This is a genomic window from Nitrosomonas sp. (assembly GCF_019635155.1).
Classification (GTDB): Bacteria; Pseudomonadota; Gammaproteobacteria; order Burkholderiales; family Nitrosomonadaceae; genus Nitrosomonas.
In genome coordinates, this window is the sequence record NZ_JAHBZY010000020.1 from 1 (window position 1) to 57,671 (window position 57,671).

Sequence of the window (57,671 nt, forward strand, 5' to 3'; positions counted from 1 at the left end):
GCGCTATCAGTCGAGAAACGGCGCGTTAATTCGTATGCAAAGTATTTTGCTTGGAAAGCTGTAATCATTAGCCGAAATCCATCACCAAGTATTCCAATTCATATCGACCAGAACGATTAAATAGAAGATTTAGTACAATTTAAAATAGGCAGTAATGTACTGTACATATTCAGAATAATCCAATTAATTCATGGAATTTCTATAGGTATATAGCATTGATTATATATTTTATAAAATCAGCTTTAGAATCATTGATTTTAAATCCGTAAGTGGTTGCTATTCATCGTCAATTACTTACAATCCAACAGGGTTTCACTGATTTCTAAAATGACTCTCCCATGTGTGGCGGCATTCAATATCAAAATCATAAAATCTACTGTCCCCAGCCCGATGGGAGATTGCCAGTAAAGCTGAGACATGGCGGTGTAGCATGGGTCATCTGGGGCAGACGGAAGGAAGAAGCGACTGGTAAATTTCCCAATGGCGGATGGGCACGACTTGATTCCATCAAAGCAGGTAAATGGAAACCTTGGCATCCCAGACCGGTATTAATTCCTGCCGAAAGCTTCATGGAAAAAGACCACGATAAACAATCCCATTGGATATCCCTGGCACACGGCATGGCTATACAGGCGTTACTTGCTGAGCGTGATGGTGAACAAAGGGTCTATGTGGTTACTGAAGAAACACCACATGAATACCACTGGATTCATGATCGTTGGCCAAGATTGCGGAGATTGTCGGATAACCAAATTATAAAAGATCGTTAAAACATGGCCTTGAGAAACAAGCTTGCAAGTTAGACTGACAGTGATTTATAAGCTGAGGTATAAGAAACTTATTCACATTTTCTGTGAGTAAGTTCGGGTATGAATAAGTAAAATTCTAAATAATCCAGCCTTTATACATTTGAACAAAAGGTAGACAGTCCGGCTTAATATTAACAGCACCAATAGCGGAATCGTTTATGTCCACTAAATCGCATGCCCCTCGAATGATCGCAATTAGTCGCAAAAGAAATTTAGTGTAGTAAAAAGTCTAGTAATTTTTATAACTGCAACAAATATTGTTATTAATCAATCAACATACACTGATGCATCATCGGCGTGTGCTTTGTTTCTTTATCCATTTATGATTCCGGTAAATCTCAATATAAATTGTTTTAAATATAGCTAATTGATAAATTTTATGTATCCCATGATTGTAACGCCAGATCCCATACTCGAGTGAGGCCGCGCACAGGTCTCTACAAATATGTAGAGAATAAATTGACTACTCGCTGAGATTACTTGCCAAACATAGAAATAAGAAATGCCTTCTTATCTTACGCTATGTTTAGTAACAGATTTTTTTGTGATGCTTTCTTCAAATACCAGAAGCTTAAGGCCTTGCCAGTGAGCCCAGACAGTCAGCAACATGCGCATAAGAAAGGAAGCTTCCGGCATAATCCATATTTCTGTCACTCGCCTATCCGCGCGCTTCCAACCGCGCAACAGGATGTGAATAACTGAACGCAGCCTTTGCGGATGATTGTACATCTGCAGGCAGATCAATTGATTAGAAGGCAACGGTGTAAGCCAATAAACGGAACTACCCGCGTGAAATCTTTGCTCAATCGCTTCAAGAAAATCTTCACTGAAATCCGTCAGCACACAATTGTCCGAGAGTAATAGAATATTTTGCTGTGCTTGTGGATAGCGCGACAAGTAAACGGCACGATTGCGCCGCGCCAGTTGGATACGATCCCCGCCGAACGATCCTGCTCCTTTATGATAAATATGGACATTCGGGTGAACGCCTAAACGCCAGCCGCTTAAATCAAGGCGGCGGCCAAGGTCGATATCTTCGTAGTATCCGCGGCCAAATGCGGCGTCAAAACCACCCATCGCTTGGAAAATGTCACGGCGGATCAGGATCGCATGCCCGCGGAGATAATGGGTCTGAATATAATTTTCCCCACGCAGCACGTAGCGGCTGAAGTCGAAATTGTCATAGCTATTGCCTGCCGGAATAATCGCCGCCAGTTTGGCGTCGGCATCAAACGCCGCACATAGCTGCGGCAGGATATTCCGGTTGACTTCGGTATCGGAGTTCAGAATCAGCACATAATAAGCACTCGAACGACTGACAGCCGCGTTGACTGTCAAACCGAAACCCTGATTCTTTTCCGAGTGACAAACCGCTACGCACGCATACGATAGATGATCCAGCATCTCGCGCGTTTCACGGCCGGATGCATCATCCTGAACGAGCACGCGCTGTATGGATTCCCCCAGGTAAGTAACGACCGAATCGATGCAGCGCTTCGTCAGCTCCGGTGCGTTATAGACCGGAATTACGACGTCAATCGTCTTCGCGGCAAATTGCATTATCGGATTTTCCATACATTCATTGCCGAACTTCGTGGGGCTGGCAACTTGCTTCCAATAACGCTACATAGCGAAGCAAAACATCCTCATCTCCGCCGCCATGGATAATTTCCTTGAGGAAACGCTGCCGGTGCCTTTCATCATAAAATGAACCGCAACCCGTTGTTATCAACTCGTCGATTCTTTTGTACACATCGTCGCGGCATCGTAATTCGGTTTCTGGCATATATTCGGCCACAACGGAACGGCCCGCGTGCAGGTAATCCGCTGCGAGCACGGGTTTTCCAGCCGTTACCGCTTCAAAAACAACCGAAGTCGCGAGATCCATAACGACATCCGCCCAGTTCATTAATTGCGCGGAGTGTATGTCATCCGCTACGATGCTGACATTCGGCAAACGCAAAATTGCCGCATTTCGCGTCAGAGGCTGCCGCCAGCCGCCACGGGTGTGAGGTTTGATAATGATCTCAACGCTTGGAAAAGCCGCAATCATCTGCACCACCTCGCCGACTTCTTCCCAGAACGTGGTGAAGTCGCTTTTGCGCAAGAAGATAACCAATTTGAGCCGGCTTGGGGATCGCACGAGCGGCGAAGGCGGTTGCAACTTCACCAATTTATCCAGCCATTCGGTGCAGAAACGCGGCGATCCCAGCACCGCGATCGACTTCTCATGCATGAAAGGACGGAAGCGCACGGCGCACAATTCATTCGGCACCACCACTTTATCGAATAGACAACCGGCGGAATACATGGAATCCGGCTGCAATTTCCACTCGCCACGCCGGATGAGATGATTGGCATGCGGACTATCGCCATGTGGTAACGAAACGACGTTAAGACCCATCCCGTGCGCCATGACAACAACCGTTTCGACCCACTCGAAGCATACCGGAGAATTCCTGGTTACCCAATCGAATGCGACCACACCTTTGTCACTCGCAGCAAAACTTCTCTCCAGTAATTTTCCGGTTGTGTTCCGCCAAACCCGCTGCCGGTTTTCGGTGCCGTAAATTTCAATAACTTTCCGCACCATCGATTTTAGAAAAGAGCGCTTCATACCCGGTGACAGTAACAACGTTTGCAGCCGCCACAGTAGAAACCCTGGTGGCGTCAACACATCCCGGATATGCGCTAGCCGAACGCCCGTCAGCTTGCGCAGGAACTCAATACGATAATCGTTACGGATATTGCGATGACCGATCAGTACTACATCGCAAACATGGCCGGTTTCGATCCATTTGAAGATAATCGGAGTGATATGATCAATATCGTTGTAATGACGAAGAAAGAAAAGTGCTTTCATGTCATTCTTTATAAGAAACCCGCACGGCCATTATTCATTTAATATCCGATTGATATCGAATACTTACCTAGTAATCTGATCGGAATTTTTCATTTTTAAAATAAGATCGCAAACTTCGCGTACGGCGCCGTGACCGCCGGAATGACTGCACACATAACGGGCTTTTTGCAAAACTTCCGGCACCGCATCAGCCGGGCAACATGCAAAACCGGCATTTTCGAGACACCCCAAATCGCTGAGATCGTCACCGATATAGGCAATGTCTTGCAGCGCAATTCCCTTGCACCTTGCCAGTTCTTTCAGCTGCGGAAGCTTGTCGTTTATTCCTGGATAATATTCATCAATACCGAGTTTTTTCATTCTCGCTGCAACAGCGAGGCTTTTCTCGCTGCTCATGACGCAAACACCGATGCCGTTCTCGCGCAGCAGTTGCAGACCATGGGCATCGCGCGTGTTAAATTTCTTCAATGCCTCACCCTCCGGCCCATAGTACATACCACCATCGGTAAAAGTGCCGTCGACATCCAGAACCAGCATTTTCACTTGCCTGGCGCATACACCAAACTTCATCAGCTTTTGCCGCAACAACAGCTGTTCAACGATGATCCAATCAGTTTCATCGTCGATCTCGATCGTTGTCTCCGGCGCCATCTCATGAATACCGATACGTCCGCCAAGCCGATTGCCGAAATCCTCCAGTATTTTCAGCCGGGTGAAATAAAAAGCGCCATTTTCCATCAGACACCCTGCAAAATCCTGACGCCGAGGACGCTTTAGCGGATCGTAGTTGATCGGCGTGCCGTCGCCAGTCCAATAAAACCGCTTGGATTGCACCGCCGTTAACAAGGAATCAAGATTTTCATTTAGAAACTTATGTTTAGCCGCAACAAAGTCTTCCGCGCGTGTGAGTGGCGAGGTTGCCTGAATTAAACACAAAACATCAAAAGCAACTTGTTGTTTAAACTCGAGCATAGCGCTTTCCGTACTCGCCGTATCAGTGCAAGTTCCGGCTGAACGATCCAGAACCGTTACACCTGCCGGAAATTCATTCAGCACTTTCTCACGGATTCTTTCGGAATCAGTCGCCACGTAAATTTCGTGAAAACATTGCGAAGCAATCGCCTGTTCCAGGCTCCATGCAAATAATGGCCGCCCTGCAATGGCACGCACATTTTTATCGATAATGGATTTTGAATTAGCGCGCAGCGGCATAAAAGCAACCCAGCGCATCAGTTAAAGTGTATTCCCTGCAACCGTTTCAGCTTGGCCCGCTGCGGTGCTTCGATTGCCAGTATTGGCGCATCTTTGAATGTCAGCGCCTGAGAAACCGCACGCACATCCCGCACCACGCGGCGTAAGCCATCCGGTTCCAGAGACGCCGCATGATCGGTCCCTTTCCAAGTGCGATCCAGGGTGAAATGACGCTCAATCCAGGATGCGCCCAACGTAATCGCCGCAATATCAACCGCAATTCCTAAGTGGTGCCCCGAAAATCCAATTTCCTTGATGCGCGAACCAAACTGGTTTTTCAGCGTTTGCAACTCAAGTAAGCATACCTGTTCGAATGGAACGGGATAGCCGGAGGTACAGGCATACAAAACAACACGCTCAGCCGCATGGCATCTTTCCATTAACTGCACGATTTGTTCTTGCTCCTCGTATGTGGTCATACCGACGGAAATATGAATGTCGCCGCGATAATCCCTGGCGAGAAATTCGAGCATCGGAAAATTGAGATTACATGCCGAGGGTACCTTGATGAACACAGGGTCGAGGCCGGCAATTTGCTTTGCTGAAGTCAAATCCCACACGGAAGTTGAGTAGCCGATGCCAAACTCCTTGCAGTATTGCTGCAACTGGCGATGCTGATCGACATCAAACTCAAGAAACTCTCGGTGCGCGCCATAAGTATCACCATAGCTGTTCTGCACATTGGGATGCGGCGCATTATATTCTTCCGGGGTCAGCAGCTCCTTATTGGAGCGCTTCTGGAATTTCACAAAATCGCATTTTGCAAATGTGGCTGCAATTCCGATCATTTCCCTGGCGATTTCCATGTCACCTTTATGATTACAACCGATTTCGGCAACTACCTTAGGCATTTTCATAAAATTTCCGGTTATTCCATTATTAATCAATTGATAAAATAAATATCAGTAAAAACCTCTAATTGGTGATCCAGGTCGATGATTTATTGCCTTTCAAGTAGGCCAAACGGTGCTGCGGCGACAGCAGATCCAAATCAGGAAACCACGGCATGTGCAACGCGGAAAAATTTCCGGCAACCCTGACGGCATCGAAAAAATCCCCGTTATAGTATTTTTTGTGATAGATCGCAAAAGTTGTATCGATTGGCGCTGCATACACCTCTAACCGGTCGTGTCTAAGCAGTTTATTCCAGAACCGTGATTCCCATTGCGGTACCGTCACGAATCTTTCGCATGGAACAATATTTCCCAAATTTGATCTCATACGACGATCGGTCAAGCCATACTCGACCTGGTAGGGCAGAGCGAAACCCGCTTTAAAGCACTTGAAGTAACCGCAAACATCAACCAGCTGTTGAATGAAATCCACCGGCAAGTGCTCGTTGAACAGCAAATCCGGGTCGGTATAACCGAACGTCTCCGGCAAAACATCGTAAATCAACCCTTGAAACCCGGTGCGCGCACCCATATTGACCGCTGACCGCACGACGAAAGCTTTTTTTGCTGCGGCAATCCCCTCAAGAATAGTGCGTGTCTCAACATCCCTTGAGGCATTGTCGATGACGATCGGCTTAACAGACCGCGCATTGAATTGGTGCACGCAATGATCAACATAAACACCATTGTTGTAAGACACAATCAAAATCGGCACTGCATCGTCCAGAGAAGCAACCGCTAATTTGATCTGCGCTGCAAGATTCCGGATATGCCTTTTATAGATGTATTGATGAAGAATTTTTTTCATGATTCAATCCGGCAGCAATGTATTGCGTTCACTCTTCACAACACGATCATGCTCGCATGAGTTTACTTCCGGTGCGGCCTGTAAAATTTTTCTTTTACTCCGGGAGCTCACCATAAAAAGATGTTTCGAGTGTTGCTCGATTTTGATCGTGTCAAAACGCTGCAGAAGCTGACCGAAGCGGGCGATTTTCTGTTCCATTTCAGTCACGGAAATTTCCGGGAAGCGATGATCGTGATACGCCAGCCGGTTGGGTCCCGGGCGGCGCATATGAAGATTGGTTAATGCCGCTTTTATTTTGATGAATAGCCATCCTTGTACAAAAGTGCTCAATGGCGTAGACAGCGGCCGGTTCTTAGAATAACCGCCGGATTCCAACACGTCGACAATACGCTCGCACGCCAAGGATCCTTTCTGCGCCGCCAGATAATAGTCGATCAGAGCCGCACGCTCCTCGCCACCGGCGCTTCCAAGCTCTCCTGCCAGAATCCGCCTTAATGTCGTCCGCAGTTCTTCAAAATTGAAGCACTGATAACTGAGTTTTGTCGGCAATCCCTGAAAATCATAGTCATACAACTTATTCAATGTCGCCAGATAAGAAATTGCCGGAACACCGAGCACATAAGCTTCCAAACCGGTCGTGCAGCCATTGTGCACCAGCGCCTTCGCTGCCAGCAACCAGGGGATAACGTTACCCTCTTTGTTGATTACGATCCGCTCGCTACGTGCGGCAAGATCCTGATAAATTTGATTGCTCTCACTGGGATGCGGGCGGACAATGATGGTCATATCGGGAAATGCCCGTTCGAGCGCCGGAATCAATTGTTTGAAATCTTCCAGTATCGCTTGTTTGTGATCCCACAAACCCTCGGCAAACCCGGTGCTCATGCCTATCCCCGCTTGACCGCGGCGTTTCGTCTTATCAGAGCTTTTCGCAGGCTGAAATAAGCCGATGCTGGGAATAAACGGATTCACATCGCTGAAATTCGTGTTGATCAGGATGAAATCTCCATAGCGATCGCGCAGCTTTTTAACTTCCGGGTCAAAAAACGGCCGTACTTCCGGTCTCAGCATATCGCCGCGCGGATTACCCGTAATGTGAATCGGCAGATTCTTCGGCAAATCGGGATACTGCCGCATTAAATCGGCATTCTCTTGCCCCCAGGCGAAAACATGCGATACTTTATCAATCGTTTGCGGGGAAAGCCGGAGTGTGAAATAAGTATCGGCGGGTGGATGCACCAGCGCTTCTTCTTCCCAGGCAACAATTTCATGCCCAAGCTGACGCAGTGCCTTGAACATTGAGCTGCTAAGGCTGCGCATGCTTTTAGCAAGATAAACTCCGCGCGGAATGGAGGCTGCTTGAAAATGCGTGAAAGCCCGTGAACCGATCAGTACGGGAAAACCGCGCTCCGCCGCAAAACACGCTAACAGAATTTTAGCGTCCAGTTCGCGAACCTGGCTTTCCACTGGGATAATAAGCATCGAGGGCAAATCTGTCATGCTGGTGTTTGCCATTTCTATCAAGCAGTTACCAAACCTATTTGCACCGGCATCGTGAAATCTCTTTTCTCTATCCAATCGCAACGTTCCGAAAACACCTGATATAGTGCCGGATCATTTGAGACAGCAGCGATCTCATGGTTCAACCAGAGAGATGGATTGGTCCAATTAAAACTGCCAAAAATAGACCATACTTGACCACAGTCCTTCACCAGCACCAATTTGAGATGCATCGGCAATTCTTCCGCGTTCCTGCTGCGTTTGAATTGAATTCCTGCGGCTAGCAAACGCTGCTCCATCTTTGCGGTAACGCGCCGGTATGTCGCTTCCGCGAATATCTCCAGCTTCACACCGCGATTTGCCAGCCTGATCATGAAATTAACTGCAGCCTCACTTCTGATATGTGAGGCAAAAATACGTACATGCGCATTATTACTTATTTTGCTTAAAAACAGCATGACCGGATGAGAACGTATACGCGGTAAGAAATGAATAGTGGTATCAGCACTTTGAATCGCTTCATTGGCATCGCCGGAAAAGCGATAAAGCAATCCGGGTGGTTTTTTGTGCAGATTGCGCACGTGTTTTATCAATTGCGTGACTAAAACCGGATCGACAAGTCCTATCAGCGTATTGTAACCCTTGTCCTGATCGCCGATCTCCTGAATGACATCGCACTGTTCTTCCATACGATTTCCTGAAGGATTAAACGAACCGATAAATGCAATCGGTTCCGGATGTGAAAAACAATAAATTTTTTCATGCAACTGCGGTGCCCATGCCCTGCCTGGCGGAGCAGGCAATCCTGGAAACGAGATGATGCGCAAACCATCACCCAAACCTTCCGGCCCGGATAACATCGCAATCACTGCATCGTTGGCATAGGCGGTTCGCGGTTTTCCGGCCAGGCTAACGGTAACCATCACACCTCGTTTCCGTGCTTGGATAAGCGCTTCCGCCAACTTCAGATCACGAAAATAATAAGTAGCCCAATCAATAGATCCGCCTGCTGGAACAGCAGCAATATGCGCTTCAAGCACATTGCGCAAATAACCTGTTGGCTGATCCGGGCCGCCAAAATACACTTCTGTCATAAATAACGCCTCCGTAACAATTGATTACGAAATTTGTGTTCCAGCAAGCTTTTTTCTCTTTGTACTTATGTCAATGTCTCGCCGGTTAATCTCTCCAAGATGCGCAATGGTGAACGCGATGAATCGTTCATGGCTTCTACTGGTAAATAAAATGTTTGATCCAAGCTGTGTTGTCCCGATATCGCTCCATGCAGCACCAAGTCGGTAATTGCGATCCAGCTTGATCCGGCGGGAAATTCCATGCGTTTGCGCGGAGCTGTCGCTTGGTATTCCTTATCGCGCATACCGAGTGCGCGCAGCGCCGCAATATATTGGTCATACTTAGTCTTAACACCATCGACGATACCCAACCGGGCCAGCAGAGATGAAAACCAAGAAGGCCCGCTGACATGTACGTCGCGCAGAAAACGTTGTACAAAAGGTTCAAAAGGTTCGCCGAGCTGCCAGATGCGCAATCGATCCGCCGGATTGATGTTAGTGAAAACACGCAGCATGCTGCGCCCTTGCGTGGGGTAACCGTAGCTTGAGTCGATATGGAGAGCCTGCGTGCTGTTGCGTGCAAAAGGCCGGTAAGTAACCCGCTTGCGATCTAACGCCTGGCGGTAACTGGGAAACAATTGAGTGATGACACTTTCGGTCCATTGTCCATAGCGCGCCATGATGGCTTCAAGATCGGAGCGTGCGGCATCCTTGATTTGGGCGCGCACCATTTTGCCGTGTATTTGTGCATAGTGATATTTCTTGATATGCCCGTTCTTCGGATCGAAAATAATCGTAGGCTTGCCATTTTCAACATCAGGCACGTGCGTCAGAATATTAGCCGTATTGGATATCAATTTCCGTTCCCGCTCGGAAAGCTCGAACCCTCCTTTGGGAAGATAGATCAGCCCCCCGCCTTCCAACGTTTGAATAGCAGCACGCTGTATTTCGGGCGATGACATGTCCGTACCCGGTTCAATAGTGAGCATTTTCAGGATTTCAGCTTCATCACTTTTGGAAGCATGCTGCTCATTTATCATGCGATATCCTCGAATTATTCAGAAACGAAAATATTCCAACAACGAATAGGGTTATTCTATTGAAAAATGTCGCGAAGCGATAACATATTATTAAAATTGATCCTATAAATCGCATCTCTCGATCAATGCTCATACTTGGCTTCGACTGTTCGTTTCAGATTGAACGCCAGGAGTTCCCCGAGCCGTTCGTTACCCAGCGGCCCCTTCTGGGCGCGTTGAATGATATCCAAATCCGGTGCTTTGTTAGCTTCGATCAAGCACGGACCATTTTCGAGTATGGCGACATCCCAACCGATGACCACTTGATCCGGAAAAAGACGATTGTGTGCATCCTGCACAAAATCGATCATCATTTCCCAGCAAGGGAGCTTGCGCTGTGATATCGCAGTATGGGATAGAGGATGTTGTTCATACCAGCCATCGGTCACCACTCCCCAGCCACCGCGCGTACCTTCTCCCAGCACACCGGTATTGATATCGACGTTGGCTGCAATACCGCCCGCATGATAGTTATCGACAATCACATCGGCGTATCGCTTCATGCGGAAGACTGCATTGGTGACTTCATAACCACCCGTTTCATTGCGGCAGCTCATAACACGTACGGTCGCCAGCGCGCCGCAGGCCAAGTCGACAATTTCAGGGTGATTGATCAACCGCGGCTGCACGATATAAGCCGTTCGTTCCGAATTTTGCCGCAGAATTTCAAGCACCTGATTTCCATTGGCGCGACTTCCGTCGTTGCAGAAAAATTGTCCGGAACCCAGATAATCCCAGCGGATCGTGCCCCTGCCACCCTGCCCGTTCAACGGTTTGACAAAAAGATCGAACTCCGGAAAACCAGACTGTTTCCAATCCATTGTTATAATCTTTCCTTCCTTGATGATCCAAAGGATGGGGGCTGCGGCAACGCCATTTTTCCGGCAATGCGCCATAAAGAGGGTCTTATCCCGGATACATTGCGTACTGCGTTCGGCAGGAACCGGAAGACCGCCGTTATTATCCCGCATGAAGCGGTAGATCGTCGCTTTGGTTTCAAAGCGATTGAGATATTCATTGGCACGCTGTCTTTTATCGTCATCGTGCAACTCAAAGATATAGTACCAAGGCGGTAAAATTGCATAACGGCATGCAACACCGATTTGTTCGCCAACCTGCCTGAAAATACCCTTACCCGTCCGCTTTTTTATAGCGTATCCATTGAGTGCCGTGAAAACCACGGCAAGTATAATGATTAAGAAAGGCAGAAAAGGCAATGCTGCTAGCATGAGACACCGGTCCATTCGACTAGCTTCACGCCAAACGATGAACCGGAAATAGAGATGAATCGACGTTGCCGCAGTATCATCTTCCGATAATCGGAAAAAAGTCCACCGCGCACCACTTAGATCCCGGACGATCCTATCAAAACCTAAATCAATAGCCACCATGCTCTCCTTTTAATGATGGCATTTCCCTAAAGAATCAACATCAAATCATGTGCTTTAGTTTTAATGCGATTTGATTATTCTAAGCAACGATCGTTATATCGCTATTTTATTGAGCATCTTATACTATAAACATCGTTACTTTTTTGTGAATAAGAAAAGACCCTGAAGTGCAAGAAATTAACAAATAGGAAGATGCGGCTGATACCTAGAGCAAAGATTCATGGCTGCGAAAGAATCGATGCATATCATTGAATCCCAAAATTGGGAATGTTGAAAGCCTAAAAGATTCTGGCAAAATTTTATTTGACGATTAAGACAACCGGTCGTATTATACGCACATGACAAAATCAACCCAAAAAGAACTCAATAAAGAAAATCTGCTGAACCAGGGAGTTGCACTATTTATGGAGCAAGGTTATCACGGTACCGGGTTGCAGGAAATTCTCAATGCAGTGAACGTTCCGAAAGGCTCTTTTTATAATTATTTCGATAGCAAAGAAAATTTCGGCGCCGAGGTCATTCAGCACTATATTGATCCTTTCATTACGAGGCTATCTGTACATTTGAGCAAATCCGACGTGGATGCGCTCAGCGCAATCACGCGATATTTTGACGAGCTTATCGTGGAACTTGAAAAAAACCAATTTAAGGGCGGTTGTCTGCTGGGTAATTTAATGGGAGAAATCGGCAGTTCTAACGATGTTTGTCAGCAATCCTTACAATCGGCAATCAGACGTTATCGAGATTTATTGCAATCCGGATTGGCCAAAGCGCAACAACAAGGAACGATAAGATCGGACAAATCATCCGAAACAATGGCTGATTTGCTGATCAATGCTTGGCAAGGCGCTTTATTGCGAATGCAAATAGAGAAATCATCCGCACCGGTTAAACAATGTTGTCAGGATTTACTGGGGGATTATTTTAAAGCCTGATTATTTTTTTATCTAAAAATTATACGACTGGTCATATTATTAATTCAATTGTGGAGAAATAAAAGAATGCCAAAATATATTATTGAACGCGAAATTCCTGGGGCGGGCTCACTGACGCAACAAGATTTAAAAACCATTTCGCAAAGCTCATGCAGCATCTTAAGCAGTATGGGACCACGAATCCAATGGCTGGAAAGCTATGTGACTGACGATAAAATTTATTGCGTCTATATCGCTCCCGATGCAGCCTCCATTAGAGCGCATGCCGAGCAAGGCGGACTCCCCGCCAACCGCATCTCTCAAGTCAGATCGGTAATCGATCCAACCACGGCTGAATAGTATGCAAAAATTTCTGCCGCTCATGAACATGATTTTTGCCAAGGGAGTAACGTTGATGCAACCCCGTACTTTTCACTTTGTAATACTCACGCTGATTTTGACCGTCGCGACGACTTTTGAATCATTTGCAACCACTGAAACAGACAGTCGGCTTACACCCAGATTGCATAATTTGGGTACACACACATTTCCAGTCAGCACACACAATCCATTGGCGCAGCAATATATCAACCAGGGCCTCAATCTTGCATATGCATTCAACCATGCCGAGGCGCGCCGTGCATTCCGGGAAGCGGCAAGACTTGATCCCGGGCTTGCGATGGCTTACTGGGGGCAGGCACTCGTGCTCGGTCCTAATATCAACGCCATGATGGAACCAAACGAAGAACCGCAAGCTTTGGAAATTGTGCAGCAAGCCAAGTCACTGATGGCGAATGCCTCGCCAAGAGAACAAGCACTGATTAACGCGCTGGAAAAACGCTATTCAGGAAAAACCGAACACAGAACAACGAATGATAAAGCTTACGTGGAGGCAATGCGGGAAGCGCATCAGCGTTTTCCGGATGATGTTGATATCGCGATGCTGTATGTCGAGTCCATGATGGATTTACGGCCTTGGGGCTATTGGATGCTCGACGGTACTCCGTATGAAGGCACCGCTGAAATCGTTGCGTTGACTGAAGATGTGTTACGCCGCAATCCACAACATCCTGGCGCGCTGCATATGTACATTCACCTGATTGAACCGACCAGCACACCTGAGCGGGCAGAGAAGGCAGCCGATACCCTGCTGAATTTAATGCCGGCGGCAGGGCACATGACACACATGGCATCGCATATTTATCAACGAGTTGGCCGCTACGCCGATTCCATGAAAAGCAATCAATTGGCAATCGCGGCAGACGAAAATTACATCACGCAATGTCATGCGCACGGGTTATACCCGATGATTTATTATCCGCACAACATTCACTTCCTCTGGTTCGCGGCTACACTGGATGGTCAAAGCAAGATTGCGATCGAATCCGCCAAACAAGCTGCTGGTAAGATTGACGATGAAGTACTAAAAGCGCTCCCATTGACGGCAATTTTTCGCGTGACACCCTATTGGGCATTAGCCAGGTTTGGGCATTGGCAAGAAATTCTTGAACAACCCGCGCCACCGTCGACCAACCCATTTTTGACCGGAAGCTGGCATTATGTGCGCGGCCTGGCATTTGTCGCGACAAAGCAGCCGCAACAAGCTGAACAGGAGTTAATAGCACTCCGCAAAATCATGGAAAACCCGTCACTGGACAATCCGCTGCTATCTAAAAATACCACCCTCACAGTACTCAGTATCGCACCTGAAGTGCTAGCTGGTGAAATTGCCGCAGCATACGGTCAATTCGATCAAGCCATCGCATACCTTGAAAAAGCGGTTCGCTTGGAAGATGCGCTGATATACACGGAGCCATCGGAATTTCATCTTCCGCCACGCTTGGCGCTGGGCGCTATCCTACTGGAATCAGGCCAGCCCACTGAAGCGGAAACAGTGTACTGGGAAGACTTGCGGCGAAATCGCAATAATGGCTGGGCGCTTTACGGACTGATACAGGCACTGCGAGCACAAAAGAAGGACGATCAGGCGACGCTCATCGAAACGCGTTTCAAGGAAGCTTGGGCGCGCGCTGATGTCACCTTGCAGGCATCCCGCTTCGGACGTCCGTTACCGTTACACTGAACCAGCACATGGTCAATGTCCCGGCTAAAGACCGCGAAGCGACTTTACCAGCAAGGATACACCGAACAATAATGCACTGAATAACACGATGGTCGCACCGGATGCGACATTGAAAATGTAGCTTAAATACAAGCCGGCCACCCCTGTTATGGCACCGATGAGTGTTGAATAAATCACCATTCTACTAAAAACATCCGTCAGCATCCGGGCTGTCATCGCGGGCGCGATCAGAGTCGCAGCGACCATGGTGACACCCGTCACATTCAGGGAAGCGATAATGACCAGCGTGAGCAATAGCGAAAACAGTAACTGCGCCAGTCCGGTATTAATTCCAAAGATGCGGGCGGTTTCCTGGTCAAAGGTGGAAAAAAGCAATGCCCGGTAGGTAAAAAACATCATGACCATCGTGATGCACGTGACAAGTCCGATGATCACTAAATCCTGCTCGGTAATACCAAGGATATTGCCGAATAAGGCGGCCTCGAAATTTTGCTTAAAATTACGCAACTTGCTGATAATCGCCACGCCTAATGCAAAAATGGCGGTTGTCACGATGCCGATAGCGGCGTCCGATTTGATTTTTCTGTTTTGGGTGATTTTATTGATGATGAGCGCGGCGAGTACGCCCAATACGCAAGCGCCGACATAAAAATTCAGATTCAATGCAATTCCTATAACCGCGCCGCCGATCGCTGCATGGGACAATCCATGACCGATATAACTCATACCGCGCAGCACCACATAAACACCGATCAAGCCACCCGATGCGCCGATCATGAGCGCGGCCAGTAAACCATGGCGAAAAAAAGCATAGTCGAACGGCTCAAGAATATACTCTATCATTTGCCGTCATCCGCGAAGCTGAGCGGTGTACTGTTAGCGATCAAGAGATGCCCTTGGTGTCTAATGATGACAATATCGCCGCCGTAAGTCCGCGTCAAAATTTCATTGGTGAAAATCTCATGGGGGCGTCCTTGCGCAACCACGCCGCGATTAAAACAAATGACCCACGGCAGATGTGACGCTACCGCATTCAGATCGTGTGTCGTCAATACAATGGCAATGCCTTCTCCATTGATGTCGTTCAGCAAATGCAATATTTCATGCTGCGTTTTGATGTCGACGCCTGCAGTGGGTTCGTCGAGTATCAGAAGCTTAGGATTGTTAATCAATGCGCGTGCCAAAAATACGCGTTGCCGCTGACCGCCGGACAGATTGCCGATCGGTTGCTGCAAGCAATCCAGAATGCCTAATCGATCCGCAATCGCTTGAATTTTGCCGCGTTCTTTCCTACTCAGCCAGGGCCAGATACGTCCGTTGGTATAAAGTCCCATCGTGATAACTTCTTCGACGGTTACCGGAAAATGCCAGTCACTATTGTCGAGTTGCGGTACATAACCAATCGTGTTCGGTTTTATCCGGCTTACCGGCACGTCGTGCAACTGGATACTGCCCGCAATCACTGGGTGCACGCCCAGAATAACTCTAAGCAACGTAGTTTTACCGCACGCCGTCGGTCCTACAATACCGGCAAACCGGCCACCGCTGATTTCCAGTGAGAGACCGGTAAACAATATATTTCGCCCATAACCGGCGGTAACATCGCTGAGTCTGATAGCAGGATTGGATGTCATGCTAGAAATGAATATTGCCGGTATCAACCTTCGCCATGCAATTCGGAGTGCCTCCCAGCGCTTCCGTCATGATTGCCACATTTTTCGCCATCATGCCGATGAAAGAATGATGAGGCGGTGCAGGCAATTCATCGTCGGAAAGCTGATCGACGAATTTGACGTTCGCTTCGCGCGCGATTTGTTCCATCACCTTACTGGGAAAAACTTCCGAACCGAAAATCGCGGGCACACCGGTTCTTCTGATTTGTTTAATGATATTCATCACTTCCTGCGGTCCCGGTTCGGAGAAATCGGAAGGTTGCACAGCCGCAATTACGGTCATGCCATAACGCGGTGCAAAATACGCAAAAGAATCATGATAAGTGACCAGCTTGCGATTTTTTTCGGGAATCGTCTCAACACATACAAAAATCGCTTGATCCAATTTTTTCAGTTTACCGAGATAAGTTGCCGCATTGGCTTGATAAGCCGCTTTATTGGCCGGATCCAAAGCAATAAGCTCCTCCCGAATAATTTCCGCATACCGCATCGACAATTCAATATTAAGCCACACATGCGGATTGGGGTGACCGTGTTCGCGTGGAAAACTGAAATCATACTGCCAATCTTCTTCTTTGAGCGCGCGGTTCCCCAATTGCAGGATTAATGCCGTTTTCTTTTTGACCTTTTCCGCAAGTTTTAATGTGGGCAGCTCCAAATCGAGACCATTCATGATGATCAAATCCGCCGCTCGCAACGTTTTTATGTCGGAAGGAATGGGCTCAAAGGTATGTGAGTCGACTCCATCGGGAACGATTCCGGTCGCTCTGATATGCACTCCGCCGATGTTTTGCACCATATTGGTGATCGGGGAAACCGATGTCATAACATTCGGTTTTTCGCGGCTATCTGCAGCAAGCAGCTGATATTGAAAAAAAAATGTCAGTGCACATAAAAAAAACATTGCCGCACTATTTATGAGTATTTTCATAATTAATCCTTCTTCACGTTAATTCTCATAGTGTATGAAAAGAAAATAATTTATCATACATGGTAAGGTTATTCTTACTTTTGATGTCGTGCAATACAACTTTTTTATTAAATAAGAATAGCAAAAGTAGAACTACTACATTGAAATTAAAGTAGAAAGAAGAGGTATCGATGCGTCAAAAATTTGTAAAACGCATTGCATCACTTTGGCAGATCATTGTGGACAGCATGCTGTTTTCTTTGATTTGGCCTCAGGGACCGGTTAACGCAGCTGGCGTACCGACACTGAAGGAAATGACGGTGCGCGCCAATTCGCGGGAATTGATCGGCACTGCCGATTCCGCCAATGAAGGCACAGTGCTCAAACAGCAGCTCGACCTACGCACCGTTTACCGCCCCGGCGAGTTACTGGAAACTGTGCCAGGTTTGGTTGTAACGCAACATAGCGGCGAAGGTAAAGCCAACCAGTATTTTTTGCGCGGCTTCAATCTCGATCACGGCACGGATTTGCGGATTACCGTCGACGGTATGCTGGTCAACCAGCGCTCGCATGGACATGGCCAAGGTTGGGCGGATACCAATTTCATTATCCCCGAATTAATCAGCAGCATTCAGTACCTGAAAGGACCCTATTACGCGGAACAAGGCGATTTCTCCTCGGCGGGCGCCGCCAGTCTGGGCTACGTCAACACACTGCCGAAAGGCATTGCCAGCTATGGCCTGGGGGAACAGGGTTTTATGCGTGGATTAGTGGCGAAATCGCATCCAATGGGGGGGGGCAATGTTTTGTACGCGCTGGAATTGCTCACTAAAGATGGTCCATGGATCAAGCACGAAGATTTTAAGAAATTCAACGCGGTGCTGCGCTATAGTCAGGATGACGGCCCGACTAAATTTAATGTGACAGCGATGGGTTATGGTGGAAAATGGAATTCCACCGATCAAATTCCGCAGCGAGCGGTTGCCAGCGGTTTAATTCCCCGGCTCGGCGCCATCGATCCGAGTGACGGCGGTGAATCACACCGTTTTAGTTTATCCAGCGCATTGCAACATGCGAGTCGTTTTGGTATTACGCAATTAAATCTGTATACCTTGCACAGCAATCTGGCGCTATTTTCAAACTTCACCTACTTTCTCGACGACCCGATCAACGGCGATCAATTCTCGCAAATCGACAAGCGCTTTCAGTCGGCAATGAATCTGAATCACGCCTGGGTCAACAAAATCGGCGGTTTCGAGGTTGAAAATAGCGTAGGTGTTCAATTCCAGAACGATATCATCGACAATGGATTATTGAGCACCAAGCAGCGCCAAACATTGTCGACCACCCGCAAAGACCATATCAATCAAAACAGCATCGGTATCTACTATCAGAACAGCATCCAATGGCTGGAAAAATTTCGCAGCGTAGCGGGTATGCGCTCGGATTTCTATTGGTTTGATGTCAACAGCAATCTCAGCGCGAATTCTGGCAACCGTTACGATAGCATCACCAATCCCAAGCTGAGTTTGATTTTCGGACCCTGGCTGCAAACCGAATTCTATTTCAACTATGGCGGCGGCTTTCATAGTAACGATGCGCGCGGCACTACGTCCACCGTCGATCCAAAGTCCGGCGATCCGATTCAGCCTGTCAATCCGCTGGTGCGCTCAACCGGTTACGAAGTTGGCGTGAGAACAGGCATTCTTCCAGGTTTACAGGCATCATTTGCATTATTCCGTCTGGATATGGCTTCGGAACTCCTGTTTGTCGGTGACGCCGGTACGACGGAAGCCAGCCGCCCGAGTAAACGGGAGGGATTCGAGGCTTCATTGTTCTATAAGCCTAACGACTGGATAATGATCGATGTCGATTATGCGCTCGCGCGGGCGCGTTTCAGCGATTTCGACCCGGCAGGCGATCATATACCCGGTGCAGTTCAGGGAGTAGGCAAGCTGGCGGTTACCATGGACAATGTGGGTCCACTCTTTGGCAGTCTGCAAATGCGTTATTTCGGTAAACGCTCGCTAATCGAAGACAACAGCGTACAATCCAACCACACCGTGACACTGAATGGCCAGATCGGTTATAAAATCGGTAAAAATGTGCGGATGACATTGCAAGGCTTCAACCTATTGAACACGCACGCGCACGCGATCGATTACTATTACACATCCCGATTACCCGGCGAACCGGCTGCCGGCGTAAGCGATGTGCATTTTCATCCGATCGAGAGCCGTTCGCTGCGCGTCAATTGGATAGCGAATTTTTAACCGGCACAACCGCGCGAGTTTGCCGCTGCGGCAAGAAAGAGATGTTTATTTTCAGCAATTATTATCGATGGCAACCGGAGGATATATGGAACGATTTACTATTTCAATGGACGATCAGCTGTTCAAGCAATTCGATGAAGTTGCACAGTCACGCGGTTACTATAATCGCTCCGAAGCGATCCGCGATCTTATCCGGGAGTACCTGGAAGCTTCCCGCTTGCAGAAGGACAACAAAGGTTATTGTATGGCAACGTTGAGCTATATCTATAATCACCATGAAAGGGATTTGGCCAGCCAAGTGACCTCGGCGCATCACCAGCATCACGATCTGACCTTATCGAGCATGCATGTTCATTTGGATCACAACAATTGCCTCGAAGTTACTATCCTTCGCGGCACCGTTCAGGATGTCAAACGCTTCGCCAATCAAATCATCGCCACCAATGGTGTGCGGCACGGCAAGCTGCATATCGTGCCCATTGAGCTTTCACAGGAAACACATGCGCATTCTGCTGTTCCTCATATACATAGCAGTCCGCTAACTTGATCAGCTCAATAATAAAAAGCCCTGCTCAGCAGGGCTTTTTATGTCAGGAAAAGCAATCCCGATTTTGTTAATGTGCATTTCCCCAATACCGGGATTTACTGGCTGCAAACAAAAACATCCACATGACCAGCACGAAAGGAAAAGTCAGCGTCGGTAAGCCGATCGGCGCCAGAAAATTCGCCAAGCCCGCTTGACAAATAATGGTCAAAATTCCCGCGAGCAAGGCCAGCAATGCGCTACCCGTGGTTGGTTTGAGAAAAACCCAACCGACCGCCATCATCGTTAAAACCGGATTGAATGCATATAGCCCCATTTCAATAAGCGTTTTATCCGCACCGAGAAATATCGGTACGACAACGCCTACGATAGCGCCTGAGAGTGCCATAAAAGCGCCGCGTAATGATGTGATCGCAATGCCGATCAGAAACAGGATACCCACAATAATGCTATCGGCAAACATGACTTCGCCAACACCTTTGGTAATTGCCGTATACCAAATGACCGCTGTTTCTTGAGTCAGGGCGGCAAATTCTGCAGTAACTACCGCAGCTGCGGCGATGTCGGCGGGAATTCCAGGTGCAGGCAATACCGGGCCACGTGAGAATATATCAAAAGAATACACCGCCACCATAAACATCCAGCATGTCAGGACAAAGGGCGATGTGGAAGCTGGAATATTGTAAGGCTGCAGAATTCTCATTAAAGCAGCGAGCACGATTGTCGATAGAATTGAGGCAAGCACTACAAACAACCACAACTGCGGCGTATTTTCCAGGAATAGAAACAAGCAGGGACCGACCAAAGTACCATTGAAGCCATATAGTCCGGCATCGATATCATCTTCCGAGAATCCCAGTAAATAAGCCGCAACAGTACTGCTTATAACGCCCACGGTCGCAGCAAGTCCGGCGGTAATTCCGCCAACGTACAATGCGATTAAAAAAATAAGACCGGTGACCGCGTTGCAACAGAAAAATACTTGACCGACGCCCCTGAAAATAACACGCAAGGGTCTAGGCATCGCCTTGTCGATTGATAATGACCAGTCCATGATGATCTCCTAAGTTTTATGGAAAGTAACCTCAGCAACCAGAGCAGCACGCTGCCCGTTCATATCTCAGTAAAATTCATCGGCTTGCTTGTTGTCTCACTTCTTCCAGCAATCCTTGTTTTACGATGAAATCGACAATCTGGTCCACGCCTTCGCCCGTATGCAGATTGGTAAAAACAAACGGACGGTCTCCGCGCATTTTTTTAGCGTCACGTGCCATAACCTCCAAATTTGCCCCAACGTATGGCGCCAGATCTGTTTTATTAATCACGAGGAGAGCTGAACGCGTAATGCCGGGACCTCCTTTGCGAGGTATTTTTTCGCCGGCCGCAACATCAATCACGTAAATCGTCAAATCGGAAAGCTCGGGACTGAAGGTCGAGGCGAGATTGTCGCCGCCGGATTCAACAAGAATCAGATCGAGATCGGGAAAATCCGCAGTCATGCGTGCAATAGCTTCAAGGTTGATCGAAGCATCTTCGCGGATTGCCGTATGCGGACATCCGCCTGTTTCCACACCCATCAAGCGTTCCGGAGGCAACGCGTTGGCGCGTAATAAAATCTCCATATCCTCTTTGGTGTAGATATCATTCGTGATGACCGCCATTTCATAGCGATCACGCATTTTTTTGCTCAAAGCCTCACATAAAGCCGTTTTTCCGGATCCAACCGGCCCACCGATACCTACTCGCAGGGGATTTGATGGTTTATTCATGTTGTTATATCCAAAAATTATGATCGATAAATTCTGCTATATTGCGTTTCATGCTGTATGGACAACAGCGACAGCCCTGGCGCCCAATTGGATAACTCTTCATCGTTGAGTTGCTGTGCTCGCAGCGCTGCCTTTTCAATCACAGGGTGCAAGGAAAGCAGTAAACTTTGTCCCGAAACCTGACCGAGTGGAACCGATTTAACGCAAACCAATACTTGATTTTCAACCATCGAAAACAACATGCCGGACAGCGCCGCCTCATGGGGTACCGCCAGCGCTTCCGCCGCACCCGCAAACGCTGTGGGAAATGGAATTTCGGATTGGCCTGCCAGGATCGCCCGCAGCGAATCATCTGCAATGCTGAGATCCATAACGAGTTTTGCCAGCGAATAACCCATCTGAATCGTTTCCGCGCGGAACTCGGCAGTGTCGCGTGCTGCAATAAAGCATTCGGTCCAATAAGTAACTGTTGCCGCATCACGCTGGGAAAAAGCTTTAAGCAGACGCCATACGATCGGTACTTCGAAGTCTGCCGCGATATCTAAATATTCCTTGATCCATATTCGTGCTGAGTTCTCGTTATGGACGCTACCATTCTCGATCGCCGATTCCAAACCCTGTGAATAGGTATAAGCGCCCACCGGCAGCGATGGGCTGGCCAACTGTAATAAACGAAGCAATGCGGCAGTTTGCAAGGCTATTCCTAAGATTGTGAGTCGGAAGGACGATGAATCTTTTGACGTAACGGTATTGGCGCCAAAGGCCCATGCGCATGATAATGACCATCGCCATGATGGTGATGCCCACCGCTGCTGCCATAGGCGCCTGATTCCGGTTCAAATTGAGCATTTTCCTCAATCACCGTAGCACCCAAGCCTTCCAGCATTTGCTTCAATACGTTATCGATATGAATACGCAAAAATCCTTCACCTACCTGTGTTTGCGTATGGCGATTACCTAAATGGAAAGCACAGCGCAGTAAATCATGCGGTGTCCGGCAGGTGATCCGGTAAGTCGGCTCATCGGCTGCAATGATTTGCACCACCCGCCCATCAGCGCTTTTGAGTAAGTCATTATTGCGTAAAACTGTGCCCCGCTCGGTAAAAATAGCGACTTCCTCGCCACATGCGAGCGCTGTTCTTAGTCGGCTGTTTTCGCGCATTTCATAAGGTAAAACCAATTGCGCGAAAACCGATTCGGCGTGATCTATTTTAGTATTCAGCGTAATCATCTGTTGTTATTATGAGCAATGAAAGACTGTAGATGACCGCTACCACTGTAACCGGCGTGGCCGGGACTGTGGTAGCACTCTACAGCGGAGAGACTTCCGGGTTTAGGAGAATGCTGCACAAGAATCCTAACGTAGTTTACTCCGCTGCCGGTATTCCTAGAAGAGAAAATATCGTTGCGCCATCGGCAACACATCTTCCGCGCCGCATGTCAGCAGTTGACCATCCGCGCGTACTTCATAGGTTTCCGGATCGACTTCCATTTTAGGCGTCGCGCTATTGTGGATCATATCTTTCTTGCGTAGATTCCGGGTATTTTTAACCGGGATAATATCTTTATCCAGTTTTAGCTGATCCACCAAACCCGCGCCAAGTGCTGCTTGTGAAGCGAAAGTAAAACATGATGTTTTGATGCCTCCGCCATATCCACCAAACATATAGCGATAATGAACGGGTTGCGGGGTTGGAATGGATGCATTGGGATCCCCCATCAGTGATGCGGCAATCATTCCGCCTTTCAGAATCATCGACGGCTTGACACCGAAGAAAGCCGGTCTCCATAGCACCAGATCGGCATATTTACCGACCTCTATGGAGCCGATCGCATGTGAAATGCCATGTGTAATTGCCGGATTGATCGTGTATTTGGCGACGTAGCGCTTAACCCGGAAATTGTCGTTTCTCGAGTTATCTTCCTGTAACGTGCCACGTTGTATTTTCATTTTATGAGCGGTCTGCCAAGTGCGCAGCACAACCTCACCGATCCGGCCCATTGCCTGAGAATCCGAAGACATCATTGAAATGGCGCCCATATCATGCAGAATATCTTCGGCTGCGATCGTTTCCTTACGAATGCGCGACTCCGCAAAAGCAAGATCTTCAGCAATATTAGCGTGCAAATGATGGCACACCATCAGCATATCCAAATGCTCATCGAGAGTGTTGACGGTATAAGGACGAGTTGGATTGGTCGATGATGGTAATACATTGTCAAGACCCACGACAGCGATGATATCGGGTGCATGACCACCACCAGCACCTTCGGTATGAAAGGTGTGTATCGTGCGGTCTTTCATCGCCGCAATGGTATTTTCCAGGTAACCGCCCTCATTAATGGTATCGGTATGAATCGCAACCTGCACATCGTATTTGTCCGCAACTGCCAGACAATTATCGATTGCGGCGTAAGTCGTTCCCCAATCCTCATGAAGTTTCAACCCGCACGCTCCGGCCAGCACTTGCTCGTCAAGCGGCGTCGGCAAACTGGTATTGCCCTTACCGAAGAACCCTGTATTCATGACCAATCCATCGGAGGCTCTGAGCATCGAATGGATATGCCAAGGACCAGGCGTACAGGTGGTAGCGGCCGTTCCAACCGCGGGACCGGTACCACCGCCCAGCATGGTCGTAATACCGTTCATCATGGCATCTTCGGCTTGTTGTGGCGAAATAAAGTGGATATGCGTATCAACACCTCCCGCGGTGATAATCAGATTCTCACCGGCAATAATCTCAGTGGCTGAACCAATAGCCATTGTGACATTCGGTTGAATATCCGGATTTCCGGCTTTGCCGATACCCGCAATTTTGCCGTTCTTGATGCCGATATCGGCTTTAACGATTCCCCAATGATCGATGATAATCGCATTGGTAATTACGGTATCCATGACATCCGCGTGATTACGCTGGGATTGCCCCATACCGTCACGTATCACTTTGCCACCACCGAACTTTACTTCTTCGCCGTAAGTAGTGAAGTCTTTTTCAATTTCTATAAATAGTTCTGTATCAGCCAAGCGAACACGGTCTCTAGTCGTTGGCCCCACCATTTCGGCATAGGATTGACGGGAAATTTTTACGCTCATTTTTTACTCCTGCAAAATTGTTGCGATACAAACTATTTCAGTTTGCCCATTACTTTTTGATTAAATCCATACACGACCCGGTCACCCGAAAGCTCGACGAGCTCCACGGTCCTCTCTTGTCCGGGTTCGAAGCGAATGGCGGTGCCTGCCATAATGTTCAAACGCATGCCATACGCCGCATCACGATCAAATTTCATGCCGGAATTGACTTCATAAAAATGAAAATGGGAACCAATCTGAATCGGACGATCCCCGCCATTGGAAACTGTCAGAGTTTTGGTTTTCCGACCAGCATTCAATTCGATTTCACCCGGCTCAATAAACACTTCGCCTGGAATCATGGGTATTCTCATGACATTCTCCTATTGCTTATTCGTTAAATAATCGGATTATGAACGGTGACCAATTTGGTTCCGTCGGGAAATGTCGCTTCCACTTGAATATCCGGAATCATCTCGGGAACGCCTTCCATAACATCTCTGCGCGTCAACACCTCTCGACCGGATGCCATCAGCTCCGCTACCGAATGGCCATCCCGAGCACCTTCCAATACGGCGCAGGTAATCAGCGCAACCGCTTCGGGATAATTGAGCTTCAAGCCACGGGCTTTGCGCCGTTCAGCCAGCAATCCGGCGGTAAAAATTTGCAGTTTATCTTTCTCTCTAGGTGTTAAATCCATCGCTTTTCTCCTGGGTAAAGTTACATTTACAACTAAGCCGCGGTCCTATCCGAAGATAAATAAAAATCCTGACCAGCAGCACTAGCGCCATTCATGTGCTCCACATCCTGGGTACAATTGCGGGGCGGCCGAGAATTTCCGGACGGAGCACCCCCCAAGTCCGCAGCATGATACGCCGCGCCGCTTCGCTCGAATTGCCCAAATAACGGACCACGGTAATCGACTTAAGCTGCGAAACGCCGGCCTGACCGGAATCACCAGCGATTTTCGCGGATTCTTCGCGCGCCAAATCGATCAATGCCTGCGGTACCGTTTTTCCAGTCAATAGAAGTGTAGCGCATACCGGTCTGCCAGATAAAGCAAGCCGGCCATGCATGGCGGAGCTTTCACCTTGCAACCGTATCTGTTCCAACCAAATCATCTTGCCATTGCGCTTGATACTCGTACGCTGCTTGATTTGACCATTATTAAATGTTTCACCCGATGCCGTACGTCCAAAACATAATATTTCACAACCCACATAGAGAGCATTATCTTCAAGGGTCACTTGATGATCGATGTCGACATTGGCATGGTTATAAAAGATGGTTTCTTGCGGCACCCATTCCAGCGCGGCACCTTTACCGGCATGGAGTGTGATTTTCTGATGCGAAGTATGACCATTGGCTTTGTACCATTTCGCGGCACCGGGTGTCGTAATCTGCGCGCTTGCAGACGTTCCGATATCAGCGGAAATCTCCAACTGATCGCCTCCGACAATGCCTCCCGGGGGATGGATAATGACAGTATGACAAACTTCCCTTCCTTCCGGATACAATGGCTTCTGTACCAGCAGCGGACCAAAATGATCTCTCGCCACTAAACGGGTAGTACCGTCAATTTCAGCAAACTGAAGCGCTAATCTTGCTTGCAATGGCTTATGAGTGGAACCGATCGCCGGTTCCGGCGAAATCTCGAGTGATGATTTATGACCATTCAGAATAGCCGGACTCCGTTGTTTAATGACTGATTCTTCTGGATATGGAGATAGAAGCATAAGTGTCAGTAAAATTAATGAAAGATCCCACAGAACTAGATCTGTAGTTGGAAAGAAATTTTAAATACATCAAGTGCCTGACCAGCCACACCCGGCGCATAATTCAGACCCTTCATGAGCAGATCGCCATGCTGATAATAAGCTGAAATACGCGCATTAAAGCCATCGATAATATAATTTAAACCGGCTTCGATTTCTTCCCGGTTACTGCTGCGATTCGGTTGAATACTAGTAAACCGGCCATAGGGTTGAAAATGCCCGATGCCGACTTTTGTTGGAAACATATAAAGGCCGGTGACAGTCCACGATTTACCGTCAAACATGCAGAAACAATCTTTATCGCCAAACGCGGCGGTCGAATAATTGGCATAAAACTGCTTGTATTCAGCATTGGTGGTAAAAACGCCTCGATTGCCGGGAAGCACTTTTTCAAATAGCAGATCTCCTGTAAAACCGAGAAAATCGCTGCGGTGTGCGAACGATCCAGCGCCATTTTTTTGATAGGACATACCGAACGCCAGCGCCAAAATATCCCCCGCTTTACCATAATACGTGCTGGAAGTGTAATAACCCGGATTCTTCTCCGGATTCAGGAAATTGTAAGTAATACGCGCAGCTGTCAACACTGAGCCGCCTGAATTGGGGCCCGTCGTATGCGTTGATTCCAGCCCGCGATAAATCCCCATCGCGTAACCCAATGTTCCCGGTACAATCTTCGGTTCCGCACTGCCCCAGAAAGTCGCACCATCGTCACGGCCATAACGTCCGGCGCCGCCATCACCGAATTTTATGCTGAAATCCTGCGAAAAAAACGGTGTTTTGAAAGCATCATGGGTTGCCTGAAAAAAGGGACCGCTCAATTCTCCCCGTTCAGTCGGCACCAGCATACGGCCGCCCCAGAAATTGAAATAACGATTGAACTCGAACTTTGCGATGGCATCGAGAATGTTGTAGGACATTCTGGGATTATCCCCAGCGCTGGTATTGTTACAAAAGAAACAATCGGTATTGACTTCGAACTTGAAATGCTCGTTAAACTGACCGTTCAAATAAATACGCGCATTATCATTACTGTATCGACCACCATTCAAATTGCCATTAAGATTTTCTGTCCATATCCCGGAACCACGATAGCCAGCTCCCAGTTTAATCCATCGCGTTTCGCTGGATTCCACCTTGAGCTTGTCGGAGATGGGTTTCATCGATACATCCACAGCGTGGGCCTGAAATGCTGTCAGAAGAAAAATGCCAGGTAGAGCAGTAACCAGAAAAAGAATCGTATTCTTAATTTTTATTTGCAAACTATTATTGCCTGTCTTCATACAGTTACTTACCTATAATGAGTTATCAAATGGACGATCGGTAATAATCATGATATATAAAGTATATATAAACTAACGTGTTACATTTTAGATTAGTTTTCCCAACCAGATAGATTTGTAATATTTTCTTTTGTTTCGTATGAATCCCAGGAAATTAAGGCGGGGTAAAACCTAATAATTTTGGAAATAACGAAGATAGTTTTGTCATTCAAACTCCAGCTAATGTGCTTTCAGCTTTGGAATGTATGCGCTATAGTGATACATGCGACAAAATGTCGGCGGCCCTGACAAAAATCTCTGGTTCAAATTTATTTACGGTAGCGTTAACGAACGATACGCACAGCATCAATAAAAAGGAAAATTCATGGCAAATTGGTTTGGCAATAATTCATTATCGATTGGACACACACCGTTGGTGCGTCTCAATCGGGTGATTGATGATGCGCCGGCATTGGTGCTTGGGAAAATTGAAGGACGCAACCCGGCCTATTCCGTAAAATGCCGTATCGGTGCAGCAATGATTGATGATGCGCAACAAAAAGGATTGCTTGGTCCGGGCAAAGAAATTGTTGAACCCACCAGCGGTAACACCGGAATTGCATTAGCTTTTGTGGCAGCAGCTCGAGGAATTCCATTGACTTTAACCATGCCTGAGACCATGAGTTTAGAGCGCCGGAAATTATTGATTGCACTCGGAGCTAAGCTGCAATTGACCGAAGGTGCACGTGGAATGAATGGCGCCATCGCAAAAGCGGAAGAAATTGTCGCTTCCAATCCTGGGCGCTATGTGTTGTTACAGCAGTTTAGAAACCCCGCCAATCCGGCGATTCATGAGAAAACTACCGGCCCGGAAATATGGAGCGACACCGATGGCGCTGTCGATATTTTTGTAGCAGGCGTGGGAACAGGCGGCACGATTACCGGTGTTTCCCGTTATATCAAGCGAACCAAAGGCAAAGCGATTGTCTCGGTCGCCGTTGAACCCACTGCGAGCCCGGTCTTATCGCAAACACGGGCCGGTGTTTCATTAACCCCCGGTCCACACAAAATCCAGGGAATTGGCGCAGGTTTTGTGCCGGACAATCTGGATTTGTCGCTGGTTGATGAAATCGAACAAGTCAATAATGAAGAAGCTATACAATATGCTCGCCGCCTTGCGCGGGAAGAAGGCATTCTTGCAGGTATTTCCTGCGGCGCGGCGGTAGCTGCTGCAGTACGCTATGCGAAGCGACCTGAGAACGCCGGTAAAACCATCGTCGTGATTTTACCGGATTCCGCTGAACGCTATCTGAGCAGCATCCTTTTTGAAGGCATGTTTGATGAACAAGGTTTGACAACATTGTGAACAGCAGTAAAAGAACGCGGGATCTCCTGCTGCGCAGCACATACCTGGATGTTGACAGCATTGTCGCCGAGCTTCGGTCTCTCCGTTTGGCTTCCCTGGAAAGCCGTAATCGGCACGATCGCCCTCCTCGTTTGCCATCGCGTAAAATTCTGGCAAGTGTCGCAGAAGGCCTCAGTGCGGCGATGTTCCCAAACCGATTAGGCTCAGCGGAGCTGGCCGACGAAGGTATCGATCATTATGTCGGACATATTTTGAACATGACACTGCGCGAGTTGATGGTACAAATTCAGCATGAATTACACTACAACTCCGGCTTGGAAATTCTGAGTGATGAAGACCGCGCGCAATCGGTGGCAATTACTCAGGCATTTGCTAAAAGCCTACCGGAGATTCGCCGCCTTCTGGAAAGCGATATCAAAGCCGCATATGAAGGCGACCCTGCGGCGCGCAATGTCGATGAAGTACTGGTTTGTTATCCCGGAATCATGGCAATCACCCATTACCGGCTAGCACATGTTTTACACGGACTAGGTGTACCACTCATTGCACGCATGATCTCGGAAATCGCGCACTCTGCGACGGGTATTGAAATTCATCCGGGTGCGCAGATCAGCGGTAGCTTTTTCATTGATCATGGTACCGGGGTCGTGATCGGTGAAACCGCGATCATCGGTCAGAATGTTCGTCTTTATCAGGCGGTCACTTTAGGAGCTAAGCGTTTCCCGGTTGACGAGAACGGCGCTTTGGTGAAAGGCAACTTGCGTCACCCCATCGTCGAAGATGATGTCGTCATTTATGCGGGTGCAACCATATTAGGGCGAATTACCATAGGACGAGGATCGACCATTGGTGGCAATGTATGGCTGACACGCAGTGTCCCGCCGGGCAGCAACATTTCACAGGCGCAGATGCGTCAGGAAATCTTTGAAAATGGTGCCGGCATCTGATTCTTCTGTACAAGTAGAAACATTTAAGATCTTCCATATATCTCATGACGACCACAAAAATAATACTCACTCTGGATGATGCCAGACTAATCGCCGCAGCCGCAGAAACGGAAGCACTGCAGAATGAGTGGCCGGTAGTAATTGCCATCGTCGATGACGGCGGTCATTTGCTGTACTTGCAGCGACTCGATAATACTCAATTTGGCAGTACCAATGTTGCTATCGAAAAAGCCCGCGCTGCGATCGCTTTCCGGCGTCCGACGAAAATCTTAGAAGAAAATATCACTGAAGGGCGACTGCATTACCTAAAATTACCTGGTGCATTACCCGTGGAAGGCGGTTTACCTATTATTATCGATAATCAGTATGTAGGTGCTATCGGCGTCAGCGGAGTGCGGTCTTTCCAAGATGCACAGATTGCTCAGGCTGGAATTGCTGCACTGTTATCCCATTTGAGGTCCCACTGAAACAGACAAGAAGATAAGAGCTTAACAAGCTTTGTATCTCTAGGCATGCCGTTCATCATCGATCTGGACCAGATAAATGAGCGTCACAACGATGACCATCACGAACCGGAATGCGGCTTGCTGTCCATTGGCAACCTCCGATTGCCACATCAAAAACCATTCTCCGCCGATCGTCATAAAACCCGTAAACCACAACAAGAAACCAACAGTTAATCCCAGAATTGCAGTACCTTTTGCTTGATTAAAGGATACGGGATCTTCAATATTCCGATACAAATGCCAGCCACCGAGCCAACAAAGTCCTGCAATCAAAATTTCTACCGCAATAATAAAGATATACGCGACGTGATGAATAAGCTGCGAGTCAATGGCGCGCCACAGCCCTTTATTGCCGGGGAAAGTGGTATCCATCGTCAATACATGACTGACAAAGAAAAAATTCGAATCGTAATCAGTGACATTGTTGAATGCCACCAATGCTGCAAAAAATGAAATCGACCAGATCAGTATAACTTTCGATAATCGCGTATACATGAGAAAAGCGCTCTCTCAATTCATTCAATGAAAGTTAAGGATTCCATTGAATCACCAACATACAGCGACCGAAGACTGAGAAGTCCGGTCCGACATTGCATTCCTAAGTAGCAATACTTTGCCGGCCAGATTTGAATAGAATAATGCTCACGAATAATATTTGGGGAATGCTGATTAATTCGGCAAACGAGATGAAGCGATAAGCGCACGGAACTCAGCAACCAGGACATATCAACCAGATAGACGAGGGAGTGAGTACCGCGCAACGAATCAATTCGCTCGTACAGTCAATTAATCAGCGTTTCCTTAGGAAACTTGCTGAATACCTGCCAATAACCAAGTGGCTTCCGGATCTTTTAGATCTTTTTGTACGTGCCAGATTTCATCGAATGCCTCCGGCTCGCCATCCGGTAAATCGCGCAATTGTCCGGTAAAGCGAACACTGGCAATCGCCATATCGCCGGTTGTCTCGACTTCTAACAAATTGGCATCAATAAACATGACTTCGGTTTGTTGCTGTTCATCACCACGTTCTTTAATTTGTGCGCTAATTTCAGCCAGCATTTCCGGGGTGGCATAGTCACGGATCTCGTTAATATCGCCGCGATCATGCGCAGCTTGTAAGCGAATAAAAGACATTTTTGCATTGCGTAGAAACGGCTCCACTTGGAAGTCAGCCGGAATATTGGGTTGCGCCTGCGATGTATTACCGGCTGATGATGAAGCCGTAGCCCCTGCATATGCGGCAGAAGGCGGAGTATTAAAACGATCCTGTGTAGCTGTACTCATTCCGGAATATTGCATCGAACCCGAGTGAGCTTCGGTTTTTGGTTTGCGCAACATGCGAATAATAAAAAATACAGCGCCTATCAATAACGCTAAAACAACAAAATCCATCATGTTAATATTTTCAAAAGCACCGCCCATAAAGAGCGCTGCCAATAAACCACCCGCAGCCAAACCAGCCAATGCTCCGCCCCATTTGCTGCCGCTCGATGCCGCTGGTGCTGCAGCGGGTGCTTGTTGCGGAGTCGGTGTTGCTTGCTGTTTGTTAACCGCTTGACGTTGTGTACCGATATTTTTACCACCACCCATACGCTTAGCTTCAGCATCAAAGGCAAGTAATCCAAAACTGAGAAAAGCCAGAGTCAGAAAGGTGAGTGTTTTTTTCATCGTTGTCTCCCAAACTGTTGTTAAAAGAATAAGTATAACACCCGGTTTACGTTACCAACCAAACCGAGCTGTTTTGATAGTAAATTTCAAAGAAAATTGCAGCAAACTCGCAGCACGCTGCACAGCTAGCGAAGAAGCACTAAATAAGGCACAGCATTCCCATCGATCCATACAATGGCATTCTGACAATATTGATACCCGATAAATTTAGCAGTCTCGAGATCCACTCCCATAACCAAGAAACTCTTTTCGACAGGCCAACACTCTAAAGGATCGATATTAACGCTCCCAACAATAGGGTAAGACCGATGGCTTAATAATTCACGCAATGAATGATGCGCTGCTTCATTCTCGTCATTACTCAGTTGCTGACTGTAAGGATTATAAGCACTAATAATGGCAGCGCAGGAATGTTTGCGTTCGCTCAGAAAGTTCGATAGTAATCGTGAAAATTGATCGATTCGTAGAGCGATAGGTTCTGAACCAATATCAACCCGATAAATTGTATTGCAATAGCTATCAATAAGATCGCGAGCAATTGCGGATGAAACCGCATTGATCTCATCGGGCGTATTACAAGGATTATTCATGCGAATGATCATGGTGATCATGACCCGAGACGGAGCCCTGAGTTGAATGTGTCAGCTCCTGATATTGTTCGTGAGTCATGCCACTCATTCTGCTAATAAACGCCACCATTGCCCAAATAGTAGCATCATCGTGACTAAGCCCCCACGCCGGCATAGCTGTCATTTTTATGCCATTTTTTATAACCCAAAAGTACGCCCTCATTTGTTCTAACGCTTTAGCTGGGTCAATTGTTGCTTCACGTTGATAAAAAACAGGTGCTTGCGGATATAACCCGATCGAGAGTTCTGTTGGCTTCATACCCGGAGCTAAATGACAGCCTGTACACATTGCATGATAGTGCGTGGCGCCAGTCACAATCATATCCATATCAGTACTATCCAGCGACGGGACTTCCATACTTTTCACATGTGCGTTGACAGAACTGATACGCATCCATTCGATCAACTTTTCTGTAACAGGCCAATGCTTTTCTGTCGCTGCGATGTTATACACGCCGGAACCGATAATAACCGCAGCTAATATTAGCGATATCAACAGTAAACTAAAGATCTTTTTCATTCTGTCACCCCATTTAGTGATTTTTATGTTTGGAATAATGGTCAGATTCCCATGATTAAGATAGGGAAGTACTGAGAATTCGTCGAGTAGAGCAAAATGCAAGGTCAATTGAGCGCCGCAAATCAGGCACATCTGATGACAAGTAGTTTCGAACGTTAATTAACACAGCAGATCACTCGCACAGACAATTATTCAGCATTTCCATAGTACTTTTATCCTGAGTTGTAATCAAACGGCATCCTCGATATCAACCATCAGAAGCATTGTTTAATTCAGCGGATAACGCTATGCTGATAGCCTAAATTATTTTTTTGAATAAGTATGGCCATAATGACACAAGATGAACAAAAAAGAGCAGTTGCTGCAGCTGCAATTCAGCATATTCCGGTTGGTTGTATCGTAGGAGTAGGAACAGGTTCAACAGCAAATTATTTTATTGATGAATTAGCAAAAATTAAACATAAAATTGAGGGAGCAGTCGCCAGTTCAGATGCGACTGCGTTACGCCTCAAAAACCATGGCATTGAAGTGCTTGATCTGAATAATGTTGCTGATTTGCCAGTATATGTTGATGGAGCCGACGAAATTACCGAACATCTGCATATGATTAAGGGCGGCGGCGGTGCTTTGACACGGGAAAAAATTGTTGCAGCTGTTGCACGTAAATTTGTGTGCATTACCGATCAAACAAAGCTTGTCAACATTCTTGGAGAATTCCCATTGCCCATCGAAGTCATTCCGATGGCCCGTAGTTATGTTGCACGCGAGATTGTTCACCTAGGCGGTCATCCGGCATTACGTCAAGGTTTTGTTACTGATAACGGCAATATCATTCTAGATGTTCATGGCTTGCAAATTATGAACCCAATTGAGCTTGAAACAGCCCTTAATCAGATTACAGGTATCGTAACCAATGGGCTTTTTGCGCGACGTCCAGCCGATACTTTATTGCTGGGGACAGATAACGGCGTACGTACTATTACTGTTTAATCAGTAAGCTGCTCTAACGAGCATATTTCATCATTGAAATGACAAAGGCTACATTTTTATGGCAAACAAAGAGCATATCTCTAAGCAATTCGACGCAGACCTCGAAGAAGTACGTACACGTGTTCTACAAATGGGCGGATTTGTCGAAGAGCAGATCGAATATGCCATTGAGGCACTGACCAGCGGAAATGAGGAGTTAATCGATCAAGTTATCACTCGAGATCATCGAGTCAATGCCATGGAAGTCTCAATTGATGAAATTTGCAATCAAATTATTGCACGTCGCCAACCTACTGCAAGTGACTTGCGCTTGATTATGATGGTCATAAAAACCATTACTGACCTGGAACGTATCGGTGATGAAGCAGCGAAAATCGCACGCATGGCTAAATTAATCTATTCTTCGGACCGGATGCATATTCCACGTTTTAATGAAATTAAGCATGTCGCAAGTATCGCTATGGATATGTTACATAAAGCACTTGACTCATTTGCACGGCTGGATTTAAACGCAGCCGCACAAATTGTCAGACAGGATGAATTTGTCGATGAAGAGTTTCGCTCTATTTTGCGGCAACTAATAACATTTATGATGGAAGATCCAAGAAAAATCTCCACGTGCTTGGAAATTGTGTTTATCGCCAAAGCAATTGAGCGAATCGGTGACCATGCCAAAAATATGTCGGAGTATGTCGTTTACATGGTAAAGGGCAAAGATGTACGTCATGTAACAGCTGATCAAATCGAACAAGAAATTAGAGAATAACAGAAATAGCGCTAAGCAATATACTTCCTTCCGGCAATTCTTTTCCTAAAGCTATTTGTATTTATTAGCGATTCCAACAATCAGCGACATTACCATCAGCACCTTGTATGCCTGTATGAGTCAATGTGAGAGTTCCGCAAATATCCCCCGCCATCGTTCCAGTCGGAATTGCTTGAAGGATGTATGTATTATCTGTGACAGCCTGTAATGAAATATTATATTGAGCTGCTCCATTTCTAGGTGATTGGACAACAGGCAAAGTTACACCGACATCATCTCCGCCTCTATTTGCTACACCATCGGCTCCTACAGTTGCATCATATTGATTATTTTGCGTATAAAACCGCTCCATGAATTGTGCATTCTCATAGAGTACAGATTTTGCAACTGCCCGGTTGGATTGCCTCACGTAATTTTGATATGAGGGTAAAGCAACCGATGCGAGAATACCTAGAATGGCAACGGCAATCATTAACTCAATTAATGTAAATCCTGTTGCTTTGATAAAAGAAAAGTTTAATTTCATAGCTCTAAAAATATTAAGAATTAAAGAAAATTTTTTGATTAAACCGTTAGTGAATAAGCTCTCGCCAAGTAATTCTACCTCTGAGCCCTGCCGCACCTTTTGCGGTAGTGGTCTGATTTAATGAGCCATTTGCTTCTGAATATACGAAAATGTCATTTGACTCACTCGATTGTCCTCTAATACGCGTAACACCGCCCACAGAGAAACCAATTTCTATCCCGGCGGATAAGCCATCGTCAAGTGAAAGAACCCGATTTCTATTGGTATCAAACGCTGGAAATGGCAACATTCCACCTGTCAGATAGTTAACTGCATTTACAAATCCCCTACCTCCAAAATCACAGGGCGATGCAGACGGCACGATCGTGGTAAAAACCAGTATTCCATCCTCCAAACTTGGAGCACCTGTGAGCCTCTCACCACTTACCGGCAAATTAATATACCAACCTTTAACCGTCGTCGAGTATAAAACAGCATTCTGCGTCAACGTTCGTACGGACGCATCTGTCATTACTTGTTGCACAAGTGAGCTCACGGCTACGGTTGCAGTCGTATTATTATCCCATACACCGTAAACGGATTGAGTATTGGTAGTTGTAGTATCTGCTGTTTCCAAATATTTGCCTGTTCCGAAGAGAACAAGTTGGCCCCCTTTTGGATGAAAGCTTACCGAAGGCGGAGAAATAATTGGTTTGGATGTACCTGATGAAAATAAAGGTGTTCCTCCAATTGCTACATTCCAGCTAGCCGGAGAAGAAGAGCTAACATCGAATTTCCATAAATTCCCTTTGATATCACCCGCATAAATTACATCAACCTTACCATTCCCATTCGAATCAAATGGAGTTGGCGTGGAAAGACCATTTCCTGTGCCAGTATCGGCAATCAGCTTTATATAATCCGTACCTATTGTCCATGAGCCATCTTCTCCACCAGAAATAAATAAAATATAGAGCACTGCTTTTCCGCCAGCACTGTTATAACCATTACCGACAATCACAGCCCATTGATTATTTTCCATTTTAACGATTTGCATAGCTTGACTGGTAAATGGATTGATTTGTGGGAGGTTATGGCTATAACCCATATCCGCATCATCATTACTCGTAAATTCCCATAATAATAAATTGGCTGCATTCGCCGCAGTAAAAGTTGGAGCTGATTTAGTAGCATCCGCTGGATTCGTTATATCCAATGCATAATATCCCTGTCCACCGCCATTTAAACTACCGACTAACACAGTTCTCCATGTTGAAGTTACGTTAGAATAAACCTCTCCCATCATTGGAGAACCATCAACAAAATAGCGATGGTTTGCTGTGTAATCTCTATCAGTTAATCTACTCAGATTTACATAAGTTGTACTGGGCACATAGACAAATAGCTCTTTGCCAGCATCCGCACTGGTACATCCAGAAGTTACGCCGGGTATACAAGCATTAAACCCATGCAACATTCCATCGTTTGCTCCCACATATATCATGGGTACACGATCTTTATAATTATTCTTAAACGCTGTGTACCCAGGATGATCCACATTGGAATAGCCTGCACTCGGCTTTCCTACATAGAGTGGGCCAGAGTTAATAATATCGCCCAGTTTAGTGGTCGGACGAACACGAAAATTATTAATTGCAGTTGCGCTAGCACAATTAAATGTTCCACTGGCATTTTCACGTGCTGCATCACCTCTCAAAAATGCCACTCTCTCGGGTCCACAGTTATCGATAACTCCCGATGCATTCTTGTTAAGAAGATCTTTTTGTGCGGTAGTTAGATTTCCGTATTCGAATGAAACTCCGTCGCTACTACCTTTTGTTATGATCACACGTGAAGAAGGATTAATCGATCCCGAAGCGAGAGATATTTCACCGGCATTCCATTCGGTTGCACCCATTACACCCGTGGAACTGATCGGAATTGAGAGCAGCTGACCACTCCAATCACCACTATTAAACTTTGCTTGATACACACGGCCATTCGTCATTAATGAATTTGAGTTGGCCGCTACTGCGGAAGCAGATCCTGTTCTGGCAACAATAGTTCTAAGCGCATTCGTTAACGCATTAGTAAATGCTGCTGGGTCAGCGGCGCTAAAAAACTCTCCTCGACTATTCACTGCTGCATGCCACAAATCATCAATTTTATTTGTATCATTTAAAGTGGGATCTGGCCAGGTTTCTGTTCCAGTTGGCAATGAAGAAAGACTGCCATTAACGCCAAGCCCGACAGTAAAATTCACCAAATGCTGCCAAAAAGCGGGGTCTTGCGAATTAGTTGGAACTTTATTAGATAAATCTGAGCGCAAATCATTCTTCCAATAACGCATTGCCACATCGGCTAATGTGTTGCTATATGCATCCGAATAGGGAAGTGCCGGAGTATAACTATATGTTGCAGGAACAGCCGGGGACGAGTTGTTAGCAATCGAAGAACCAGACTCATTGTCGGAGTTACCCACGCTCGTAAAGGAAGTTTCTGACCAATAACCATCCGTCATTAAAATATTATAATTCTGCCGGCATTCGTGCTGCGTACCACCGGTCGATCCCGGCGTTAGCCCCCAAGGTCCTTTGTCATCTGTTCGCTTAAAATATTCGCCAACTGCTAACAATGCTTCCCGAAGTGGCGTGCCTTCTGCAGGAATATCATGATCATAAAGATTGTTAAAAAAATTTGTCCGGTCAGTTCCTGTGAATTGTCGAACACCCGTTTTTACAACTGTCGTTGCTACCCCATCGATCGTCGTAGATGCTTTATTGAGTGCAGCGAAACCAACCCGCATGGTATTCCCCTGTGCGGCAAAAGCGCGCCCGATCCCTGCGCGCGCCAATAATATGCGAGACCGATAATAGGTGTACCAATTGGCAAAATTTTGAATCTCTTCCGCATAAGTACAGGTAGGAGCTGCAGCACAATCAGTACGATTGGGTCCACCGGTGTAGGTTGAAGTTGTAGATATAATCTGAACTTGCGTATAACTACTTGCAGCATTAATGCTGCCGGAGTCGTATTTGAAGTAGACTGCGGGATAAAAAGTTTTAGAGGTACTGGAAGATCGTGTTCCGTCATCTTTCAACCAACGCACCGTCTGCGTGTTATTGATTGTAAGATTACGACAACCTGCGCCAGTATTGAATGGATTATGGTAAGCACACGTGGGACTGGCATTGCTCATCAATGATCCATCTGCGTTACTCCAAGGTAGATATCTTACGGTTGGGTTGTAATAAATTTTGTTAACATAACTGGAACGTAATTTTGCGGTATATCTGTTTGTAGGATCAAAATCCACTACATAGCTGTTGTAATCATCAGCTCCGTATACACCGGATGCACGTGGAAACATGTATCGTACATCCTGGATAATCAACTCTTCCGGCATGATTTCAAAATGCATGGATCCTGAATCGTCTAGTGTAAACATTACATTCGGAGAGATATTTCCTCCCAGAAAAAGCGGACCATTTGATAATGGTGAAAGCGCGTGAGATAAATTAGTAACGATCAGAAAAACTGCGCCAATTACATTACTCACTAACAAAGAATTGCAAAAAAATACTCTCTTCATTGATATTAAGCCCCTTTCTTTTATCTCGAAGAACTATGGTCTGAATACTTCTTGTAACCACACAACCGTGCCTTGTTTTGCGCCTTGAGCTCGAATCGTGATTCGATAGTAGTACCGCAACACACCGCCGGGCGGTGTTTTCCTTATCCCCTCAATAAGATAGGTCGGCGCAGGCACCCCGACAGGCAACAAAGGTGCCGTATATGTCACACCATCAACCCTGAAGACAGTTCCTTCGACATAGGAAATCGGGCATGTCGGCGTACAATAGCTAGTCCATGACGACACAGTATCGACCACCACACCAGGGGCTTCCACACCTGAACCGTAATAACAGAATCCATCGGTACATCCAGTATCAAATTCGGATAACCCTTCGATTGGTTTCGGTGAAGTCGTTGTAGGGTCGTTGTCGCGGACATGCTGTTCAGCATAACGCAGCCCCATTTCAGCTGCTTGCATTGCAAGCAGTCGGTCCCGCATATTTCCAGACATTCGTTCTTCCACTGTTGCCATCCTTGTAGCAGTGATACCCAATAGAGTGAGTACCAGAAGAAAGATCAAACCTGTCACAAATACTGCACCACCTTGCTTATATTGAGAACTAAGATTCTTTTTCATGGCATGGAATTTATACGGTTTCGTAAATTGATAGTCGCCGTAAATGCTCGTCGCAATCGCCTATCTGAGGGAATAGCTACAGAAGCGCCATTGCAATCAAGGTAATTTCCTGCGGATACCACATTTAGTTTTTCAGAACGAATTAGTACACAAATCCGCGTGGTCACAACTTGATTCCAATCTACCGGCGACTCTGTATATTGATCGACGGATTGATCACCATTTGTGTCTATTCCATAGAACACTTGTAAATCTTCAACATTTTCCAGCAGTACCGATCCTACTGGTGCTGCTGCTGGTACAGGAGGTATATCCGCGATATCACCCTTACACTGTAACTCAGCATTCAATGTATCAAGATTAAAATGATTCTGAATTATTCTTCCGGCAACAGTTACTCCAGCACCCTCGCAATCTCTATCGCCGACAGCGCCCTCGTATTGCACAGTTAAGGTATCGGCTACGCCTCCGGTACCATTGGTACCACTGATCGCGGTTCCTTCAAAAGCAACCTTAAAACCTGTAAAAGGAATTTCTACGTGCCCTGCTTGCTTGATACTTCGTCCAATAATTTCGAGTGCATATCGGCCACTTTCTTGAAGCCGAGCATTATCTTCTTGTTCGCGAAAAATCTGACGACTGCTAACAAAAACCGTCCCGATGACTAATAGTAAAATCAACCCCAATGTCATAGCTATCATTAGCTCAACCAAACTAAAACCTTGTTGTTTTATATGCTTAGAATTTTTGGTAGACATCATTACGGAGAAAATCTTGTTAAGAAACAACGAGTATTAACTGGAGCCCCGCCTGGACAAGCAGGGTCTGATTGACCATTCATTTCTTTTTCAATCCACATAAGCGTGATCACATAACCGGTTGCCACGTCTCCATTAACCGTTCCTGCGCCACTTGGAAGTAATCTGGAATTAGCCGTATTCCATTGTGCATGATCATAGACCGCCACTTGTGTAGCATTGCAAGTATTTGTCACACAATCGTCACTTGATGGAATATTTGCGGCAAGTGCATTGTAAGCTCCAGTTGAAACCCCAACCAAATTCGCACGCATGCGATCAGCTATGTCTTCAGTTTGCTTACTAGCAATTGAACGATAATGTGCGATATTGTTACTGCGTGCACCTGACACTATCAACGCTGCCATACCAAGCAAACCAAAAGATACAATCAAAATTGTGATAAGTACTTCAATCAGACTAAACCCGCTATCTTTAAGCGGTTTTCTCTCCGAGTAAATGCGACTCATCCACATGTTCCTGTGCCCGTTTCAGTACGTAAACGACCTTGGTTATTCAATATCAATCCTTTTGAATATGTAGCTCCTCGAGCATCACATAACAAAAATGTGTCATTAAATCCTGAAGAAAAACCATTTGCTGCGAATGTAACTCTGGTTCGCGCAGATCTTAATGTATTGCCTCCAGATAGAGCGGCGTTGACATACAAGACTAGATCCCCAACATCGACAACACCATTACCATTAGCATCCGCAAATACTAACCAGCCATTCGACCATACGGTTCCTCCTGTACAACTGGTACCATTCGTGCTCGGGCACATAGTTGTTTGACTACTACGCTTGATTGCTTCGCTCTTTGCTAGGGCAATTGAAGATGCGAAATTATTGCTTTGAACAACCAATAAATTGTCTTGGGTAAACGTGCGGTAATTAGGTACTGCGACGGTAAGCAAAATACTTGCCAGACTTAATGTGACAAGCAGCTCAATCATGGTAAAACCACATTGATACTGCAACTGATTAAAAATATGATCTTTATTCATCCTCGATATTCCGATTACTATCTTATTTCTTGCTTCTAAATTAAGCCGGATTATTTTTGTCTTTTTCTAGCGGTTGTAATTGCAAAAAACTTTAGCGAAGTAACAATGAACCACTTATTTGGCCGCATGAGCAATCGATATGACTGCCTAAGATCGATATAAGATAAAATTAGATTGACCTGAGCTTTTCATTCTTGATAAATAGATAATCAATCTTTATGAGACAGGACATAATAATCATCGGCGCTGGGATCATTGGTCTTGCTTCAGCTGAACGTCTTCTGACACAAGGTGCCAGTGTCACAATTCTGGAACGAAACAAAGTTGGACAAGAATCCTCCTGGGCTGGGGGTGGTATCTTGTCACCACTTTTACCTTGGAGCTATCCTAATGCGGTAACCCAGCTTACCGGTTATAGTAATAAACTATTTCCAACCTGGACGTCCGGCTTGATGAAAAATACCGGAATAGATCCTGAATACGACAAGTCCGGCATGCTGATATTACCGCCTTTTCAGATAAACATAGCGAACGATTGGTGCGCAGCTCACGGAATGAAAATAGAACACACTATTGTTCCCATTACTCGAATCAACGAAGAGAATGCTGAACTTGCCGGTAAAAAGATTGACGATCATGCATTATATCTGCCGGATATTGCTCAAGTACGCAACCCAAGGTTATTACGCGCGCTATATAGCCGAATTACACAATTAGGCGGGAAAATTATTGAGAACTGCAATGTTTATCCATTAAATACAAAATCTCAACAAGTTACGTCTATCAAGACATCCTGTGGGGAATTTAAAGCTGATCATTTTATCGTCAGCACCGGTGCCTGGAGTAAAGAAACATTGGGGACACATGCTCTCAAACTGGATATCAAGCCGATAAGAGGTCAAATGCTGTTATATAAATTTGACACTCCACCTATAAACCACATCGTCGCAAGGGAAGATTTCTACATTATCCCGCGCAAGGATGGTCATATCCTGATCGGCAGTACTTTGGAAGATGTGGGATTTAACAAACACACGACCTCAGCCGCGTTCGAATATCTAATTGGAAATGCAAGAGAAATCCTGCCAATACTGCATCAAATGCCTGTCAAACAACATTGGTCGGGGCTGAGGCCCGCTTCGCCTCAGAATATCCCAACTATTGGACGGCATCCAAGAATTCGTAATTTATTAGTCAGTTGCGGGCATTTTCGTTATGGAGTAACAATGGCTCCCGGCAGCGCCGAAATACTGGTTAATGAATTGACGGGAACAGCGCAACCATTTGATACCGCCTTTTATCAAGCCGGTTGGAATGATCCTTGACAAATTCAAGCTTTGGGAAGAGGAAACACCACTGACTCCACCACGCCACTTAATTCTTCGATTGTTACATCTTCGCCGATTTGCTCAGCGCCGATCTGCTTAAGGCGGGATATCACTTGCTGCACCAAAATTTCCGGAGCAGAAGCTCCCGCTGTAATACCAATATTTTTCTTCCCGGCAAACCACCCCTCCTGCAACTGCTCGGCGCGATCCACCATATAAGCCTCAACATCCGCATTTCTAGCCACTTCGCATAGCCGATTAGAATTAGAACTATTTGGAGAACCGACCACGATAACCAAATCACATTGATTGACCATTTTTTTCACGGCATCCTGCCGATTCTGAGTAGCGTAACAAATATCATCTTTCTTAGGACCGGTTATCATCGGAAACCGTTTTTTTAACGCATCAACAATCCGTGCCGCATCATCAACAGATAAGGTGGTCTGCGTGACATAAGCCAAGTTAGCTTCATCTTTGACATTCAGGGTTTCGACATCCATTTCTGTTTCCACCAGATACATACCCTTGTCATCCCCCTCAATCTGACCCATTGTGCCTTCAACTTCGGGATGTCCTTGGTGGCCAATCATAATGATTTCTTTCCCTTCCTTGCGCATTTTTGCAACTTCAACGTGAACCTTAGTCACCAGCGGACAAGTTGCGTCAAAAACTTTTAACTTGCGCTCCGCAGCTTCACGACGTACTGCGTGTGACACACCATGTGCGCTAAATATAAGAATACTATCTTGCGGCACCTCATCCAAGTTCTCCACAAATACAGCACCTTTTTTCTCCAGATTTTCAACCACAAAGCGATTATGCACTACTTCATGGCGAACATAGATCGGTGCTCCATGCATCGTTAGTGCACGCTCAACAATTTCTATTGCACGATCCACACCGGCACAAAATCCGCGCGGATTTGAAAGTAGTACTTTGATCATCTAATTATTCCTCCAACATTGGATATTTGCTCTTTTATCGAGTGCATTCGCTTGAATACACGTATGTAATAACAGAAAAATTAAAAACTTGTTGACCGCCTGATAGCGCGATATTTTCCAGCACATTAAAAGTTAATCTAAGTATTTGAAAAAAATAGATGATTCATTAACTTCATATATATCTTCCACAGCAAAACTCATTGTCTTCTAATTAAAATCAGGTCTATAACTAAAAAAATTATTCACAATTGTCATTCGCATTCTGCCTCATAAGAATGTAACGGGCTGCAAATTTTAAACGAAGAAACTATCTGTTGCCATAATTCAGAAAACACACACCACGAGAAACAATTACCCATTATTTCCATTGACTTCTTTTTTGAGAAGAAAGAAGCACACTATCCATCAGAGCCGCCAACCAAATTCATTGGCACCCTGAACACGAATCGAACGTGCGACCTACCCCTTAGGAGGGGGTTGCTCTATCCACTGAGCTACCAGGGCCAATTTAGCATTCTACGCTAATCTCACACTACGAATAAACCAGATACATGGAAATTCTTTTAAGCATCTAAGCCAAATGTTATCAATACATGCATTGCGGATAACACCGAAGTAGTTATCAGCGCATTGGCATCAATCAGTATTCCGGTAAAAATGAATTTATAGGAAATGACAATGATCTACAAAAGCACCGGGAGTTATCTATTCACAACGTTTCTCAAACCCAGTAATACTACTTACGCATACCTGAAACTTTTATATTGGTATGTGGTTCTCATTAAGAAATCGATAGCTTTGAGCTGCTACTGTTATAAAGAACACGTGCACTGCGCATCCATCAATACATGAGTACTAGTACTGTCTTCGACTGGTATTATTTGTACAACAAATGGTTGCTATCCCCATCCAATTGCTACCGGAACAATAGGATAAGAATACAATACAAAACAAGCGTTACATTTGCGTTCGTTAAGGTTATACGGCTCTAAACAAAGTGATGTGACGTCGTTAAAAACAAAAAGGACTTAATATCATGGAATGGTTAGCGATTATCTTGTCAACGATGGCATTGGGATTTATGTTTTGGTTCTTTTCCACGAACAAAGCACTTCAATTAGGGCAACTTGCTCCAGATTTCAGCTTGCCTGATCAACATGGAAAAATCCACACTCTCTCGGATTTCCGTGGAAAATGGTTAGCCTTATATTTTTACCCCAAAGACGATACCCCGGGTTGCACCAAACAAGCCTGCTCTTTTCGAGACGACTTGCAAGAGTTGGCGCGCTTAGAGGCTGCAGTCGTCGGAGTAAGTGTAGACGATACCAGCAGCCATGCCGATTTTGCACAGAAATATCAACTGCAATTTCCACTGCTGGCGGATACCAATACCCAAACTGCCACACAGTATCATTCCCTCATTAATCTGGGAATTGTCAAATTCGCAAAACGTAACACTTTTTTGATCGACCCGAATGGGAAAATTGCTCGCATGTATTTATCTGCAAGTGCATCACGAAATTCATCCGAGATAATCTCAGACTTAAAAGGATTGCAAACAACCGAACCAGGGGCAAATTCGTAAATTCCCGCTTCCTGCATTGGTAGCGATCGAAAATAGCGATTCTGACAATATTATTAGAAATACCTTAGGGAAGGAGTAAAAATGGCTAATTTTACCGAAACACAATTAACTCAATTGAAAGCCGCACTTCACAAGCGTTATCTGGATTTACAACTGGAAGTCCGCAATGAACTGGCGCACACCCAGAATATTAGCGACTCGCAGCTGGCGGAGTATCTAAACCATATTCCGGATGATATTGACACGGCATTGGTTGATCGACAAATTAATGAAATGCGCGAGCTCGAAATCTCTATGAAATACCTTAGCGAGTTGGAATTCGGCGATTGCATTGACTGTGGTAATGAAATCGGGTTTGAACGTCTGCTTGTACAACCATCCGCACAGCGCTGCATTCAATGTCAGAGCAAGTATGAGAAAGATTTTCCGAAAGAATCGACGCCTTCTCTATAGAAGGGCTATTCGCAGAAATTAAGTTCTATTTTTAAGCAAAATCAACATAGCACCTCCCCCTCCGTCAATCGATCTTGCTTGACAAAATGCCAATACATCGGTGCATTGAATCAACCAATTACCGATTCTCGTTTTTAAGACAGGCTCGCGATCTTTTGAACCAAGCCCTTTACCGTGGACAACACGAATGCAACGGTATTTATTTTGTACGCAACTTTCCAGAAAGAAACTTAATTCTTGCCGTGCCTCATCGCGTGTGAATCCATGCAAATCCAATGTTTCTTCGATTCTCCAATACCCTCGCCGTAATCGCTTCAGTGTTTGAACAGATATGCCTGGCCGCATAAAAGACCACGCATCGCCTGCTTCCATCTCGATTTCGATATGATCGGAGAGATTGTCCGCTAACGCCGTTTTATCGGTATATCTTTGTTTCTGTGGAACCGGTGAAACCTTCGCACTGCTTTGCGGCAGCTTATCCGAAGCGGGTAAGGGCGCTACATCGCGCATGGCAATGTGAAATAGCGCTTTTTCATCTTCATCATTGGCAGAGTCACTACACGTCATTGTCGTACTACAAATTCACTTCGAAATGAATCCGGATTCACTTCTTCAAATTATCCAGATATTTCTCCGCATCCAATGCGGCCATGCAACCACTGGCAGCACTTGTAACCGCCTGCCGGTAAATATGATCTTGAACGTCACCGGCTGCAAATACTCCCGGTATGCTGGTCGCAGTCGCATTCCCCTGACCACCGCCACGAGTCACGATATAACCATTTTCCATTTGCAGTTGCCCGGTAAAAATATCGGTATTCGGCTTATGGCCGATGGCGATAAAAATTCCCTGCAAATCGATTATTTTTGTCGATTGATCTTGCGTACTTTTGATACGCATGCCGGTAACACCGGATTGATCACCGAGCACTTCATCCAGAACATGATTCAACGCCAGCTTGATATTTCCATCGCGCACTTTATCCATCAGCTTGTCGATCAGAATTTTCTCCGAACGGAATTGATCACGCCGATGCACTACCATGACGCTGCGAGCAATATTGGCAAGATACAAAGCTTCCTCAACAGCTGTGTTCCCGCCACCAATTACAGCAACATCTTGACCCTTATAGAAAAAACCATCACAGGTAGCACACGCCGAAACACCGCGCCCCATGAATGCCTCTTCCGATGGCAACCCAAGATACTGCGCGGAAGCTCCCGTCGCAATAATCAGCGCATCGCAGGTATAGCTCGCCTGATCACCAATCAATGTAATCGGTTTTTCTGTCAGCTTCGCGGTATGAATATGATCAAAAATAATTTCCGTATCAAAACGCTCGGCATGTTTCTGGAATCGCTCCATCAATTCCGGTCCTTGCACCCCCATCGCATCCGCCGGCCAGTTATCAACATCGGTTGTCGTCATCAACTGCCCGCCTTGCGCCAAACCGGTGATTAATACCGGTTTTAGATTCGCCCGTGCTGCATAGACTGCTGCAGTATATCCCGCAGGTCCGGAACCAAGAATAAGCAGTGTACTGTGTTTAGTGGTTGTCATAGTTTAGTTACGAAGTAGATCAAGAACAATATTGTACTCGTAAAAAATTAAATTGCCTTCCCGGGCTTTTTCCGTGGCTATCATCGCGGATTGCTCTGCAGCCGATTTTTGATTCAACAATAAATCGCTCTTGTTCAATTCCTGATCGGGGAAATACATCTGAGTTGTTAATGCCATATAGCCAGGTTTAAATATCTTCAAGTGAATATGCGGTGGCCTCGTCCAAGTATTACTGGCCGGATAAGCACCGGGCATCACTGTCTTAAAACGATATAAACCATTATCATCTGTCCGGATCACCGCCCAGCCTTGAAAATTATGATCGAGCTTGGACTTATTGGGATCGCGGGGATGTCGATATCTCCCATTGGCATCCGCTTGCCAAATATCAAGCATTGCTTTCCCAACCGGTCTACCGGAAACATCGATCACTCGACCACTGATCACAATATATTGACCATCTGCATGAGCAATATACCCCTCGATTTGTGTCAAATCAGCATCTTTATCTTTCTGATTTGTGACCGGATAAAATGGTCCCTCCGTTTCGCTGGGCGTAGGTATCAACGCTAGAGCCTTAGCGATACCGACCCTCATTCCCAGAATGCTAGCCACACTGCTAATCAGACTTAACTGCAGCAATTTTCTACGAGTATATTTTTTCATCGAACTTCAACCACCATTCCGTGAGCACTTTACTCATTAAATTGAAAAGAAATAATCAAAATCCTAGGTTGAAACGATTACTGCGCCAATCGTTTAATTAATTTTGATGATACTTGTCACGGTTTGTTCAAAAAACGATCTTTGACATTCATGAATTTCTGCGATGCATCAAACACTTTTTCATTCGAAACACCGGAAGATTTCCTAGAATCGTAACTGAATTACAGACTCAGAAAAAATGATAATTCGGAAGAACCGGGGTCTGCGCTAATAAACTACAACCGCTCCTTTTAACCTTCAGTTCTTCGCTTAATTTGAAAAACAATCTATGGCGAAATTACTCGGGATGACAGTACTTGAGTAGTTTTAAGTCAAGATAATGAGACCATAAAGAAATAATAACTTATGACCGGCAATAGCTTACCGCAATTTTCCACGAACAACCCGGACAGATTCCGGATTTCTCACAACAAGCTTCCCATCACTCCCCACAAGATTCCCACAGTTACAAGCAGATTTGATGAATGGCAAGGAGTTAACTATTTCCGTGCAATCCAAACATTCATAATATAAATCGCCACTGGTTGGAAGTGCCGCCGGATCTGGAACAGGCTCTACGGGATAGAAGTTATAAATCTTACGCATATCGATTTTCAGCATTTTCTCTCCTTAGATGAAGGTTATTTGTTTCGCTAGGTTAACGGCAATCATCCATAGAATTGTAGGGGCATGCATCTACATGGAGGTAAGAATTTACTGATAATGACAGCTTACAGTATAAGAACAACGAAATTTGATCCACATCAAACGACATCATAAACAGAATCCAAAAACACTGAGATTAAGGTAAAATGATTTGGTTAGGTTCGTGTGGCTGGGCCAACATCAAGTGACTGAAGAATCAATAGATACATAAATCAGAAATTTTTAATAGAGGAAAATCTTAAATGAAGGTTAATAAAGGAGTTATTGGCGTTATTGTTCTTGGTGCCGCTTTAGTTGGATGCGGTAGTGGTGGTCTTCCTGAAGCGGACTCAGTCAATTGTGCGGGAAGAGGCATGGAAAAAGCGTTGGTTGAGTTCAAAAACAATGAACCCGCACGGCAAGCATTCTTAGATAAATGTAATGAAATAAACCAAGGAAAGTAACTTTTGGAAAGTTTTAAATTAAAATCACTTTCTCAGTAATATCAGTTTCTAAGATCAGTCAACGTAGGGTGATTGAGCCAGATTGCATTAAATCGAGATGATGTCTTAAATCTTAAGTAATTCGGATTACTCATCCTACATTCCGTTTTTCTTCGTAATGAGCCAGTAAACAAAGATTTTAATCCTGTTGATCTGATATTCACCGATTAGACACTACACGTGAAGGCAGTAACACCCGGATTGGGCGGGAACCGATGGTGAATTCGATCGTGCTCTCGCCCTCGATATCCCGGTTGCGGAAATAATCACCATCCACTTGTAATGGATAGGATTGTTCATGCAAAGTGCAGGCAATATGTTTCCCCGAATAATATTGCATCGGCAGATTGGCGGGTTTGTGTTGCAAGATTTTCAGTGCCTTGATCAATTCATGTTGGTGCCGCGCGCCGGGTAAGAAGCCGATCACAAGTTCATTTTTTGATGGATTTGCACTCGGCACCAGTTGCAAATTTCTGGCGTATGCAGAACTATTCGCTACAATGAGATAACCGGATTGATGATCGATAACGATTTGTTCATCCACTTGCACTGAAATCTTCGGATGGTGCAGCGAACACAGAGCCTTCAAGCCATGCCAAAGATAAATCGAATCATTCAGCGGGCCTTTACGCTTGCCGATGTTTTTGACGGTTAACGAATCCAACCCCATCGAAGCCATATGAAAGAAAGGTTTGCTGCCTTTAATCCCTCGACCGCTGATCAAACCATAATATTGCTGTATACAAAAACCGGCTGCAATCGCCTGCAAAAGGTCATTCGCGCTGGCACTCATTTCATATGAACGGGCAAACAATGACTCATTCCCCCCGGGGACGGCATAAATCGGCATATCGGTTTTATCGATCAGATTCAGTAGTTTTCTGACCGTACCGTCGCCGCCAACCACCACAACAAGATCATTCTCTTCGATCTTGTCAGCAATGCGCGAATATCCCTTGGCTTTTTTCTCGGATGGCAGTACCTCCACAACTTTACCCTGGCGCATCAGCTCTTTTGCCAATTCAACCGCCGTTACTTCAGTGTTTCCGGCACTGGAAATCGGATTGAAAATAATCAGGATTTTTTGCGGCGCTGGAATCTTGATGATCAACGGACTGGATTGAAATAATAAATTTTCATTTCTCAAAGAAAGCGACATATCAAAAATATATTTAGGCAAGATCCACGGGGATTATTTTGACTTCCGACCAAATCTGATGACACCAGGATTGATCGATCGGCGGCATCCCGGCTTTAATCCACTCCACCAAATGCTTGGCCGTATTGGGAAATGTCACGCGTAGCGCCTTCGTGATATACAGCCATTCCTCAATGATCGCTGCATCGACTGTCTGCATCGTATGCCCATAACCCAAAGCTCTTAAAGCAGCGGCATTGGATGCTTGTTCCAATTGAGCGTGCACGGGTTTCACCAGAATTTTCTTGCCTAACTGCAGCGATTCACTGGCCAGCTCAAACCCGGCATTACAAATAATACCGGCGCAATCCGCCAGGTCTTTTTGGAATCCAGCGAGCGATAAGGGCTTGCAAAAAATATGTGCAAAAGGCGATGGAATCACTTCCGGTGAATAAATATGAAACTCAAAATCTTTAAAACGTGAGAAAAGCTTGATGATATGCTGCTGGTTTTCGAATGGCAAATAAACGACTATTTTATTTTTCTGCAATTGCTCCGCATTAAAAGGCGTTTCTATGACCGGCGGCAACAATGGTTGATCGAAATGATGCCAGTGCAAGCCGATACCTAAATCGACCGGCGCAAATTTTTTTAACACCAGTTCAGACATCGGATCGCTACCGGCGCGCGGTATGTCGTATTGAAACGCGTATTGATGGCTGAAGCCAACGGTTTTTTTACCCTGCCGTCTTGCAGCCCAGGAGGTAACCGGCTCGAAGTCGCAAATCACCAGATCATAGTTACTCAAATCCAGCGCGCGAATATCCTTCAAAAAACGCAGCGGCTTTGATTGAAGCACTGTCCGCAGATGATTGATCTTACCGTTATTGGTATTGAAAGTCAGTCCTTCACGCCACTGATGACCGTTAAAAACCTCCATGTCGAAGAACTTGTCTTGCGGCCTGCCGGTAAATTGATACGTCACTTCCAGATCAGCCGCCCGGAATTCCCTCGCCATGATACGACCACGCGTAATATGGCCATTGCCTGTTCCTTGAATACCGTAAAAAATTTTCATTTTATAATTTCAGATCAGAGTCAATGATTTTACAAATCATGAAGATGTAAAATTCTAGAGACTCTGTGTGACAGTGGCATGACCGATTCTTGGCACCGGAATGACAATTCGGTTACGGGTGCACAAAACTGTCATTCAACCGGGATTGTTCAACCATTGTTTGATTTGCGCCTGGTTCCGGCGATACCACACCCCGCCGATGGCCAGCGCTTTCTGCTGAATTGCCGGATCCTTGGCGGAATCCATGTAATCCGGCATGTTGTAGTCTTGCAAGTAGTCGTTGATATAGAGCATCTGATCGCCAAGCACCAGCTCCGTATTATTGGCATTGGAAATCATCTTTTCCCTAAGAATCAACGAAGCGATACCGGATGCGGACCATTGCAACCCGCCATAGCGGCAGGCCTTCAAACCATCCATCGTAAATCTACGCCAACCGGATCCGATTGAAAGCATCCGGATGCCAGTATTCGGCCAGTATCTCTGCGCATACAAATAAGCGCTCAATCCGGGATTATTCATCCCGACCCCGCCGTCGATGCGCCAGTCGCCGTCCTGCAACCGTACCGGCGCATAAAATGAAGGCGCTGCGGTACACGCATCCGCGATTTCATGCAACCAAAAATCCGTCCGGGCGGAATTGGTAAAAACCTCCAGGAAATCACGGCTCAGATTGAAGCAAGGAATAAAAAGCGGTTTCTCTAACGAGGAAAGCTTGCAATCTTGCAGCGCCGCTTGCAGCACCTTTCTTTTCGATTCGCTTTGAAACTTCGGACGTAGCTGAAGTTTGCTGAGAAAACGGCTCATGCCATGTTCAATCATCATTGCCTGCAGCAACCGCTCTTTGACAATTTTGTGCACGAGTGCTTCAGCGCTGGTTTTCTGACCTAAAATCAAACAGGCGATCAAACCGCCGGAGGAAGAACCGGCGATCATATCGAATCGTTCGTAAGTGGATATGCCGGTGTCTTGTTCCAGACAGGCCAGCACGCTCAGTTGTATGAGCAGATGACTGCCGCCGCCGTCCAGGCTCAGCAAAAATCTAAGCGGCTTCTCTGCTGGCAAGTAATTGTTCCTGAACTAGATTTTGGTACTGTTCAAAGCGTTCGTTCCAGAATACAAGCTCCAGTGAACCGTCCGGATGTTCCAGCAGCGTCGAGCAGCTTTCCACCCAATCGCCATCGTTACAGTAAAGCACCGAATTGATTTCCCGTAACTCGGCATGATGAATGTGGCCGCACACCACGCCATCGACACCTCGCTCCCTGGCAAGATGCGCCAGCGCGTCTTCAAAACTGCTGATGTAGCTGACCGCATTCTTTACTTTCAACTTCAGGTAAGCGGAGAGCGACCAATACGAATAGCCGAAGAATTTGCGCAAGCCGTTTAAATAATGACTCAGATCCAGCAACGTGTCATACGCGACATTGCCGAGCTTCGCCAGCCAGCGGCTGTGTTTGACGATCATGTCGAATTCGTCGCCGTGCATCACCAACAACTTTTTGCCGTCCATGGTGGTATGCACGTAATCCTGATGAATCTCGACATTCCCGAATACATGACCGGCGCAATCGCGTAACGCTTCATCATGATTGCCCGGCACATAAATCACTTTGGTGCCGTGTTTGGCTTTCCCCAGAATGGAGCGGATTACATTGGTATGCTGTTGCGGCCAATAGGGTGTTTTTTTGATGCTCCAAAAATCGACAATATCGCCAACCAGAAACAGATAATCGGTTTCGACCGAATGCAAGAAATGCAACAATGCCTCCGCCTGGCAACCGCGGAAACCGAGGTGCACATCGGAGATCCACACACTTCTAACTTTGATTGGCGCTTTATCTGTCATCATGAATGCCCTTATAGGATATTGATGACACGGAAGTTTAGAGCGGTATTGTTAAGCGCATTTGAACAGTTGATGAAATATTTATGAACTTTTGATGAAGCGATCAGACCCTGAAGCAGCAAGCGGAGAACGATCTCACGCCGTTGACCGGATAGGCCTCACCCGCAACGATTTGAAAAGACGATGAATCCAATCGAGCATCCTGAACCAGCAACGTATCGACTGCCAGTAATTCGCTCGCGATATCCGCAGGTTTCAAATCGCAGCGGACGCCACGAATCAATCCAATCAGTTTCAACGAATCCAAGCCAAATGAGTCATCCAAGCTCAGCGATTCAAAATAGACCTTCTTGCCGGAGGAATCGATTTGGCAAAAGTGATCGTGCAAGCGGCACATCATTCGAATCTCTTTTTCATATTGCCAGCTCGCAAATTTTGCCGCGATGAATGCTTTCAAATCGGGCTCGGAAAATCCACCACGCTGCATTGCGGCATCAACATCTGAGCGAAAGCGCTCGGGCTGATAATGAACAGGAATCATCAGGTCATCGGGAATTTCAAACACCAACGCCACACCACGTTGATGATCGGCATAATGACTCCACAGCACGGGATCGTGATAGTTTTCGCAAAAACAGATGGCACCGTATCGATCATTCGCTTGGTTCTTGAAAGCTTCCAGCTTGATCCGGGCATCCGCATCGGAAAAATCCGTAGCACACAATTGAAATGGATCGTTCAGTTCATTGATGCGCGCAATTTTCAAGCGGCGGTCACGCATGGCTCGCAGCGTGAATTCGGAAGACGTGAAGTGGTAAACGATCATGGGTAAATTGCTCGAAGTAGTATTTTCATAACATCATTCCTATTATGCCCGGCTTGGCGGCCAGCATTCTTATCCTTTAGAGAAGCTCTGAAATAGTATGATTTCTTAGGGAAACTCTGAAAAAGTGTGATATTTTTTAAATTTCTCAGAATCCTCATTATAAAAAAGACCGAGATGCGCAGAGGACAATCAAACTCGCCGTAAATCTCATGTTTTTTGTGACAGCAGAGTTTTTTCTGCAATCATTTTGTATGTTAGGGGCGCAGCTCTCCTGTATAGCCCGCATCAGCACTGACGGTGCTTTCCTCGCCGTGCAGTAGTTTGTCGACCTGGGTAACGTCAGCTACATTGGCGGGCGTACCCACGACACTGTGCACCAAGCCCGGTCTCTCATCGACACCAATGTGAGCCTTCATCCCAAAGTAGTACTGATTGCCTTTTCTGGTCTGGTGCATTGCCGGATCACGCTTGCCATCTTTATTCTTGGTTGAACTGGGTGCATGGATCAGGGTGGCATCAACAATAGTACCCTGACGCAGCGACAGACCGCGATCTCCCAGATAACCGTTGATGACAACAAGAATCTCTGCTGCCAGATTGTGTTGCTCCAGCAACCGGCGAAAGTTAAGAATGGTGGTTTCATCCGGAATCCGATTCAGGTCAAGATCAGCAAACTGGCGCAAGATCATAGTCTCATACAGCGCTTCTTCCATGGCCGGATCACTGTAACCAAACCAGTTCTGCAACAAATGCACTCGCTGCATTGCCATCAGGGGATAGCTGGGGCGGCCGCCTTCTCCACGCGGATAATACGGTTCAATCAACCCGGTCAATCCCTTCCATGGCACTACCTGTTCCATCTCCTTCAGGAATAATTCCTTGCGGGTCTGCTTGCGTTTGTTCGAGTACTCAGCGTCTGCAAAGGTTATCTGTTTCATTGGTTGGCTTTGAAGGGGGAAATACCTGTATTTTGTCAGATCAATCACCGTTCGGTACTTCTTCAGAGCTTCCCTAGGAAGGCGGTGTCAAGTGCTGCAGTAGTCCCTACTCATTTATCAGGTGCAATTATTGATCATGTGTGTCAAAAAACTCTAGTAGGTGTCAGCGCTTACAGATAATTAAACCGATAGATGGAATAATGGAATCTCATGATTCTTACTTTTCATGAAAAACCGCACCAGTCAGTGCAATGGCATACGGATGGCTGGAAAATTTTAGAACCCGGTGAGACCTACTCCTTCAGTGAGGTATGTTGATTTTCATGGAGTCTGAAGTCTCACAAAATGAAGACATGAAATGGAGGAAGAAGATGGGATTACCGTGCACACAATATAGTCAGGAATTTGGAAAGGAATCAATTAAATTTTTCAAAGAAAGTGAATTGACGCTGGTTGAAGCGGCAAAGCGACTGTCATTACCGAAAGGGACGCTAAAGAACTGGGTTTATGCTGACAAACGGGGAAAACTCGCTGTAATAGGCAAGCGTCAGAAGGCGCTGACTGTGTTCATGTGTCAACGACTCGATGTATCCGAGAGTGGTTTTCATGCACGAAGCTCTCGCCCGCTTTGTAAACGTAAGCAGGAAAATGCAAGACTGGAAATAGAAATACTGGGCGCACACCACCGTACACGGGAGACCTACAGTGCGAAGCGCTTGTATCATGACTTTTGGCGGATCACGGGATACAAACCACGTCATACCGCGTTCGAACATTGCGCAAGACTATGGACTCCATTTTGACAGTGCACCTCACCAATAGGAATACCTAACACAACCTGCGGACGGGAGGGAAAGGCTTGACCAGATCAAATAGTATCGTTATGCGAAAGTTCTGTCCTATCTATGCGTTTGTTAGGAAAGATATATCTGCACCGTTAAGCTGCACCATGCAGACTTTTTGGTTCTCATTAAAATAGAAAATAGACTTGGTCTTGCTTCCCCTAACAAAATACTTTGCCCCCTGACAACCTAAATGATAGAAAAATGATTACTAAATTATCCGTAGTTCTAAGCTTAATCGCCGCTCTGTTTTTGAATGGGTGTAATCATGCAGAACATGAAACGCATCATGAGTCGCCAAAACTTGAGGCAACGACACCGTTCCGTAAAGACGTTTCTTTACCTAGTCAATATGTCGGTCTGATTAAAGCTATTATGCATATTGAAATCCGCGCTTTGGAAAAGGGCTACTTAGAGAGTATTTTTGTGGATGAAGGGCAGTGGGTAAAAGAAGGACAGCCCATGTTTCAACTTATGGCCAAAGTTTATCAGGCAGAATACCAAAAAGCGAAAGCCGAAGCGCAATTTGCAAAGGTCGAATACCTTAATACCAAAGGTTTGGCTGATGAGAATATCGTATCGCCCAATGAGCTTGCTTTGGCAAAAGCAAAACTGGACAAGGCTAATGCAAGGGTGATGTTAGCGCAAACCCGCTTGGGTTTTACCGATATCAGAGCACCTTTTGACGGAATTATGGGTCATTATCATGCCAGGATCGGCAGTCTTCTCGATGAAGGCGAGTTGCTGACGGAACTATCTGATATCAGACAATTGTGGGTCTATTTCAACGTTCCAGAAGCAGACTATCTGCATTTTAAAATGGAAGAAGGCGACAAACAGGGTGAAGCCGTACAACTAAAATTGGCAAACGGCAACATTTATGATCACACGGGTGTCATTGAGACGATTGTAGGTGATTTTGATAGCAATTTCGGCACTATTCAATTTCGTGCCTTATTTCCTAACCCTGACAAAATTGTCAGACATGGTGAGACAGGAACCATCCTTTTGACCAAGCATTACCCAAATGCCATGATTATTCCGCAAAAAGCGGTGTTCGAAATCATGGATAAAAACTACGTCTACGTCATCAATGAAGAAGAAAAGCTGGAGCAAAGGCTTATCCATATAGAAGCCGAGATGACAAAACTGTTTCTTATTAAAGAAGGCCTTAATGAAAGCGACAGAGTGTTGCTTGAAGGTATACGAAGAGTTAGTCCTGGAGACAAGGTGAGTATCAATTTAAGACCGCCCGAGGAGATTGTCCCGGAGTTAGAGTTGTATACCGAATAACTGTTTAGTTTAAGGATTAAACCATGTTTAGTATCTTTCTTAAACGCCCTGTGATGGCGATTGTGATATCACTGATGTTCTTGTTTATGGGTTTATTGGCGATGAAATCATTGCCAGTCGCCCA

Annotated in this window: 59 protein-coding genes, 1 tRNA gene and 1 pseudogene (1 of these 61 running past the window's edge); 18 read left to right on the plus strand and 43 right to left on the minus strand. The window is 46.0% G+C overall.

The genetic code is table 11. The features are described 5' to 3' along the window. Positions 1 to 338: 338 nt before the first annotated feature. Positions 339 to 770, plus strand: a complete 432-nt coding sequence (locus KF839_RS12545) for a hypothetical protein (RefSeq protein ID WP_292918187.1) — start codon at positions 339 to 341, stop codon at positions 768 to 770. Positions 771 to 1,319: 549 nt separating this feature from the next. On the opposite strand, the gene KF839_RS12550 is transcribed toward KF839_RS12545, so the two are convergent. The 9 genes from KF839_RS12550 to KF839_RS12590 all read right to left on the minus strand — a co-directional run bounded on the left by KF839_RS12550 (position 1,320) and on the right by KF839_RS12590 (position 11,664). Next, positions 1,320 to 2,384, minus strand: a complete 1,065-nt coding sequence (locus tag KF839_RS12550; RefSeq protein ID WP_292918188.1) for a glycosyltransferase family 2 protein — start codon at positions 2,382 to 2,384, stop codon at positions 1,320 to 1,322. Between the two features lie 4 nt (positions 2,385 to 2,388). Continuing rightward, on the minus strand, positions 2,389 to 3,672 hold the full coding sequence (locus KF839_RS12555) for a hypothetical protein (protein ID WP_292918189.1): 1,284 nt from the start codon (positions 3,670 to 3,672) through the stop codon (positions 2,389 to 2,391). 63 nt (positions 3,673 to 3,735) lie between these two features. Beyond that, positions 3,736 to 4,902 carry an N-acylneuraminate cytidylyltransferase gene (locus tag KF839_RS12560; RefSeq protein ID WP_292918190.1) on the minus strand — a complete coding sequence of 389 codons (1,167 nt, stop codon included), beginning with the start codon at positions 4,900 to 4,902 and terminating at the stop codon, positions 3,736 to 3,738. Then, positions 4,902 to 5,780, minus strand: a complete 879-nt coding sequence (locus KF839_RS12565) for an N-acetylneuraminate synthase family protein (RefSeq protein WP_292918191.1) — start codon at positions 5,778 to 5,780, stop codon at positions 4,902 to 4,904. Before KF839_RS12565 ends, KF839_RS12560 begins: the two co-directional genes overlap by 1 nt. 58 nt (positions 5,781 to 5,838) lie before the next feature. Then, positions 5,839 to 6,624, minus strand: coding sequence for a glycosyltransferase family 2 protein (locus KF839_RS12570; RefSeq protein WP_292918192.1), 786 nt, complete (start codon positions 6,622 to 6,624; stop codon positions 5,839 to 5,841). Positions 6,625 to 6,627: 3 nt separating this feature from the next. Next, positions 6,628 to 8,124 (minus strand): surface carbohydrate biosynthesis protein, encoded by a 1,497-nt coding sequence (locus KF839_RS12575; RefSeq protein ID WP_292918193.1) that lies wholly within the window; start codon positions 8,122 to 8,124, stop codon positions 6,628 to 6,630. 20 nt (positions 8,125 to 8,144) lie between these two features. Continuing rightward, positions 8,145 to 9,218, minus strand: coding sequence for a phospholipase D-like domain-containing protein (locus KF839_RS12580; protein WP_292918194.1), 1,074 nt, complete (start codon positions 9,216 to 9,218; stop codon positions 8,145 to 8,147). A 65-nt stretch (positions 9,219 to 9,283) separates the two neighbouring features. Continuing rightward, positions 9,284 to 10,237 carry a Kdo hydroxylase family protein gene (locus KF839_RS12585; RefSeq protein WP_292918195.1) on the minus strand — a complete coding sequence of 318 codons (954 nt, stop codon included), beginning with the start codon at positions 10,235 to 10,237 and terminating at the stop codon, positions 9,284 to 9,286. Positions 10,238 to 10,359: 122 nt separating this feature from the next. Next, positions 10,360 to 11,664 (minus strand): sugar-transfer associated ATP-grasp domain-containing protein, encoded by a 1,305-nt coding sequence (locus KF839_RS12590; protein ID WP_416362370.1) that lies wholly within the window; start codon positions 11,662 to 11,664, stop codon positions 10,360 to 10,362. A gap of 341 nt (positions 11,665 to 12,005) precedes the next feature. On the opposite strand from KF839_RS12590, the gene KF839_RS12595 reads away from it, so the two are divergent. The 3 genes from KF839_RS12595 (at position 12,006) to KF839_RS12605 (ending at position 14,664) form a co-directional block, all read left to right on the plus strand. Next, positions 12,006 to 12,602, plus strand: a complete 597-nt coding sequence (locus KF839_RS12595) for a TetR/AcrR family transcriptional regulator (RefSeq protein ID WP_292918197.1) — start codon at positions 12,006 to 12,008, stop codon at positions 12,600 to 12,602. Between the two features lie 66 nt (positions 12,603 to 12,668). Further along, a complete protein-coding gene (locus KF839_RS12600; protein WP_292918198.1) occupies positions 12,669 to 12,941 on the plus strand; it encodes a DUF4242 domain-containing protein in 273 nt (90 codons plus the stop codon). Between the two features lie 22 nt (positions 12,942 to 12,963). Then, a complete protein-coding gene (locus tag KF839_RS12605; protein WP_292918199.1) occupies positions 12,964 to 14,664 on the plus strand; it encodes a tetratricopeptide repeat protein in 1,701 nt (566 codons plus the stop codon). Positions 14,665 to 14,688: 24 nt separating this feature from the next. Here the strand turns inward: KF839_RS12605 and KF839_RS12610 are convergent, their stop codons facing one another. From KF839_RS12610 to KF839_RS12620, 3 genes are read right to left on the minus strand one after another with little or no spacing between them, the layout of a single operon-like run. Then, positions 14,689 to 15,507, minus strand: coding sequence for a metal ABC transporter permease (locus KF839_RS12610; protein ID WP_292918200.1), 819 nt, complete (start codon positions 15,505 to 15,507; stop codon positions 14,689 to 14,691). Continuing rightward, on the minus strand, positions 15,504 to 16,298 hold the full coding sequence (locus tag KF839_RS12615; RefSeq protein WP_292918201.1) for a metal ABC transporter ATP-binding protein: 795 nt from the start codon (positions 16,296 to 16,298) through the stop codon (positions 15,504 to 15,506). Before KF839_RS12615 ends, KF839_RS12610 begins: the two co-directional genes overlap by 4 nt. 1 nt (position 16,299) lies before the next feature. Then, complete coding sequence (locus KF839_RS12620) at positions 16,300 to 17,268, minus strand: metal ABC transporter substrate-binding protein (RefSeq protein WP_292918202.1); 969 nt, start codon at positions 17,266 to 17,268, stop codon at positions 16,300 to 16,302. Positions 17,269 to 17,438: 170 nt separating this feature from the next. Here KF839_RS12620 and KF839_RS12625 point away from each other — a divergent pair, with 170 nt between their 5' ends. Next, positions 17,439 to 19,520 carry a TonB-dependent receptor gene (locus KF839_RS12625; protein ID WP_292918203.1) on the plus strand — a complete coding sequence of 694 codons (2,082 nt, stop codon included), beginning with the start codon at positions 17,439 to 17,441 and terminating at the stop codon, positions 19,518 to 19,520. A gap of 85 nt (positions 19,521 to 19,605) precedes the next feature. Next, a complete protein-coding gene (gene nikR / locus KF839_RS12630; RefSeq protein ID WP_292918204.1) occupies positions 19,606 to 20,067 on the plus strand; it encodes a nickel-responsive transcriptional regulator NikR in 462 nt (153 codons plus the stop codon). A gap of 67 nt (positions 20,068 to 20,134) precedes the next feature. Here the strand turns inward: nikR and yut are convergent, their stop codons facing one another. The 9 genes from yut to KF839_RS12675 form a co-directional block, all read right to left on the minus strand. Beyond that, positions 20,135 to 21,118 (minus strand): urea transporter, encoded by a 984-nt coding sequence (gene yut / locus KF839_RS12635; protein WP_292918205.1) that lies wholly within the window; start codon positions 21,116 to 21,118, stop codon positions 20,135 to 20,137. 76 nt (positions 21,119 to 21,194) lie between these two features. Next, positions 21,195 to 21,833, minus strand: coding sequence for an urease accessory protein UreG (gene ureG, locus KF839_RS12640; protein ID WP_292918206.1), 639 nt, complete (start codon positions 21,831 to 21,833; stop codon positions 21,195 to 21,197). Positions 21,834 to 21,850: 17 nt separating this feature from the next. Then, positions 21,851 to 22,528, minus strand: a complete 678-nt coding sequence (locus tag KF839_RS12645; RefSeq protein WP_292918207.1) for an urease accessory protein UreF — start codon at positions 22,526 to 22,528, stop codon at positions 21,851 to 21,853. A gap of 8 nt (positions 22,529 to 22,536) precedes the next feature. Then, positions 22,537 to 23,064, minus strand: a complete 528-nt coding sequence (ureE, locus tag KF839_RS12650) for an urease accessory protein UreE (protein WP_292918208.1) — start codon at positions 23,062 to 23,064, stop codon at positions 22,537 to 22,539. A 156-nt stretch (positions 23,065 to 23,220) separates the two neighbouring features. Then, positions 23,221 to 24,927 carry an urease subunit alpha gene (gene ureC, locus KF839_RS12655; protein WP_292918209.1) on the minus strand — a complete coding sequence of 569 codons (1,707 nt, stop codon included), beginning with the start codon at positions 24,925 to 24,927 and terminating at the stop codon, positions 23,221 to 23,223. Positions 24,928 to 24,959: 32 nt separating this feature from the next. After that, a complete protein-coding gene (locus tag KF839_RS12660) occupies positions 24,960 to 25,268 on the minus strand; it encodes an urease subunit beta (protein ID WP_292918249.1) in 309 nt (102 codons plus the stop codon). 35 nt (positions 25,269 to 25,303) lie between these two features. After that, positions 25,304 to 25,606: an urease subunit gamma gene (locus tag KF839_RS12665; protein WP_292918210.1), complete on the minus strand. Its 303-nt coding sequence runs from the start codon at positions 25,604 to 25,606 to the stop codon at positions 25,304 to 25,306. Positions 25,607 to 25,697: 91 nt separating this feature from the next. After that, positions 25,698 to 26,642 (minus strand): urease accessory protein UreD, encoded by a 945-nt coding sequence (locus KF839_RS12670; protein ID WP_292918211.1) that lies wholly within the window; start codon positions 26,640 to 26,642, stop codon positions 25,698 to 25,700. Positions 26,643 to 26,677: 35 nt separating this feature from the next. Then, a complete protein-coding gene (locus tag KF839_RS12675) occupies positions 26,678 to 27,964 on the minus strand; it encodes a hypothetical protein (RefSeq protein WP_292918212.1) in 1,287 nt (428 codons plus the stop codon). A 364-nt stretch (positions 27,965 to 28,328) separates the two neighbouring features. On the opposite strand from KF839_RS12675, the gene cysK reads away from it, so the two are divergent. The 3 genes from cysK to KF839_RS12690 are packed head-to-tail and all read left to right on the plus strand — an operon-like array spanning position 28,329 to position 30,723. Continuing rightward, on the plus strand, positions 28,329 to 29,309 hold the full coding sequence (cysK, locus tag KF839_RS12680) for a cysteine synthase A (protein ID WP_292918213.1): 981 nt from the start codon (positions 28,329 to 28,331) through the stop codon (positions 29,307 to 29,309). Further along, a complete protein-coding gene (epsC, locus tag KF839_RS12685; RefSeq protein WP_292918214.1) occupies positions 29,306 to 30,256 on the plus strand; it encodes a serine O-acetyltransferase EpsC in 951 nt (316 codons plus the stop codon). The genes cysK and epsC overlap by 4 nt, the downstream gene beginning before the upstream one ends. Positions 30,257 to 30,300: 44 nt before the next feature. Further along, positions 30,301 to 30,723, plus strand: a complete 423-nt coding sequence (locus tag KF839_RS12690) for a GlcG/HbpS family heme-binding protein (protein WP_292918215.1) — start codon at positions 30,301 to 30,303, stop codon at positions 30,721 to 30,723. A 39-nt stretch (positions 30,724 to 30,762) separates the two neighbouring features. Here KF839_RS12690 and KF839_RS12695 read toward each other — a convergent pair whose 3' ends face one another. The 4 genes from KF839_RS12695 to KF839_RS12710 all read right to left on the minus strand — a co-directional run bounded on the left by KF839_RS12695 (position 30,763) and on the right by KF839_RS12710 (position 33,579). Further along, positions 30,763 to 31,257: a DUF2165 family protein gene (locus KF839_RS12695; protein WP_292918216.1), complete on the minus strand. Its 495-nt coding sequence runs from the start codon at positions 31,255 to 31,257 to the stop codon at positions 30,763 to 30,765. 306 nt (positions 31,258 to 31,563) lie between these two features. Then, positions 31,564 to 32,430: a Tim44 domain-containing protein gene (locus tag KF839_RS12700; protein ID WP_292918217.1), complete on the minus strand. Its 867-nt coding sequence runs from the start codon at positions 32,428 to 32,430 to the stop codon at positions 31,564 to 31,566. 125 nt (positions 32,431 to 32,555) lie between these two features. Further along, positions 32,556 to 33,032 (minus strand): DUF3293 domain-containing protein, encoded by a 477-nt coding sequence (locus tag KF839_RS12705; RefSeq protein ID WP_292918218.1) that lies wholly within the window; start codon positions 33,030 to 33,032, stop codon positions 32,556 to 32,558. Further along, a complete protein-coding gene (locus tag KF839_RS12710; RefSeq protein ID WP_292918219.1) occupies positions 33,013 to 33,579 on the minus strand; it encodes a c-type cytochrome in 567 nt (188 codons plus the stop codon). Before KF839_RS12710 ends, KF839_RS12705 begins: the two co-directional genes overlap by 20 nt. A 330-nt stretch (positions 33,580 to 33,909) precedes the next feature. Between KF839_RS12710 and rpiA the strand changes: the two genes are divergently transcribed. Together rpiA and phoU are read left to right on the plus strand one after the other, a co-directional pair. After that, positions 33,910 to 34,569 (plus strand): ribose-5-phosphate isomerase RpiA, encoded by a 660-nt coding sequence (gene rpiA / locus KF839_RS12715; protein ID WP_292918220.1) that lies wholly within the window; start codon positions 33,910 to 33,912, stop codon positions 34,567 to 34,569. A 58-nt stretch (positions 34,570 to 34,627) separates the two neighbouring features. Next, entirely contained in the window at positions 34,628 to 35,335 is a 708-nt protein-coding gene (gene phoU / locus KF839_RS12720) for a phosphate signaling complex protein PhoU (RefSeq protein ID WP_292918221.1), read from the plus strand. A 64-nt stretch (positions 35,336 to 35,399) separates the two neighbouring features. Here the strand turns inward: phoU and KF839_RS12725 are convergent, their stop codons facing one another. The 6 genes from KF839_RS12725 to KF839_RS12750 are packed head-to-tail and all read right to left on the minus strand — an operon-like array spanning position 35,400 to position 41,856. Beyond that, complete coding sequence (locus KF839_RS12725) at positions 35,400 to 35,957, minus strand: type IV pilin protein (protein WP_292918222.1); 558 nt, start codon at positions 35,955 to 35,957, stop codon at positions 35,400 to 35,402. Further along, the gene (locus KF839_RS12730; protein WP_292918223.1) at positions 35,908 to 39,432 is read right to left on the minus strand and encodes a pilus assembly protein; all 3,525 of its coding nucleotides are present in this window, start codon (positions 39,430 to 39,432) and stop codon (positions 35,908 to 35,910) included. The genes KF839_RS12725 and KF839_RS12730 overlap by 50 nt, the downstream gene beginning before the upstream one ends. A gap of 33 nt (positions 39,433 to 39,465) precedes the next feature. After that, positions 39,466 to 40,053 carry a pilus assembly PilX family protein gene (locus tag KF839_RS12735; RefSeq protein WP_292918224.1) on the minus strand — a complete coding sequence of 196 codons (588 nt, stop codon included), beginning with the start codon at positions 40,051 to 40,053 and terminating at the stop codon, positions 39,466 to 39,468. Continuing rightward, positions 40,050 to 40,811 carry a PilW family protein gene (locus KF839_RS12740; protein ID WP_292918225.1) on the minus strand — a complete coding sequence of 254 codons (762 nt, stop codon included), beginning with the start codon at positions 40,809 to 40,811 and terminating at the stop codon, positions 40,050 to 40,052. The genes KF839_RS12735 and KF839_RS12740 overlap by 4 nt, the downstream gene beginning before the upstream one ends. 2 nt (positions 40,812 to 40,813) lie before the next feature. Beyond that, positions 40,814 to 41,320: a type IV pilus modification protein PilV gene (gene pilV / locus KF839_RS12745; protein ID WP_292918226.1), complete on the minus strand. Its 507-nt coding sequence runs from the start codon at positions 41,318 to 41,320 to the stop codon at positions 40,814 to 40,816. Then, positions 41,317 to 41,856 (minus strand): GspH/FimT family pseudopilin, encoded by a 540-nt coding sequence (locus KF839_RS12750; protein WP_292918227.1) that lies wholly within the window; start codon positions 41,854 to 41,856, stop codon positions 41,317 to 41,319. Before KF839_RS12750 ends, pilV begins: the two co-directional genes overlap by 4 nt. Positions 41,857 to 42,074: 218 nt before the next feature. On the opposite strand from KF839_RS12750, the gene thiO reads away from it, so the two are divergent. Next, entirely contained in the window at positions 42,075 to 43,181 is a 1,107-nt protein-coding gene (thiO, locus tag KF839_RS12755; protein ID WP_292918228.1) for a glycine oxidase ThiO, read from the plus strand. Between the two features lie 5 nt (positions 43,182 to 43,186). Here thiO and ispH read toward each other — a convergent pair whose 3' ends face one another. Together ispH and KF839_RS12765 are read right to left on the minus strand one after the other, a co-directional pair. Continuing rightward, complete coding sequence (gene ispH / locus KF839_RS12760) at positions 43,187 to 44,131, minus strand: 4-hydroxy-3-methylbut-2-enyl diphosphate reductase (RefSeq protein ID WP_292918229.1); 945 nt, start codon at positions 44,129 to 44,131, stop codon at positions 43,187 to 43,189. A gap of 428 nt (positions 44,132 to 44,559) precedes the next feature. Further along, a tRNA-Arg gene (locus KF839_RS12765) sits at positions 44,560 to 44,635 on the minus strand. A 532-nt stretch (positions 44,636 to 45,167) separates the two neighbouring features. Here KF839_RS12765 and KF839_RS12770 point away from each other — a divergent pair. Beyond that, the gene (locus KF839_RS12770; protein ID WP_292918230.1) at positions 45,168 to 45,716 is read left to right on the plus strand and encodes a peroxiredoxin; all 549 of its coding nucleotides are present in this window, start codon (positions 45,168 to 45,170) and stop codon (positions 45,714 to 45,716) included. 81 nt (positions 45,717 to 45,797) lie between these two features. Beyond that, positions 45,798 to 46,169, plus strand: a complete 372-nt coding sequence (locus KF839_RS12775; protein ID WP_292918231.1) for a TraR/DksA family transcriptional regulator — start codon at positions 45,798 to 45,800, stop codon at positions 46,167 to 46,169. Positions 46,170 to 46,187: 18 nt separating this feature from the next. Here the strand turns inward: KF839_RS12775 and KF839_RS12780 are convergent, their stop codons facing one another. The 4 genes from KF839_RS12780 to KF839_RS12795 form a co-directional block, all read right to left on the minus strand. Next, entirely contained in the window at positions 46,188 to 46,736 is a 549-nt protein-coding gene (locus KF839_RS12780) for a Smr/MutS family protein (protein WP_292918232.1), read from the minus strand. A 37-nt stretch (positions 46,737 to 46,773) separates the two neighbouring features. Beyond that, a complete protein-coding gene (trxB, locus tag KF839_RS12785) occupies positions 46,774 to 47,730 on the minus strand; it encodes a thioredoxin-disulfide reductase (protein WP_292918233.1) in 957 nt (318 codons plus the stop codon). Positions 47,731 to 47,733: 3 nt separating this feature from the next. Then, positions 47,734 to 48,396: a dioxygenase family protein gene (locus KF839_RS12790; protein WP_292918234.1), complete on the minus strand. Its 663-nt coding sequence runs from the start codon at positions 48,394 to 48,396 to the stop codon at positions 47,734 to 47,736. A gap of 420 nt (positions 48,397 to 48,816) precedes the next feature. Continuing rightward, positions 48,817 to 49,056, minus strand: a complete 240-nt coding sequence (locus tag KF839_RS12795; RefSeq protein ID WP_292918235.1) for a hypothetical protein — start codon at positions 49,054 to 49,056, stop codon at positions 48,817 to 48,819. Between the two features lie 287 nt (positions 49,057 to 49,343). Here KF839_RS12795 and trbK point away from each other — a divergent pair, with 287 nt between their 5' ends. Continuing rightward, complete coding sequence (trbK, locus tag KF839_RS12800) at positions 49,344 to 49,544, plus strand: entry exclusion lipoprotein TrbK (RefSeq protein WP_292918236.1); 201 nt, start codon at positions 49,344 to 49,346, stop codon at positions 49,542 to 49,544. A gap of 199 nt (positions 49,545 to 49,743) precedes the next feature. Here the strand turns inward: trbK and KF839_RS12805 are convergent, their stop codons facing one another. From KF839_RS12805 to KF839_RS12830, 6 genes and pseudogenes are all read right to left on the minus strand, one after another. Then, entirely contained in the window at positions 49,744 to 50,763 is a 1,020-nt protein-coding gene (locus KF839_RS12805; RefSeq protein WP_292918237.1) for a diacylglycerol/lipid kinase family protein, read from the minus strand. Continuing rightward, positions 50,756 to 51,799 carry an MJ1255/VC2487 family glycosyltransferase gene (locus tag KF839_RS12810; RefSeq protein WP_292918238.1) on the minus strand — a complete coding sequence of 348 codons (1,044 nt, stop codon included), beginning with the start codon at positions 51,797 to 51,799 and terminating at the stop codon, positions 50,756 to 50,758. The genes KF839_RS12805 and KF839_RS12810 overlap by 8 nt, the downstream gene beginning before the upstream one ends. Before the next feature lie 135 nt (positions 51,800 to 51,934). Next, positions 51,935 to 52,864: a patatin-like phospholipase family protein gene (locus KF839_RS12815; RefSeq protein WP_292918239.1), complete on the minus strand. Its 930-nt coding sequence runs from the start codon at positions 52,862 to 52,864 to the stop codon at positions 51,935 to 51,937. After that, entirely contained in the window at positions 52,842 to 53,651 is an 810-nt protein-coding gene (locus KF839_RS12820) for a UDP-2,3-diacylglucosamine diphosphatase (protein WP_292918240.1), read from the minus strand. Before KF839_RS12820 ends, KF839_RS12815 begins: the two co-directional genes overlap by 23 nt. A 100-nt stretch (positions 53,652 to 53,751) precedes the next feature. Then, on the minus strand, positions 53,752 to 54,474 hold the full coding sequence (locus KF839_RS12825; RefSeq protein WP_292918241.1) for a DUF2971 domain-containing protein: 723 nt from the start codon (positions 54,472 to 54,474) through the stop codon (positions 53,752 to 53,754). A gap of 257 nt (positions 54,475 to 54,731) precedes the next feature. After that, positions 54,732 to 55,412, minus strand: a pseudogene (locus KF839_RS12830) (IS5 family transposase); the annotation flags it as partial. A gap of 371 nt (positions 55,413 to 55,783) precedes the next feature. Here KF839_RS12830 and KF839_RS12835 point away from each other — a divergent pair. From KF839_RS12835 to KF839_RS12845, 3 genes are all read left to right on the plus strand, one after another. Further along, positions 55,784 to 56,215 carry a hypothetical protein gene (locus KF839_RS12835; protein ID WP_292918242.1) on the plus strand — a complete coding sequence of 144 codons (432 nt, stop codon included), beginning with the start codon at positions 55,784 to 55,786 and terminating at the stop codon, positions 56,213 to 56,215. Between the two features lie 243 nt (positions 56,216 to 56,458). Beyond that, positions 56,459 to 57,547: an efflux RND transporter periplasmic adaptor subunit gene (locus KF839_RS12840; RefSeq protein ID WP_292918243.1), complete on the plus strand. Its 1,089-nt coding sequence runs from the start codon at positions 56,459 to 56,461 to the stop codon at positions 57,545 to 57,547. A gap of 23 nt (positions 57,548 to 57,570) precedes the next feature. Next, a protein-coding gene (locus KF839_RS12845; RefSeq protein ID WP_292918244.1) for an efflux RND transporter permease subunit crosses the window boundary here: on the plus strand, positions 57,571 to 57,671 show its 5' end (the start). 3,142 nt of this gene lie beyond the right edge of the window; the window shows 101 of its 3,243 coding nt (coding positions 1-101); it begins with the start codon at positions 57,571 to 57,573; its stop codon lies off the right edge, out of view.

Coding starts and splice junctions, on each gene's coding strand:
- KF839_RS12545 (WP_292918187.1), top strand. CDS start 339: ATGTGTGGCGGCATTCAATATCAAAATCATAAAATCTACTGTCCCCAG.
- KF839_RS12550 (WP_292918188.1), bottom strand. CDS start 2,384: ATGGAAAATCCGATAATGCAATTTGCCGCGAAGACGATTGACGTCGTA.
- KF839_RS12555 (WP_292918189.1), bottom strand. CDS start 3,672: ATGAAAGCACTTTTCTTTCTTCGTCATTACAACGATATTGATCATATC.
- KF839_RS12560 (WP_292918190.1), bottom strand. CDS start 4,902: ATGCGCTGGGTTGCTTTTATGCCGCTGCGCGCTAATTCAAAATCCATT.
- KF839_RS12565 (WP_292918191.1), bottom strand. CDS start 5,780: ATGAAAATGCCTAAGGTAGTTGCCGAAATCGGTTGTAATCATAAAGGT.
- KF839_RS12570 (WP_292918192.1), bottom strand. CDS start 6,624: ATGAAAAAAATTCTTCATCAATACATCTATAAAAGGCATATCCGGAAT.
- KF839_RS12575 (WP_292918193.1), bottom strand. CDS start 8,124: ATGACAGATTTGCCCTCGATGCTTATTATCCCAGTGGAAAGCCAGGTT.
- KF839_RS12580 (WP_292918194.1), bottom strand. CDS start 9,218: ATGACAGAAGTGTATTTTGGCGGCCCGGATCAGCCAACAGGTTATTTG.
- KF839_RS12585 (WP_292918195.1), bottom strand. CDS start 10,237: ATGATAAATGAGCAGCATGCTTCCAAAAGTGATGAAGCTGAAATCCTG.
- KF839_RS12595 (WP_292918197.1), top strand. CDS start 12,006: ATGACAAAATCAACCCAAAAAGAACTCAATAAAGAAAATCTGCTGAAC.
- KF839_RS12600 (WP_292918198.1), top strand. CDS start 12,669: ATGCCAAAATATATTATTGAACGCGAAATTCCTGGGGCGGGCTCACTG.
- KF839_RS12605 (WP_292918199.1), top strand. CDS start 12,964: ATGAACATGATTTTTGCCAAGGGAGTAACGTTGATGCAACCCCGTACT.
- KF839_RS12610 (WP_292918200.1), bottom strand. CDS start 15,507: ATGATAGAGTATATTCTTGAGCCGTTCGACTATGCTTTTTTTCGCCAT.
- KF839_RS12615 (WP_292918201.1), bottom strand. CDS start 16,298: ATGACATCCAATCCTGCTATCAGACTCAGCGATGTTACCGCCGGTTAT.
- KF839_RS12620 (WP_292918202.1), bottom strand. CDS start 17,268: ATGAAAATACTCATAAATAGTGCGGCAATGTTTTTTTTATGTGCACTG.
- KF839_RS12625 (WP_292918203.1), top strand. CDS start 17,439: ATGCGTCAAAAATTTGTAAAACGCATTGCATCACTTTGGCAGATCATT.
- nikR (WP_292918204.1), top strand. CDS start 19,606: ATGGAACGATTTACTATTTCAATGGACGATCAGCTGTTCAAGCAATTC.
- yut (WP_292918205.1), bottom strand. CDS start 21,118: ATGGACTGGTCATTATCAATCGACAAGGCGATGCCTAGACCCTTGCGT.
- ureG (WP_292918206.1), bottom strand. CDS start 21,833: ATGAATAAACCATCAAATCCCCTGCGAGTAGGTATCGGTGGGCCGGTT.
- ureE (WP_292918208.1), bottom strand. CDS start 23,064: ATGATTACGCTGAATACTAAAATAGATCACGCCGAATCGGTTTTCGCG.
- ureC (WP_292918209.1), bottom strand. CDS start 24,927: ATGAGCGTAAAAATTTCCCGTCAATCCTATGCCGAAATGGTGGGGCCA.
- KF839_RS12660 (WP_292918249.1), bottom strand. CDS start 25,268: ATGATTCCAGGCGAAGTGTTTATTGAGCCGGGTGAAATCGAATTGAAT.
- KF839_RS12665 (WP_292918210.1), bottom strand. CDS start 25,606: ATGGATTTAACACCTAGAGAGAAAGATAAACTGCAAATTTTTACCGCC.
- KF839_RS12670 (WP_292918211.1), bottom strand. CDS start 26,642: ATGCTTCTATCTCCATATCCAGAAGAATCAGTCATTAAACAACGGAGT.
- KF839_RS12675 (WP_292918212.1), bottom strand. CDS start 27,964: ATGAAGACAGGCAATAATAGTTTGCAAATAAAAATTAAGAATACGATT.
- cysK (WP_292918213.1), top strand. CDS start 28,329: ATGGCAAATTGGTTTGGCAATAATTCATTATCGATTGGACACACACCG.
- KF839_RS12690 (WP_292918215.1), top strand. CDS start 30,301: ATGACGACCACAAAAATAATACTCACTCTGGATGATGCCAGACTAATC.
- KF839_RS12695 (WP_292918216.1), bottom strand. CDS start 31,257: ATGTATACGCGATTATCGAAAGTTATACTGATCTGGTCGATTTCATTT.
- KF839_RS12700 (WP_292918217.1), bottom strand. CDS start 32,430: ATGAAAAAAACACTCACCTTTCTGACTCTGGCTTTTCTCAGTTTTGGA.
- KF839_RS12705 (WP_292918218.1), bottom strand. CDS start 33,032: ATGATCATTCGCATGAATAATCCTTGTAATACGCCCGATGAGATCAAT.
- KF839_RS12710 (WP_292918219.1), bottom strand. CDS start 33,579: ATGAAAAAGATCTTTAGTTTACTGTTGATATCGCTAATATTAGCTGCG.
- rpiA (WP_292918220.1), top strand. CDS start 33,910: ATGACACAAGATGAACAAAAAAGAGCAGTTGCTGCAGCTGCAATTCAG.
- phoU (WP_292918221.1), top strand. CDS start 34,628: ATGGCAAACAAAGAGCATATCTCTAAGCAATTCGACGCAGACCTCGAA.
- KF839_RS12730 (WP_292918223.1), bottom strand. CDS start 39,432: ATGAAGAGAGTATTTTTTTGCAATTCTTTGTTAGTGAGTAATGTAATT.
- KF839_RS12735 (WP_292918224.1), bottom strand. CDS start 40,053: ATGAAAAAGAATCTTAGTTCTCAATATAAGCAAGGTGGTGCAGTATTT.
- KF839_RS12740 (WP_292918225.1), bottom strand. CDS start 40,811: ATGTCTACCAAAAATTCTAAGCATATAAAACAACAAGGTTTTAGTTTG.
- pilV (WP_292918226.1), bottom strand. CDS start 41,320: ATGAGTCGCATTTACTCGGAGAGAAAACCGCTTAAAGATAGCGGGTTT.
- KF839_RS12750 (WP_292918227.1), bottom strand. CDS start 41,856: ATGAATAAAGATCATATTTTTAATCAGTTGCAGTATCAATGTGGTTTT.
- thiO (WP_292918228.1), top strand. CDS start 42,075: ATGAGACAGGACATAATAATCATCGGCGCTGGGATCATTGGTCTTGCT.
- ispH (WP_292918229.1), bottom strand. CDS start 44,131: ATGATCAAAGTACTACTTTCAAATCCGCGCGGATTTTGTGCCGGTGTG.
- KF839_RS12770 (WP_292918230.1), top strand. CDS start 45,168: ATGGAATGGTTAGCGATTATCTTGTCAACGATGGCATTGGGATTTATG.
- KF839_RS12775 (WP_292918231.1), top strand. CDS start 45,798: ATGGCTAATTTTACCGAAACACAATTAACTCAATTGAAAGCCGCACTT.
- KF839_RS12780 (WP_292918232.1), bottom strand. CDS start 46,736: ATGACGTGTAGTGACTCTGCCAATGATGAAGATGAAAAAGCGCTATTT.
- trxB (WP_292918233.1), bottom strand. CDS start 47,730: ATGACAACCACTAAACACAGTACACTGCTTATTCTTGGTTCCGGACCT.
- KF839_RS12790 (WP_292918234.1), bottom strand. CDS start 48,396: ATGAAAAAATATACTCGTAGAAAATTGCTGCAGTTAAGTCTGATTAGC.
- KF839_RS12795 (WP_292918235.1), bottom strand. CDS start 49,056: ATGCTGAAAATCGATATGCGTAAGATTTATAACTTCTATCCCGTAGAG.
- trbK (WP_292918236.1), top strand. CDS start 49,344: ATGAAGGTTAATAAAGGAGTTATTGGCGTTATTGTTCTTGGTGCCGCT.
- KF839_RS12810 (WP_292918238.1), bottom strand. CDS start 51,799: ATGAAAATTTTTTACGGTATTCAAGGAACAGGCAATGGCCATATTACG.
- KF839_RS12820 (WP_292918240.1), bottom strand. CDS start 53,651: ATGATGACAGATAAAGCGCCAATCAAAGTTAGAAGTGTGTGGATCTCC.
- KF839_RS12825 (WP_292918241.1), bottom strand. CDS start 54,474: ATGATCGTTTACCACTTCACGTCTTCCGAATTCACGCTGCGAGCCATG.
- KF839_RS12835 (WP_292918242.1), top strand. CDS start 55,784: ATGGGATTACCGTGCACACAATATAGTCAGGAATTTGGAAAGGAATCA.
- KF839_RS12840 (WP_292918243.1), top strand. CDS start 56,459: ATGATTACTAAATTATCCGTAGTTCTAAGCTTAATCGCCGCTCTGTTT.